This window comes from Flavobacterium ardleyense (assembly GCF_042686085.1).
GTDB classification, from domain to species: domain Bacteria; phylum Bacteroidota; class Bacteroidia; order Flavobacteriales; family Flavobacteriaceae; genus Flavobacterium; species Flavobacterium ardleyense.
Genome location: NZ_JBHUOL010000025.1, coordinates 1 through 52,740 on the forward strand (window position 1 = coordinate 1; position 52,740 = coordinate 52,740).

The 52,740-nt window shown below is 32.5% G+C and carries 52 protein-coding genes; 17 read left to right on the plus strand and 35 right to left on the minus strand.

Going from position 1 to position 52,740, the window contains the following annotated elements:
• Both ACFSX9_RS15785 and ACFSX9_RS15790 read right to left on the minus strand, forming a co-directional pair.
• Positions 1 to 2,543: hypothetical protein (locus tag ACFSX9_RS15785; RefSeq protein WP_379809444.1), on the minus strand; the 2,543-nt coding region annotated here is incomplete at its 3' end.
• 12 nt (positions 2,544 to 2,555) lie between these two features.
• A complete protein-coding gene (locus ACFSX9_RS15790; RefSeq protein ID WP_379809446.1) occupies positions 2,556 to 3,254 on the minus strand; it encodes a hypothetical protein in 699 nt (232 codons plus the stop codon).
• Positions 3,255 to 3,497: 243 nt separating this feature from the next.
• On the opposite strand from ACFSX9_RS15790, the gene ACFSX9_RS15795 reads away from it, so the two are divergent.
• Complete coding sequence (locus ACFSX9_RS15795) at positions 3,498 to 6,506, plus strand: sensor histidine kinase (RefSeq protein WP_379809448.1); 3,009 nt, start codon at positions 3,498 to 3,500, stop codon at positions 6,504 to 6,506.
• Here the strand turns inward: ACFSX9_RS15795 and ACFSX9_RS15800 are convergent.
• Complete coding sequence (locus ACFSX9_RS15800; protein WP_379809450.1) at positions 6,497 to 7,126, minus strand: response regulator; 630 nt, start codon at positions 7,124 to 7,126, stop codon at positions 6,497 to 6,499. The genes ACFSX9_RS15795 and ACFSX9_RS15800 overlap by 10 nt on opposite strands.
• 90 nt (positions 7,127 to 7,216) lie before the next feature.
• On the opposite strand from ACFSX9_RS15800, the gene ACFSX9_RS15805 reads away from it, so the two are divergent.
• Positions 7,217 to 8,812 (plus strand): peptide chain release factor 3, encoded by a 1,596-nt coding sequence (locus tag ACFSX9_RS15805; RefSeq protein WP_379809452.1) that lies wholly within the window; start codon positions 7,217 to 7,219, stop codon positions 8,810 to 8,812.
• 241 nt (positions 8,813 to 9,053) lie between these two features.
• Here ACFSX9_RS15805 and ACFSX9_RS15810 read toward each other — a convergent pair whose 3' ends face one another.
• Both ACFSX9_RS15810 and ffh read right to left on the minus strand, forming a co-directional pair.
• Positions 9,054 to 9,935, minus strand: coding sequence for a bifunctional 5,10-methylenetetrahydrofolate dehydrogenase/5,10-methenyltetrahydrofolate cyclohydrolase (locus ACFSX9_RS15810; RefSeq protein WP_379809454.1), 882 nt, complete (start codon positions 9,933 to 9,935; stop codon positions 9,054 to 9,056).
• Between the two features lie 77 nt (positions 9,936 to 10,012).
• On the minus strand, positions 10,013 to 11,341 hold the full coding sequence (ffh, locus tag ACFSX9_RS15815; RefSeq protein WP_379809456.1) for a signal recognition particle protein: 1,329 nt from the start codon (positions 11,339 to 11,341) through the stop codon (positions 10,013 to 10,015).
• A gap of 216 nt (positions 11,342 to 11,557) precedes the next feature.
• Between ffh and ACFSX9_RS15820 the strand changes: the two genes are divergently transcribed.
• Entirely contained in the window at positions 11,558 to 11,860 is a 303-nt protein-coding gene (locus ACFSX9_RS15820) for a YbjQ family protein (RefSeq protein ID WP_379809458.1), read from the plus strand.
• 93 nt (positions 11,861 to 11,953) lie between these two features.
• Here the strand turns inward: ACFSX9_RS15820 and ACFSX9_RS15825 are convergent, their stop codons facing one another.
• The 26 genes from ACFSX9_RS15825 to ACFSX9_RS15950 form a co-directional block, all read right to left on the minus strand.
• Entirely contained in the window at positions 11,954 to 12,142 is a 189-nt protein-coding gene (locus ACFSX9_RS15825; protein ID WP_379809460.1) for a YgaP family membrane protein, read from the minus strand.
• Positions 12,143 to 12,223: 81 nt separating this feature from the next.
• Positions 12,224 to 15,457: an efflux RND transporter permease subunit gene (locus ACFSX9_RS15830; protein WP_379809462.1), complete on the minus strand. Its 3,234-nt coding sequence runs from the start codon at positions 15,455 to 15,457 to the stop codon at positions 12,224 to 12,226.
• A 77-nt stretch (positions 15,458 to 15,534) separates the two neighbouring features.
• Positions 15,535 to 16,620 (minus strand): efflux RND transporter periplasmic adaptor subunit, encoded by a 1,086-nt coding sequence (locus tag ACFSX9_RS15835; RefSeq protein ID WP_379809464.1) that lies wholly within the window; start codon positions 16,618 to 16,620, stop codon positions 15,535 to 15,537.
• Between the two features lie 48 nt (positions 16,621 to 16,668).
• Positions 16,669 to 17,982, minus strand: coding sequence for a TolC family protein (locus tag ACFSX9_RS15840; RefSeq protein WP_379809466.1), 1,314 nt, complete (start codon positions 17,980 to 17,982; stop codon positions 16,669 to 16,671).
• Between the two features lie 171 nt (positions 17,983 to 18,153).
• Positions 18,154 to 18,285 carry a hypothetical protein gene (locus ACFSX9_RS15845; RefSeq protein WP_379809468.1) on the minus strand — a complete coding sequence of 44 codons (132 nt, stop codon included), beginning with the start codon at positions 18,283 to 18,285 and terminating at the stop codon, positions 18,154 to 18,156.
• Between the two features lie 55 nt (positions 18,286 to 18,340).
• Positions 18,341 to 19,801, minus strand: coding sequence for an NAD(P)/FAD-dependent oxidoreductase (locus ACFSX9_RS15850; protein ID WP_379809470.1), 1,461 nt, complete (start codon positions 19,799 to 19,801; stop codon positions 18,341 to 18,343).
• 125 nt (positions 19,802 to 19,926) lie between these two features.
• A complete protein-coding gene (locus ACFSX9_RS15855; RefSeq protein WP_379809472.1) occupies positions 19,927 to 20,664 on the minus strand; it encodes a hypothetical protein in 738 nt (245 codons plus the stop codon).
• 30 nt (positions 20,665 to 20,694) lie between these two features.
• Positions 20,695 to 21,771: a cytochrome d ubiquinol oxidase subunit II gene (gene cydB / locus ACFSX9_RS15860; RefSeq protein WP_379809474.1), complete on the minus strand. Its 1,077-nt coding sequence runs from the start codon at positions 21,769 to 21,771 to the stop codon at positions 20,695 to 20,697.
• 3 nt (positions 21,772 to 21,774) lie between these two features.
• Positions 21,775 to 23,109: a cytochrome ubiquinol oxidase subunit I gene (locus tag ACFSX9_RS15865; protein WP_379809476.1), complete on the minus strand. Its 1,335-nt coding sequence runs from the start codon at positions 23,107 to 23,109 to the stop codon at positions 21,775 to 21,777.
• A 142-nt stretch (positions 23,110 to 23,251) separates the two neighbouring features.
• The gene (locus tag ACFSX9_RS15870) at positions 23,252 to 23,464 is read right to left on the minus strand and encodes a hypothetical protein (protein WP_379809478.1); all 213 of its coding nucleotides are present in this window, start codon (positions 23,462 to 23,464) and stop codon (positions 23,252 to 23,254) included.
• A gap of 148 nt (positions 23,465 to 23,612) precedes the next feature.
• On the minus strand, positions 23,613 to 23,813 hold the full coding sequence (locus ACFSX9_RS15875; protein WP_379809480.1) for a hypothetical protein: 201 nt from the start codon (positions 23,811 to 23,813) through the stop codon (positions 23,613 to 23,615).
• An 82-nt stretch (positions 23,814 to 23,895) separates the two neighbouring features.
• Entirely contained in the window at positions 23,896 to 25,020 is a 1,125-nt protein-coding gene (locus ACFSX9_RS15880; protein WP_379809482.1) for an ABC transporter permease, read from the minus strand.
• 261 nt (positions 25,021 to 25,281) lie between these two features.
• Positions 25,282 to 26,388, minus strand: a complete 1,107-nt coding sequence (locus tag ACFSX9_RS15885) for an ABC transporter permease (protein WP_379809484.1) — start codon at positions 26,386 to 26,388, stop codon at positions 25,282 to 25,284.
• Between the two features lie 199 nt (positions 26,389 to 26,587).
• Entirely contained in the window at positions 26,588 to 27,322 is a 735-nt protein-coding gene (locus ACFSX9_RS15890) for an ABC transporter ATP-binding protein (protein WP_379809486.1), read from the minus strand.
• A 60-nt stretch (positions 27,323 to 27,382) separates the two neighbouring features.
• Positions 27,383 to 28,279, minus strand: coding sequence for an ABC transporter ATP-binding protein (locus ACFSX9_RS15895; protein WP_379809488.1), 897 nt, complete (start codon positions 28,277 to 28,279; stop codon positions 27,383 to 27,385).
• Between the two features lie 176 nt (positions 28,280 to 28,455).
• Complete coding sequence (locus ACFSX9_RS15900) at positions 28,456 to 28,824, minus strand: cupin domain-containing protein (RefSeq protein ID WP_379809490.1); 369 nt, start codon at positions 28,822 to 28,824, stop codon at positions 28,456 to 28,458.
• A 181-nt stretch (positions 28,825 to 29,005) separates the two neighbouring features.
• Positions 29,006 to 29,290 carry a cupin domain-containing protein gene (locus tag ACFSX9_RS15905; protein ID WP_379809491.1) on the minus strand — a complete coding sequence of 95 codons (285 nt, stop codon included), beginning with the start codon at positions 29,288 to 29,290 and terminating at the stop codon, positions 29,006 to 29,008.
• Positions 29,287 to 29,733: a hypothetical protein gene (locus tag ACFSX9_RS15910; RefSeq protein WP_379809493.1), complete on the minus strand. Its 447-nt coding sequence runs from the start codon at positions 29,731 to 29,733 to the stop codon at positions 29,287 to 29,289. Before ACFSX9_RS15910 ends, ACFSX9_RS15905 begins: the two co-directional genes overlap by 4 nt.
• A gap of 21 nt (positions 29,734 to 29,754) precedes the next feature.
• Positions 29,755 to 30,627 (minus strand): HlyD family secretion protein, encoded by an 873-nt coding sequence (locus ACFSX9_RS15915; protein ID WP_379809495.1) that lies wholly within the window; start codon positions 30,625 to 30,627, stop codon positions 29,755 to 29,757.
• A 3-nt stretch (positions 30,628 to 30,630) separates the two neighbouring features.
• Positions 30,631 to 31,878, minus strand: a complete 1,248-nt coding sequence (locus ACFSX9_RS15920; protein WP_379809497.1) for a TolC family protein — start codon at positions 31,876 to 31,878, stop codon at positions 30,631 to 30,633.
• Between the two features lies 1 nt (position 31,879).
• Complete coding sequence (locus ACFSX9_RS15925) at positions 31,880 to 32,497, minus strand: TetR/AcrR family transcriptional regulator (protein ID WP_379809499.1); 618 nt, start codon at positions 32,495 to 32,497, stop codon at positions 31,880 to 31,882.
• 114 nt (positions 32,498 to 32,611) lie between these two features.
• Positions 32,612 to 32,998: an acyl-CoA thioesterase gene (locus tag ACFSX9_RS15930; RefSeq protein ID WP_379809501.1), complete on the minus strand. Its 387-nt coding sequence runs from the start codon at positions 32,996 to 32,998 to the stop codon at positions 32,612 to 32,614.
• A gap of 33 nt (positions 32,999 to 33,031) precedes the next feature.
• A complete protein-coding gene (locus ACFSX9_RS15935; RefSeq protein WP_379809503.1) occupies positions 33,032 to 33,508 on the minus strand; it encodes a PAS domain-containing protein in 477 nt (158 codons plus the stop codon).
• Positions 33,509 to 33,848: 340 nt separating this feature from the next.
• Entirely contained in the window at positions 33,849 to 34,445 is a 597-nt protein-coding gene (locus tag ACFSX9_RS15940; RefSeq protein WP_379809505.1) for a class I SAM-dependent methyltransferase, read from the minus strand.
• On the minus strand, positions 34,445 to 34,651 hold the full coding sequence (locus tag ACFSX9_RS15945; protein WP_379809507.1) for a DUF6132 family protein: 207 nt from the start codon (positions 34,649 to 34,651) through the stop codon (positions 34,445 to 34,447). The genes ACFSX9_RS15940 and ACFSX9_RS15945 overlap by 1 nt, the downstream gene beginning before the upstream one ends.
• Position 34,652: 1 nt before the next feature.
• Positions 34,653 to 35,633, minus strand: a complete 981-nt coding sequence (locus tag ACFSX9_RS15950; RefSeq protein ID WP_379809509.1) for a c-type heme family protein — start codon at positions 35,631 to 35,633, stop codon at positions 34,653 to 34,655.
• 298 nt (positions 35,634 to 35,931) lie between these two features.
• Between ACFSX9_RS15950 and ACFSX9_RS15955 the strand changes: the two genes are divergently transcribed.
• Complete coding sequence (locus ACFSX9_RS15955) at positions 35,932 to 36,633, plus strand: peroxiredoxin (protein WP_379809511.1); 702 nt, start codon at positions 35,932 to 35,934, stop codon at positions 36,631 to 36,633.
• A gap of 61 nt (positions 36,634 to 36,694) precedes the next feature.
• Here the strand turns inward: ACFSX9_RS15955 and ACFSX9_RS15960 are convergent, their stop codons facing one another.
• From ACFSX9_RS15960 to argS, 4 genes are all read right to left on the minus strand, one after another.
• Complete coding sequence (locus tag ACFSX9_RS15960) at positions 36,695 to 38,209, minus strand: MBOAT family O-acyltransferase (RefSeq protein WP_379809513.1); 1,515 nt, start codon at positions 38,207 to 38,209, stop codon at positions 36,695 to 36,697.
• Positions 38,209 to 39,639 carry a GDSL-type esterase/lipase family protein gene (locus ACFSX9_RS15965; protein ID WP_379809515.1) on the minus strand — a complete coding sequence of 477 codons (1,431 nt, stop codon included), beginning with the start codon at positions 39,637 to 39,639 and terminating at the stop codon, positions 38,209 to 38,211. The genes ACFSX9_RS15960 and ACFSX9_RS15965 overlap by 1 nt, the downstream gene beginning before the upstream one ends.
• Positions 39,629 to 41,089: an SGNH/GDSL hydrolase family protein gene (locus ACFSX9_RS15970; protein ID WP_379809517.1), complete on the minus strand. Its 1,461-nt coding sequence runs from the start codon at positions 41,087 to 41,089 to the stop codon at positions 39,629 to 39,631. The genes ACFSX9_RS15965 and ACFSX9_RS15970 overlap by 11 nt, the downstream gene beginning before the upstream one ends.
• A 279-nt stretch (positions 41,090 to 41,368) precedes the next feature.
• Entirely contained in the window at positions 41,369 to 43,156 is a 1,788-nt protein-coding gene (gene argS / locus ACFSX9_RS15975) for an arginine--tRNA ligase (protein WP_379809519.1), read from the minus strand.
• A gap of 321 nt (positions 43,157 to 43,477) precedes the next feature.
• Here argS and ACFSX9_RS15980 point away from each other — a divergent pair, with 321 nt between their 5' ends.
• The 13 genes from ACFSX9_RS15980 to ACFSX9_RS16040 all read left to right on the plus strand — a co-directional run bounded on the left by ACFSX9_RS15980 (position 43,478) and on the right by ACFSX9_RS16040 (position 52,547).
• Positions 43,478 to 44,521 carry a tyrosine-type recombinase/integrase gene (locus ACFSX9_RS15980; RefSeq protein ID WP_379809521.1) on the plus strand — a complete coding sequence of 348 codons (1,044 nt, stop codon included), beginning with the start codon at positions 43,478 to 43,480 and terminating at the stop codon, positions 44,519 to 44,521.
• Positions 44,522 to 44,700: 179 nt separating this feature from the next.
• Complete coding sequence (locus ACFSX9_RS15985) at positions 44,701 to 44,910, plus strand: hypothetical protein (RefSeq protein WP_379809523.1); 210 nt, start codon at positions 44,701 to 44,703, stop codon at positions 44,908 to 44,910.
• A complete protein-coding gene (locus ACFSX9_RS15990) occupies positions 44,900 to 45,484 on the plus strand; it encodes a super-infection exclusion protein B (RefSeq protein ID WP_379809525.1) in 585 nt (194 codons plus the stop codon). Before ACFSX9_RS15985 ends, ACFSX9_RS15990 begins: the two co-directional genes overlap by 11 nt.
• Positions 45,485 to 45,490: 6 nt before the next feature.
• Complete coding sequence (locus tag ACFSX9_RS15995) at positions 45,491 to 46,162, plus strand: hypothetical protein (RefSeq protein WP_379809527.1); 672 nt, start codon at positions 45,491 to 45,493, stop codon at positions 46,160 to 46,162.
• A 170-nt stretch (positions 46,163 to 46,332) separates the two neighbouring features.
• Positions 46,333 to 47,079 (plus strand): hypothetical protein, encoded by a 747-nt coding sequence (locus ACFSX9_RS16000; protein ID WP_379809529.1) that lies wholly within the window; start codon positions 46,333 to 46,335, stop codon positions 47,077 to 47,079.
• A gap of 149 nt (positions 47,080 to 47,228) precedes the next feature.
• A complete protein-coding gene (locus ACFSX9_RS16005) occupies positions 47,229 to 47,813 on the plus strand; it encodes a hypothetical protein (protein ID WP_379809531.1) in 585 nt (194 codons plus the stop codon).
• 154 nt (positions 47,814 to 47,967) lie between these two features.
• Positions 47,968 to 48,783 (plus strand): TroA family protein, encoded by an 816-nt coding sequence (locus tag ACFSX9_RS16010; RefSeq protein WP_379809533.1) that lies wholly within the window; start codon positions 47,968 to 47,970, stop codon positions 48,781 to 48,783.
• Positions 48,784 to 48,948: 165 nt separating this feature from the next.
• Positions 48,949 to 49,527: a hypothetical protein gene (locus ACFSX9_RS16015; RefSeq protein WP_379809535.1), complete on the plus strand. Its 579-nt coding sequence runs from the start codon at positions 48,949 to 48,951 to the stop codon at positions 49,525 to 49,527.
• Positions 49,528 to 49,691: 164 nt separating this feature from the next.
• Positions 49,692 to 50,153 carry a tetratricopeptide repeat protein gene (locus tag ACFSX9_RS16020; RefSeq protein ID WP_379809537.1) on the plus strand — a complete coding sequence of 154 codons (462 nt, stop codon included), beginning with the start codon at positions 49,692 to 49,694 and terminating at the stop codon, positions 50,151 to 50,153.
• Between the two features lie 231 nt (positions 50,154 to 50,384).
• Complete coding sequence (locus tag ACFSX9_RS16025) at positions 50,385 to 50,735, plus strand: type II toxin-antitoxin system RelE/ParE family toxin (RefSeq protein WP_379809539.1); 351 nt, start codon at positions 50,385 to 50,387, stop codon at positions 50,733 to 50,735.
• Positions 50,722 to 51,021, plus strand: a complete 300-nt coding sequence (locus ACFSX9_RS16030; RefSeq protein WP_379809541.1) for a helix-turn-helix domain-containing protein — start codon at positions 50,722 to 50,724, stop codon at positions 51,019 to 51,021. Before ACFSX9_RS16025 ends, ACFSX9_RS16030 begins: the two co-directional genes overlap by 14 nt.
• Positions 51,022 to 51,210: 189 nt before the next feature.
• Positions 51,211 to 51,765, plus strand: a complete 555-nt coding sequence (locus tag ACFSX9_RS16035; RefSeq protein ID WP_379809543.1) for a hypothetical protein — start codon at positions 51,211 to 51,213, stop codon at positions 51,763 to 51,765.
• A 164-nt stretch (positions 51,766 to 51,929) separates the two neighbouring features.
• Entirely contained in the window at positions 51,930 to 52,547 is a 618-nt protein-coding gene (locus ACFSX9_RS16040; RefSeq protein ID WP_379809545.1) for a hypothetical protein, read from the plus strand.
• The last annotated feature ends 193 nt before the right edge of the window (positions 52,548 to 52,740 follow it).

The window sequence follows — 52,740 nt, forward strand, 5'->3', positions numbered from 1 at the left end:
AAGGTATCGTTAGTATAAGCATTCACAAGATTTGTATTACCATCTAATCCATTTACTGGAGTAGCACTAGTATCATCGTCATTTGCACAAATCAAATTAGTAATCACAATATTAGCTGATGCAACTGATGTACATCCTGAAGAATTAGTTACTGTATAATTAAATGTAGTTCCTAAAGCTAATCCTGAGATAGTAGTAGTTACTGCATTACCTGTAATAGCACCTGGATTAATTGTCCACGTTCCTGATGGCAATCCTGTTAATTCAACACTTCCTGTAACTGTTGTACAAGATGCTTGTGTAATTGTTCCTACTGTTGGAGCTGCTGGAGTTGCAGGCTGCGCGTTTATCACAACAATTGCTGAATTTACAGAACACGATCCAAAAGTAGCAGTTACAAAGTAACTTCCTTCTGGAGCTGTTACTGAACTTCCAACTATTGTAACTCCTATAGATGGAGTAACAGTATAAGTATAAATTGCATCATAATTTGATATCGTAAAACTACCAGTAGCTACATCACATGTAGGCTGATTTACAGCACTTACCATAGGAATAGGAGCACATGGAACTGGTGTAACTGTTGAAGTATTGTTTGAGGTAACAGGATCTGGAGAATTACCCGAAATTGTAGCTGTATTTGCATAACTTCCAGTGGCTAAAACAGTAGCTGTAATAGTCATAGTTGCATTCGCTAAATTAGCAAGATTTCCAATTGTCCAATTAGGCGCTGACCAAGTACCTGTAGATAATACTGGAGAACCTACAATTGTGTACCCCGTTGGTAAAAAATCTTCTACTTTAACGCCATAAGCATCATAAGCACCATTATTAGTTGCTGTAATTGTAAAAGTTACATTGTCACCAACAATAGGAGTCGTAGTACTCGAAGCTTTTACTACTTGTAGATCTGACGGACAGAACTCAGTGGTTAATGTAGTTATAGCAGACTGAGTTACTCCACAAGCATCGACAAGATCATAGGCTATTATTACTGTGCCTAATCCTGTAAAAGTTACTACGTCGCCTACTACAGAAGCAGGACCGCTCGCTATTGAGATCGCTCCCCCCGGAGGAGTTGTTGATAGATTAGCAGATGAACCAATACAATATCCCGAGGTAGGACCTGAAGGTGCAATTGCAACCGATATTTCTGGATCTCCCGCACCACAAATAGTGATTGCTGCTGTTACAAAAGTAAAAGAAGTTATTGTTGAAGTAGTATTAGTACCATCACCCATACTTCCAGCTATACGGTGACCTACATAACCAAAGTTTTTTTCACATTGCTTAATCACCATAGTAGTATGACCGCCGGTTTCTACTGCTAATATTGCGTCAGCCATTGCAAGCCCTGTTGGAATAAATGGATCAACCGAAGCTCCTCCTGTACTTAACATACCGTTATTATTCTCTCCAAAGGAGTACAATGTCTTATTATTATTAATTATATTAACTGCATTATGCTCTGTATCATGTTCTTGCGGACTTATCCATATCACATTATTCATAACTGGTCCAGCAGCAGAAGTATACCGAGGTTGTACCCAACTCAAACGCTCAGTGACAGTCCAGTCACCAAGTTGACGAAAGTTATTACTTCCCAACGCATATAAGTTGCCATTTGTAGCAAGCACATAAAATGATCTTTTATTAGCCTTGTTATTTCCAGAACCAATCATCTTTGGTGTTATGCCTGCTGGTAATGTCATTTGTATTGCTCTACTTTGTACAGCGATAACCGGAGAATTATTTCCTAAATATACGCTATTACCCCATACATAAACACTACCATCAGTACGCAAAGCCATCAAAGCTCCTGCACTTCCACGTGTTGCTACAATATTATTTAGGACTGCATTCCCTCCAGCATCTTCTGTAACTTGGTACCATTCTAATGAAGTTCCGGCTGCACCATTTCCACGTACATTAGCATCTAATGAAATCACCCATACGTCACCACTACATGTAGTAATGGCTATAGTTTGATGAGTTACAAACATCATCTTTACATCCGAAGGAGTTACACCAATTGGTAAACCATCTGCTTTTCCATTAATTGTTACTTTTTGGAACGTGGTACTTGTAGTAAGGGTAGTAGCCAATACATTTCCTCTATTACCCCATGCATACAATCCATCAGTAGCCAAAAGAATACCTTGAGCTGTTGAGACAGATTTACTTCCTACTCCAATTTTTAAAGGAATTGCCACTCCCAAAGCTGGATAGTTTGTTGCATTCAAGATACTAGGTGATAAAACATTAGTACCAGTATTCGACATACTTTCACCCCATACCTCAAAATCGCCGTTACCATTTCTTGCAACAGTGCTGTGAAAAGAAGAACCGAAGTTATCATATTCTATTGTTGCTGCATTCGTATTAGAATTAGCACCGTAGTTCGCTAAGTTTGTAGTTGGACAACCAACGGCCGGAATAGCACATTGTCCATTTATTTTTGTAGAAAAGAGCGAAATCAAAAGAACAGTACAAAGTTGTACTAACTTCCAATTTAACTTATTCGTTATGTAAGTATAATTCATTGTCATGATTTATTAATTTACTATTTCAGGTTGATAATAAGTTTGAATGTTACCGTTGTAATCAACAAAATCAAACATTAAATAAGCTTCATTACTCGCAACCCCTGATAATTGATACTTTAAAAGTTGCGTACCATTTTTAAGAACTACTTCAGCAATTACAGGCTTACCAATTATTTCAGCGCCAACTCCTGCGACAATTAAATTTGCAACATTAAATTTTGTTGATTGCAAATCTTTAATCACTATATTAACTGGTACTGTTACAATAATTTGATCACAGTTACTACCTATTCTTATTTTTTCAGAAAAAGATATTTTTGAAAAATCGAAAGTCATTTTAATTGGACTTACCTTAATAGCCATTCTTTCTTTAAATTGCGGATGACTGCATTCGTTATTTGAATGCTTGTATGTTTCTTGAAAAGAAATTTGATAAATTCCTGGCTTTGCAAAAACAAAATTATTGATTTCATTCTCACTTAGATAAATTGAACTAACTTGCGCTTCAGCTGAGGAAACAACCCACTTTACACCTTTTTCTATTGCACCAAAATCAATTTTATCCCCATGAGATATCACTTTATAGTACGTATCGTTAACGGACACTTGAGCAGTTGCATGAACAAAACTCAGAGTACATAGCAACAAAAGAAACCTTGTTAGTATATTACTTAAATTATGATTTAATAAAAAGTACTTTTTTTTCATATTTTATTGTTTAATTTATTATTACCTTGATTTAACATATGCAAAGAATAAATTGTGTGAGTTTTTGCTGAAAAAAAACGACAAATTACTTTTTATCCACATTATATAAATCAAGAGCAAAACTATCAAGATTTATTAAGATATTTGTAGGAATAACAAACTATGCTTGTAGAATTAAAACTACAAGCTAATCATCGGACTTATTGACACTTAGTCGGTGAAGTGGGCTAAAAAAAGAGAAATTTGAGACATTTATTAACCATAGTTGCAGTATTACTTTTTTGCACAACACATGCGCAAGAAATTTATCATGAAAAATGGTTCTCTGCCGAGACAGAAGACCTTCCTCAAAACTCAATAAAAAGCATTGTACCAGATAAATATGGCTTTATTTGGATGACAACAGAAAATGGGTTGTTACGCTATGACGGTCGAAGTTTTAAGGTTTTTAATAGCGGTAATTCGAACTTACAATCCAATAGATTAGCGTATATCAGTGGAAATATTAAAAATGATTCTTTAATAACGCACACGGCGTATTATGTAGATAAAATTTTAATTAACAGAAGAAATATTATAAAAACCGAAAAGTCAAAAAGTTATAACACTTTTACTAATGACGACGCCTATGAAGACTTACTGTATTACAACAACAGTCTTAACACCGAAGATATAGACTTTTCAAACACTAAAATTAAGTGCGAAAACGGTGATTATTATTCAATAGGGACTAGTAAAATAACTCTTTTCAACAAAAAGAAAAAAGTAATTAAAGAGATAACGCAGCAATATAAAAAAAACACGATATACTTTTTACACGAAAATGAATTAATACTGCTAGATTATAAAAAAGGAAGCTATACTTTATTTAAAAATGAATTTTCAAGTACTTATAAACTAGATATTCCAAATAATTCTAAAATCATATACAACTCAGTTGTCCAGCAACTTTTTATCTACACAAAAGATGAAATTTTATTATTTAAAAAAACAGCTAATAAGGCTTATTTATATTCTGTTTTTTCTAAACCCAACATAAATATAAATATTAAAAGTCTCTATTATGACAAAGCCAGTAACAAACTATTTATCGGAAGTATTGATAAAGGCTTGAAAATAGTATCACTAAACGGATTTAAAACTTTACTAAACTCTAATAATTCGGACAATTACTATTATGGTAGCTTTCCAATTTCTGACACTGAATTTATCACTTCTAAAGGTGAAATATTTAATAATACTGGAGTACAGAGACGGTTTAAGTCCAACACGGATAATTTTAACTACTCTTTAGCAGTCGATCAAGAAAAAAACATTTGGATTCCGAATGAAAATAAAATAGTAAAATACTTAAAATCATCGAATTACACTACAAGTCAGACCTTCGCTTTTGATTATAAAATAGCTACTGTATTTTGTGATTCTAAAAATTTTATTTGGATTGGTATGGATCAAAAAGCTAGACATAATGCAAAAGTTTACACCATTGATGCCAATCAAGATAATTCACAACCCACTCCTCTCAAAGCATTCAATCAGCCTATTAATTTTATCACAGAAAATAGAGAAAATGAAATACTACTAGTTTCGGAAAGGGAGCTATTAACTTACAATCCTAAAAATAAGAGTTTAAAGTCGATATCCGCTGGAATTAACGAGATTAGAAGTGTCTTTATCGCTAAGGACAACTCGGTTTGGATTTGCACCTACAATAATGGATTTAGCTTACTTAAAGACAATATATTATACAAGATGCCTTATGATAATCAAATGTATTTACTGTCGGCACATTGTATTAAAGAGGATAGTAAAGGTCATTTCTGGATAAGCACCAACAAAGGTTTAATTGAAGTTAATCAAAAAAGCTTATTAAACTATTATAAAAATAAAACTCCTGTATATTACCATCATTACAATATTAAAAACGGTCTTCTTAGTAATGAATTTAACGGTGGCTGTCAGCCTTGTGCTATAGAACTAGGTGAAGAATTTATTTTCCCAAGTTTAAACGGAATGGTTGCATTTAATCCTGAGAATCTTCACAAAATAATACCATCGAATAATTTCTATATTAATGAAGTAGAGACAGATGCTTCGACACAGTATTTTAAAGACACATTACATCTCTCAAGAGATGTTTATCGCATTAAGTTCAAAATTGATTACGCTTTTTTAGGAAATCTAGACAACGTTTACTTTGAAGCAAAATTGAATCAAGTAGAAGGAGGAAAATGGATAAATCTTATTAATGAAAATGAAATTAGTTATACAAACCTCGAACCTGGAACTCACACATTATACGTAAGAAAAATAAAACCTTTTACTTCTGAATACGAAGTTAAGGAGATAACGATTTCTATACCCTACTATTTTTATGAGGAACTTTGGTTTAAATTCTTTATTGGATTACTATTAATTACTGCATTTTATATTGCCGTAAAACTGCGATACAGCATTATTCGTAAAAAAAACATAGAACTTGAAAAAGTAGTTGAAGAACGCACCGCAGATCTATTTAAAACAGTTTCTAAGCTAAAAATCACGAGAAACAACTTAAATCAAGAAATAGTACAGCAGAAAAAACTTATTGGAACTATTAGTCATGACATTCGAAGTCCTTTAAGATTTCTATCTATTACAGCAAAACACTTATATGAAAAATCACTACTTTCAGAAAACAACAGCATAAAAGATAACGCGCAAGTAATGCATGAATCTGCAAGTCAGCTCTATAAATTTGTAGAGAATTTAGTAGATTACTCAAAAGTTTTTATGGAACACAATAAACTTCACGAAGGGAAAAAGGAGAATATTAATGACATAATCACTGATAAAATCGACTTATTTAAGAACATGTCCGTTGGAAAAAATAATATAATTACCTACTTTAATAATTGCGATTTTCAAATAATGGTCAACAGAAGTATTTTTGCAATAATGATTCATAATCTATTAGATAATGCCATTAAAAACACTCGAAATGGTCAAATAAAAATAGAAACGAATATAGTGAAAAATAAAATTTTTATTAGCATGGAAGATACCGGCGTAGGAATTTCTGAAGAGATGAAAGCATACTATATTAATCTTCAGAAAAACTACGAAACAGATAAATTAGCGCTTCAGAATTATGGTTTAGGACTGCATATGGTTTTAGAACTCTTACGACTATTGAAAGGTGAGATGAAAATTTATTCAAAAAAAGATCACGGTACGAAGATTATTATAGTAATTGACAACGCTCAATCGTAAAACAACTTGTACTTTTCAATCAATTCTACAAGATTATTGATTTTTAATTTTTCGAAAACTCTATTTTTATACGTGCTAACAGTTGACATTTGAATCCCTAAACAATTAGATATTTCAAGATTACCTTCTCCTTTAACTAGTAATTTAGCAATTTCTAATTCTCTGTTCGATAATTTATCAAATGGATTTACAGGCTCATTATTGCGGTGATTATCATTTAATTTATTAATAATTGTTGATGTTAAATATTTACCACTAGTCATAATTGATTTTACGGCCTCTACAATTTTATCCTCACCGCTCAATTTATTTAAATACCCATCTGCGCCCGCATGAATATATCGAAGTGCATAAGATTCTTCTTCATAAGCAGAAAACATAAGAATTTTAACATTAGGTAAATAAGATTTAATTTCTGCTATCATCGCCGTACTTTTTCCACCTGGAATATTAATATCCAAAACAATTAAATCGTACTGGTTTATTTTAATCAGATGAATCGTCTCAAAATAATCACTTGAATAAGCAATCGATAAATTTTCTATTTCATTATTTAAAATAATAGAAACTCCAGCTTTGACAACTAAATGATCATCAACTAGTAAGATTTTATAATTCATTTGAGATATATTTTATACCGCTAAAATAATAAATTAATGTTAGAATAGAATGTTATATATAAATACTATTTTTGCATAAAATTAGTACACATGAGTTTTAATGAAGAAATAGCCAAAAGAAGAACTTTTGGAATTATAGCCCATCCAGATGCAGGAAAGACAACACTTACGGAAAAACTACTGCTTTTCGGTGGTGCGATTCAAGAAGCGGGTGCTGTTAAGAGCAATAAAATTAAAAAAGGAGCAACTTCCGATTTTATGGAAATTGAGCGCCAACGTGGAATTTCAGTGGCTACTTCTGTTTTGGCATTCATCTATAAAGACAAGAAAATCAACATTTTAGATACTCCTGGACATAAGGATTTTGCCGAAGATACTTTCAGAACATTAACAGCAGTTGACAGTGTAATTGTTGTAGTTGACGTTGCAAAAGGAGTTGAAGAACAAACTGAAAAATTAGTTGAAGTTTGTAGAATGCGTAAAATTCCTATGATTGTTTTCATCAACAAGTTGGATCGTGAAGGAAAAGATGCCTTCGATTTGATGGATGAAGTGGAACAAAAGCTAAAACTAAGAGTTACGCCTTTAAGCTTTCCAATAGGAATGGGATACGATTTTAAAGGAATTTACAATATTTGGGAGAAGAATATTAATCTTTTTGAAGGTGATAGTAGAAAAAATATTGAAGAAACTATCGCTATTTCTGATCTGGATAGCCCACAATTAGAAGAAATAATTGGTTCAAAACCAGCAAATACTTTACGAGAAGAATTAGAATTAATACATGAAGTATATCCACAATTCAATAAAGAAGAATATTTAGCAGGAGATTTACAACCAGTATTCTTTGGTTCGGCCTTGAATAATTTTGGAGTAAGAGAACTTTTAGACTGTTTTGTTGACATAGCGCCAACACCTAGAGCGAAGGAATCAGACACTAGATTAGTACAACCTGACGAAGAAAAATTAAGTGGCTTTGTATTTAAAATCCATGCAAATATGGATCCAAAACACAGAGATAGAATTGCTTTCGTAAAAGTAGTTTCCGGAACTTTTGAGAGAAATAAACCATATTTACATGTTAGACTTGGTAAAAACTTAAAATTCTCGAGCCCAAATGCATTTTTTGCAGAGAAAAAAGAAATTGTAGACATTTCCTATCCAGGTGATATTGTAGGTTTACACGATACGGGAAATTTCAAAATTGGAGATACATTAACGGAAGGAGAATTAATGAATTTCAAAGGAATTCCGAGTTTTTCACCGGAGCATTTTAGATACATCAACAACGCAGATCCATTGAAAGCTAAGCAATTAGAGAAAGGAATCGACCAGTTAATGGATGAAGGAGTTGCGCAACTATTCACCTTAGAAATGAATGGTAGAAAAATAATTGGAACGGTTGGAGCACTTCAATATGAGGTAATTCAATACCGTTTAGAGCATGAATATGGTGCAAAATGTACCTACGAAAACTTCCCTGCTTTTAAAGCTTGTTGGGTAAAACCAAAAGATCCTAAAAACACTGAATTTGCCGAATTTAAACGTGTAAAACAGAAATTCTTAGGGCATGACAAATACGGTCAATTGGTATTTTTAGCGGATAGTGACTTTTCGATTCAAATGACACAGCAAAAATATCCTTCAGTAGAGCTATTTTTCACTTCTGATTATCAAAAGAGATAAAAAGTGCTATTTACTTTGTAAAATCATATAAAAACAGAAAAAGACCTCAATTTGAGGTCTTTTTATATGAATATCTATTTTAACGACTTCTTATAGATTTAAAAAGAGATAATGTGAATTTATAAGTGTTTTTATTAAAAACCCCTTAAAGTTAAAATATATAAGTCATTAGCAATAGTTAAAGTTTATAAATAATTAAAATTCGATAACTAATACTTATAATTAAATTTCAATATAAAAACTATTTATTTCTTTTCTGTTCTCTTGCTAACAATGTGTTTTTTAATAACATCGCAATTGTCATTGGTCCTACTCCACCAGGAACCGGAGTTATGTATGATGCTTTTTTAGAAACATTTTCAAAATCTACATCACCAACAATTCTGTATCCTTTTTCTGTAGTGTTATCTTCAACTCTTGTAATACCAACGTCAATAATTACAACATCGTCTTTTACCATTTCCGCTTTTAAGAAATTTGGAACACCTAAAGCCGAAATAATAATATCTGCTTGAGAAGTAATTTGGTTGATATTTTTAGAATGACTGTGCGTTACCGTTACAGTTGAATTTCCAGGAAAACCTTTTCTTCCCATTAAAATTCCCATCGGTCGACCTACAATATGACTTCTTCCAATTACAACCGTATGTTTTCCATCTGTTGGCACATTATAACGTTCTAACAATTCTAAAATTCCATAAGGAGTTGCCGGAATAAAAGTAGACATATCCAAAGCCATTTTCCCAAAGTTTTCTGGATGGAACCCATCAACATCTTTACTTGGGTCTATAGCAGCAATGATTTTTTGGGTATCAATTTGTTTTGGTAAAGGCAATTGCACAATAAAACCATCGATATCGTCATTTTCATTCAATTCTTTGATTTTTTTCAATAACTCTGTTTCAGAAGTTGTGCTTGGCAATCTGACCATTGTAGATTCAAAACCTACACGTTCGCAAGATTTTACTTTACTTCCTACATAAGTTAAACTAGCACCATCGTTTCCTACAATAACTGCCGCTAAATGAGGAACTTTTTCTCCTCTGGCCTTCATTTGCGCTACTTCTGCAGCAATCTCATTTTTAATATCTTCCGATACTTTTTTTCCGTCTAATAATTGCATTTGTTGTGTTGTTTGTTGCTTATTCTATTAATTTATTTCAATAAAAAAGACGCGATAAATCGCGTCTTTACGGTAAATTATTTCATGCCTTGCATCATCTGCATCATTTTCTTGCCGCCACCGCCTTGCATCATTTTCATCATCTTGCTCATTTGCTCAAACTGTTTCATCAATTGATTCACTTGCTCAATTTTTACGCCAGATCCTTTTGCAATTCTAGTTTTTCTTTTCATGTCGATAACAGAAGGTTTACTTCTTTCCTCTTTAGTCATCGATTGTATAATCGCTTCGATATGCTTGAATGCATCGTCTTCAATTTCAACATCTTTTAACGCTTTTCCAGCACCAGGTATCATGCCGACTAAGTCTTTCATGTTACCCATTTTTTTAATCTGCTGAATTTGAGATAAGAAATCGTCAAAACCGAATTCGTTTTTAGCAATTTTCTTCTGTAATTTTCTCGCTTCTTCTTCGTCGTATTGTTCTTGGGCTCTTTCCACTAAAGAAACAACGTCTCCCATTCCTAAAATACGATCGGCCATACGAGAAGGATAGAAAACATCAATTGCTTCCATTTTTTCTCCTGTACCAATGAATTTAATCGGTTTATTTACAACTGATTTAATTGAAATAGCAGCACCTCCACGCGTATCTCCATCTAATTTAGTTAAGATAACACCGTCAAAGTTTAATCTATCGTTGAATGCTTTTGCCGTGTTTACAGCATCTTGTCCAGTCATTGCATCTACAACAAACAAAGTCTCTTGCGGTTGGATTGCTTTGTGAACGTCAGCAATTTCTTTCATCATTTGTTCGTCAACAGCTAAACGACCCGCTGTATCGACAATCACAACGTTGAAACCATTTGCTTTAGCATGCTTGATCGCATTTTGAGCAATTTCAACTGGGTTTTTATTTTCTGGTTCAGAATAAACCTCAACACCAATTTGTCCTCCAACTACAATCAACTGATTAATTGCCGCCGGACGATAAATATCACACGCTACCAATAATGGTTTTTTACCTTTTTTAGTTTTTAGATAGTTGGCTAATTTACCCGAAAAGGTAGTTTTACCAGAACCTTGTAAACCCGACATTAAAATAACAGAAGGAGTTCCAGATAAATTAACACCCGCTACATCGCCACCCATTAATTCTGTTAATTCGTCTTTAACGATTTTAATCATTAATTGGCCAGGTTGTAACGTAGTTAATACGTTTTCACCAAGAGCTTTTTCCTTCACTCTTGTAGTGAAATCTTTCGCTATTTTAAAATTCACGTCGGCATCTAATAAAGCTCTACGAACTTCCTTTAGCGTATCTGCAACGTTGACATCAGTAATTTTACCGTGTCCTTTTAAGATATGAAACGCTTTATCTAACTTATCACTTAAATTATCAAACATAATTTTGGTTTTGTGTAATGAATTGCAAAGATAACACAAAGTTGCAAAGTTGCAAAGACGAATTTTGCTTTTAAAACGAAAATAATTCGGAATATCTCACACTTTTAATTACTTATTAATCTTCTAATTGTAAATTCTCTAGAAAAAACTCCAAAATGTAACAAAAAAGCACAATTTTAGTCTAATACTTCGAACCAAACTTTTAACTTTTAAACTATGATTTTAACTACAACCAATTCCGTAGAGGGATTTAAAATTGCCGAATACAAAGGTATTGTTTCAGGAACTGCAGTGAACATTCAAAAAATGGAATGGACATTTAGTATGCAAAAATATTATGCCGGAATGAGCGAAGGTATTTCCGAAATTAAAGATCAAGCTTTCCAACAGCTTGAAGCTAATGCATCTAAACTAAATGCAAATGCAATTGTAGGTATTAGTGTAGATATTGAACTTACTACAACTAATTATATAACAGTCACTGCAACCGGAACCGCTGTTAGTATAATAAAAAAGTAAAATTTAACGCTAAAAAAAGCAAGCTTTACAAATATAAAAAATGCCATTAATTAATTTAAATGGAATTTTTTACAATCTACTATTATTCTAAAACTAGTCCTTAATCTTAAATACTTTTCTCAAAATATCTTCCATCAAACACCAATTAGTGAAAGATGATTGTAGTAAGTTAGCTCCTACGAATAATGTAAACCAGTAAAAGTTTGGATTCACATACATTCCTAATAATACACTTAGAATAATGAAAAATCCGGCTATTCTTTTGATTAATTTATTTATCATTTTGTTTGTTTTTAAAGTTGACGATTTGTTTTATAGAGCCTTTGTCAAATTGTGAAGTTTGACAAAGGCATTTAATCTTATTTATTCAATTGTATGATCACTATTTGTTTCTGCATTTACTTCATTTTTCGCCCAGTTTTTACGTTCCACGATATAGTAAATCAATGGCACAACAATCAAGGTTAACAAAGTAGAAACAATTGCTCCTGCTACTAATGAAATCGCTAATCCTTGGAAAATTGGGTCAAATAAAATAATTGACGCTCCAATAACTACTGCTCCAGTTGTTAGTAAAATCGGTGTTGTTCTTACCGCTCCTGCTTCAATAATCGCTTGTTTGATTGGCGCTCCTTCGTTTAATCGAATTTCAATAAAGTCAATCAACAACACGGAATTCCGCACCATGACTCCCGCTAACGCAATCATTCCAATGAAAGAAGTTGCAGTAAAGAAAGCGTCTAACAACCAGTGCCCTAATACAATTCCAATTAATGAAAGTGGAATTGCAATCATCATTACTAACGGTGTTTTGAAGTTTTGGAACCATCCTACAATCAACATATAGATTACAATGATTACTACTAAAAACGCTGCTCCTAAATCACGGAATACTTCCAATGTAATTTGCCATTCTCCATCCCACTTCACGGTGAAATCACTTTCATCTGAAGGTTGATCTAAGTACAATTCGTTGATTTTATAACCCTTTGGTAATTCTATCTTAGCTAATTTTTCATTCATTCCTAAAATCGCATACACCGGACTTTCTAATTCTCCCGCCATATCTGCTAGTACATAAACTACACGTTTCTGGTCTTTACGGTAAATGGTATTTTGCAAAGTATCTTTAGTAACTTTCACTAAATCACTAACTGCAACCACATTTCCATTACTTCCTTTAATTTTCAAATTCTGAATATCTTCAATAGAAGTTTTGTCTTTGTCATCCAATGAAAGTGTAATTCCTACTGGATTACTAGAACGCTCATCATATAAATTAGAAACTGGCATTTCGCGAAGTAAATAGGTAATATTTCCTACTACTTGTTGCGGTGCAATTCCATTTAGCATTGCTTTCTCTCTATCTACTTCTAATTTATATTCAATTTGCGGTGCTTCAACCATCCAATCGGCATCAACAACATCCACAGTGTTTTCTAAAATAGTTTTCACTTGATGTGCCACTTTAATTTGCTCTTCATAATTAGGTCCGTAAACCTCAGCAACTAATGTTGATAAAACTGGTGGCCCTGGCGGCACTTCAACAATTTTTACATTTGCTCCATATTTTTTAGCGATTTTTTGCACTTCTGGACGCACCACTTTCGCAATGTCGTGACTCTGTAATTTTCTATCGTCTTTGTGTAATAAATTCACCTGAATATCGGCCATATTACTTCCACCACGTAAATCATAATGACGAACTAATCCGTTGAACGTAATTGGTGCCGAAGCTCCCACATAATTCTGATAATCTACTACTTCTGGAACTGTTGAAAGATATTGTGCAATTTCTTTAGTCACTGCAGCAGTTCTTTCTAAAGTTGTTCCTTCCGGCATATCAATAACCACTTGAAATTCGTTTTTGTTATCAAACGGTAACATTTTTACAGCAACCGATCTTGTGAAAAACATTAACATCGAACCTATTAACAAAATTCCTGTAATGATAAACATCACATTACGTTTTTTAGAACTATTTAAAAGCGGTTCTTCAATCTTTTTATAGATTCTGTAAATTTTTGATGTTTCTAAACCTTCCTCTTCTTTACCTTCTTGATCGTCTTTTTCTTTTAACAAATGGTATCCTAAATAAGGTGTTACCGTTAATGCTACGAATAAAGATAAAATCATTGCGATAGATGCTCCAATTGGCATCGGACTCATATATGGTCCCATCATTCCCGATACGAAAGCCATTGGTAAAATAGCAGCAATAACTGTGAATGTTGCTAAAATCGTTGGATTTCCTACTTCGTTAATCGCATAAATAGCAGCATCTTTAAACGGCAATCGCTTCATTTTGAAATGGCGGTGCATATTCTCGGCAATAATAATACTGTCATCGACGACAATTCCCACCACAAAAACTAATGCAAAAAGAGTAATTCGGTTTAAGGTATAACCCAATAAATAATAACTAAATAAAGTCAACGCAAAAGTTAACGGAACCGAGAAGAAAACTACTAATCCACCTCTCCAACCCATTGCCAACATCACTAAAATAGTTACCGCAATGATCGCAACTAACAAGTGAAACAACAACTCTCCTACTTTATCCGAAGCTGTTTCTCCATAATTTCGAGAAACCTCAACATGAACATCAGCCGGAATTAAATTTTTCTTCAAGCTTTCAACCTTTTCCAGAATTTTCTCTGAAATCTTCATCGCGTCAGTACCTTTTACTTTCGCAATCGAAATGGTAACCGCTGGATATTCCGACTTATAATTGGAGAATTTTTCATTCCCTTTTCCATATCCAAATGACACATAATTCTTAGCCGTTTGAGGTCCGTCTTGAATTGTTGCGACTTGTTTTAAGTAAATCGGCATGTTGTTATTTACGCCAATTACTAAGTTTTCAACATCTTCTGAAGAAGACAAGAATTTTCCAGTTGTAACTAAATATTCGGTATCGTTTTGCACGAAAGCTCCTGATTGCGAACTTCCGTTATTGGCTTTAATCATTTGCATAATGCTCAATGCATCTATGCCACTTTCAGCCATTTTATCTTTATCTAAAACTACTTTTAGCTCACGTGTTCTCCCTCCAATTTCTTTAGTAATGGCAACGTCTTTTACTTTTTCTACCTCAGTAGTAATTTCTTCCGCAATTTGACGCAATTGAAAATCATCGTACTTTTCACTCCAAAGCGTTAATCCCAACATCGGAACATCGTCAATAGAACGTGTTTTTACCATTGGCGGATAAACGCCTTCCGGAAACATATCTTGGTGTTTCATCAATTCATCGTATAATTTCACATACGATTCTTCGCTATTTTCACCTACATAAAACTGCACGATAATCATAGCCTGACCATTCATTGCCATACTATGTAAATGCTCAACACCTTTTATGTTTGATAAAACTTTTTCAAGCGGTTTTATCACTCTACTTTCTACTTCTGACGGACTTGCTCCTGGATAACCAATCATTACATCGGCCATTGGAACATTAATTTGTGGCTCTTCTTCCCTTGGGATTAAAAACGAACTGTAGGTACCAATAATCATCAACGCTACCATTAATAGAATGGTTAGTTTTGAGTTCATGAAAAAACTGGCTATTTTACCTGATATACCTTCTTGCATCTTATTTTTGTTTAAAGTTTTTTTAGTTTCAAGTTTCAGGTTTCAACTGAAAACTGCGACTGAACACTGTTTACTAATTACTGAACACTAATTTTAGCGCCGTTATATAATTTTCCATCAGCCGAAACTATATATTGTTCGTCTGCCGATAAACCTGATAAAACTTCTACTTGATCGCCAAATGATTTTCCGATTCTCAACCATCTTAAAATCGCCACATTGCCATTTCCTACCGTATAAATTCCAGTTAACTGCCCTTGTTTTACTAAAGCGCTTACCGGAATAACAACTACATCTGATTTTGCATTTGTTGCAGTTGCTTTTTTCTCTACTGGAAATTGAACGTTTACAAACATTCCTGATAAAATTCCCTTTTCTATTTTATCTAAAGTGATTTTTACTAAATATTGGCCACCTGTATTTTTAGCTGATAAACTCACTTCTGACACTTTACCAGTTACTTCTTTATTAATTGACTTCACATTAATTTTAACTGGCATTCCGTTAGTAACATTCGAAATAGCACTTTCAGAAACCATAGCCGTTACTTGCATTTTTGAAACGCCTTCAATACTCACTAAAGGCATTCCTGGATTTGCCATATCACCTTCTTTTATAAACGTATTGGTAACTGTTCCAGAAAACGGAGCTGTAATGTTTGAATAAGAAAACTGAGCCATTACTTCATTACGCATTTGTTTCGCAGCTTCTAATCCGGCTTTAGCCATTTCGTAACGAGCCGTCATATCGTCTAATTCTTTTTGTGAAGCACTTTGTTGTGCAAATAGATTCACGAATCGATCGTAATCCTTTTTTGCATTATTAAAACCTGCAGTTGCTTGTGTGATTGAAGCATCTACCTGTGCTTTTTTTGCTTGTAAATCTGTGTTGTTGATGCTTACCAAAAGTTGTCCGGCCGTCACATTTTGTCCTACTTTTACATTTACTTTAGTAACATAACCCATCATTCTAGTACTTAAATTCGCACTATTTTCAGATTCTATTTTTCCACTTGCAGTTACGTATGCACTGTTTTCGCCAACCATATCACCTGATAACTTCACAGGAACAGCTGGTTCATTGTTAGAGATTTCTTTTTTGTCTTCTCCACAAGAAACAAATAGCAAAGTTGAAAGCGTAATGATTGATATTATTTTTTTCATGATAGTCTTTTTAAAAGTTGAAGTTGATTTTCGAATTAATATCGAGCTTTATTTGGTTAAAAATTGTAAGTATTGTTTCGTGAAATTATATTCAAAAACCGCTTGTAAATGTTCTAACTCTTTTTGAGCCACTTGCGTTTCAGCCATTAACAAATCAGTAGTTTTTTCTAAACCTTGTGTAAATCTATTTTGACGAATTCTATAAGCCTCTTCTGATTGCTCGAAAGCTAATTTTGATAAATTCACTTTGTTTTCAGCATCTAACAATTGACGATTCGTTTTGTTTAATTCTAACTGACTTTGTTTTTTATATTGTTCCGTTTCCACAGATGCTTTTTCGAAGTCTGCTTTTGCTTTTTGAGTTTTTCCGATGGTTTTGTAGCCGTCGAAAATATCCCAAGACAATTGTGCTCCTACTAAATAACCTTTGGCTGCTGTTCCTAAAAATTTAGAATCATACAATTCATAACTTCCGAAAGCATTTAATCTTGGTAAAAATCCGAATTTTGAAGATTGAGCCATTTTTTGATAAGCTTCAGAAGATTTTTCCATCGCTTGAATATCTTTTCTCGAATCAGAAAGTGTTGTATTTATGCTTTCAATTGCGATTGTGTTTTCTAAAGCCTCAGCTGGTTTATAGGTTTTACCCGTCATATCTTCATTCAAAAGAAACGCTAAGTAATCAGATGCATTTTGCACATTTGATTTGGCATATTGCCATTGGTTGGCAATTTCATTCACACGCACTTGGACATTTAATAAATCGGTTTTCTGCAACATGCCACTTTTGAAATAGTTCTCTACCAATTTTAAATTTCCTTGAGCCGTTTCATTTGCTTTTTCTAATACTTTTGCAGCTTTGTAAGCCAATTGCAATTGCATATAAGATTTTGAAACTTCTAATTCTAAATATTCTTTAGTACGATCGGTTTGCAGTTGGAAAGCATCCATTTTAGCTTTAGCAGCTTGTCTTCCAAACAAACCATCTAAATTGAATATTGGTTGTTGTATTTCAATTTTCGTCGCGAAGTTTTGAGTAACCGCTGGGTCATTCAATAAAGCTGGATCGAAATCTGCCGCTGTTAAGATTTCCTGGTTTAATTTTGAACCAAAAGCCATTAAAGGATTTGTCGTTGAAATTCCAGTATAAGATAATTTAATGTTGGGCAAAAAGGTTGCATTCGATTGGCGATAATCTGCTTTTGCGGATTGAAATGATTTTTCGGCCACTTTAATTTGTAGGTTGTTTTCTGTGACTTTCTGCAACAAATCATTTTTGGAAATAGACAAAGTGTCTTGCGCGTTTCCGTTCGCAACACCAAACGCAATTCCAATTGCTACTAATAGATTAATTTTCTTCATCGTTGTTATATTGATTATTACAGTAACAAAAGTACGTTGCCAAAAAAGTCTATACGGTAACAAGAGTTACACACCTTTGCAACAACTGTTACAAAAGAAAAGAGCATCTTTTCAGATGCTCTTTTACTAACCAATAAAAACTAAAAACAATCATCATCTTCAAAATGATTATTACTTTCTTGTGCCACCATGCCCTCCAGCTACAATTTTTAAAATTCTAATGTTCAGATAGAAGAATTTAAAAAACTGCAAGAATGGATTTTGCATTTTGGAACGCTGTGCATTTGATATTCTTTGTGCCATGATATATGGTATTTTGTATTGTTGTAAATTGAATAATGAAAAATTAAAAACTATTCTATTCTGGAATCAGCCACCAAAATGGCTTCATTTTAGCTTTATAAATAAAAGCATAATGCAAAGCTAATTTCACCCAGTGTCCTGCTAAACCAATATCACCGAAAGTCTTTTTAATATCTCTTCCTCCTGTATCGGCATATTTTACATAATCTGGAACAATTGGAAAGGTTGTAATACTCACACCACTTCCTTTTGTAATTCCGTAACCGGCAGAAGCAATACAAGCCGCTCCCATATTTCCCATTGAACCTTTATGATTTAGGGATTCTTTACCTAATTTGATGGAATCAATGATATTATCTGCCACAATTCTTGCAGTCATACCTGACGGCATTCCTGTTCTTGGTGGAGCTGGAAAAATTTCAGTTCCGTTTTTACTTGTTCTAGGTTTTGAAATACTATGTGGTGGAGCAAAAGCTATTCCAGGGGCAAAAATATTTTTATATGTTGGGTTTTGATAGGTTTCTGGCCAATCTTGCACGGTCCATTCTTCATAAGGCCTTGGCGTATAATCCGCATCCACAATCATAAAGCCTTTGAATAATTTTTCGGTAACATTATTTCCTTCTTTGTCAAATCCTTGAAAACCGTGACCTGAAAAAGCAGGAATTAACATTGCAAAATCATATGTTTCTGATTTGTATTCGCCTTCTAAATTCTCATAATGAGCTATTCCATCTTGAACCTTATTTACTGCAGCTCCTAAAATCCATTTGATGCCTCTGTCTTCGAATATCATTTCAATCATGTCTTTCGACTTCATATTGAAACCATTGTATTCCATCAACATTCCATCCATTCCAAAATCACCTAAATAGTATTCATTTGAAATCCAGGTTATCTCCGCTTTATCACGAACTCCGTGATTTACTAATTCTTTTTCTACGTTTAATATATATTCAAAAGCCGCACCTTGGCATGTAGATTTCGCGTGACCTGTTCCTATTAAAATTTTGAGCTTTTTATCGGAATTTTTTAATTCGGCAATCAACTCTAATAAAGCTGTTGCTGCATGTTCCGCGTGATCATACGTACAAACCGAATACGCTTTATTTGTACCAGGAACCAAACCTTCCGTCATATCGAAAGCCAATTTTGGACCTGTAGCATTAATTAAGTAATCGTAAGTTACTTTTTCTTGTTTCCCTAAAGTATCTCCATAAACACCTTCCACTAAAATGTAGGGTTTTGCTTCTGTACTATCTCCTTCGGGATGAAAAGAAACTGCTTTGGATTGTTTATATCCAATTCCTTTTCTTTTATATAATGGCTCTAATGGAAAAATTATTTCTTTAGATTTCATTCTCCCAATTCCTACCCAGATATTTGATGGCACCCATTGGTAATTTCTATTTGGAGAAACCACTAACACCTCATGTTCTTTGGATAGTTTTCTTCTTAAATGAGCGGCTGCGGTGTGACCCGAAATTCCAGCTCCTAAAACAACTATTTTTGCCATATCTATTAGTTTTATAGTTCAAAAGTAAGCCTTAACTATTTCTACTACAGCAACATTTGTTACATAACTAATATGTACGAATACAAACTCATTTTATAAGAGTGGGTTTTTAAATGTGTCTTTTATTATTCTACTATTTCTATAGTTCTTTCTATTTTAGAATCGTAAAAAATAGTGCTATTTACTTTTAACTTTGGATTAATAAGTCCAGATTCCCGATGATTTAGAGCTATCTCAGCGTAGTTTGTTTTATTCACTTCATCTTCGAGAAATTTTCGTGGTATTAAAAAGGTTCCTGTTTTAGTTTTTATATTTTCTACAATAGTTTGATCGGAATCCATTCCTCCAGATTCTTCGGCCGAAGTTTTGCTTTCAACGTTCTTTGAGACAGTCATTTCGCTAGGAATAGAAAGATTTTTCCATTGTAAAACAACATCGTTATGTCTCGAAGCTATTTTGGGAACTTGAAATTCAAAAGTTTTATTTTTTAGTTTAGGTTTTAAATAGGCTAAAGGATAGACTGTACTGTCTGGTAAAATAATTTCAAAATAATAGGATTCGCTTGTGGGAAAATCGGGTAAAATATAACAAGATTTTTTAGTGTAATAAAGTTCCTGCCTAACGCTTAATTCTAACGGCAGATCATTTACTTTAATTATAATCTTATCATTAATTATTTGTTTTTTTCCGTCCGTTAGATAAACATAAATATCCTTTTCTTCTTCATTGTCTAAGTCCTCATCCAGATGTATATTGACCTGCATATTAGACAAATCATTTAGCTCTTTGTCTGAAAGCATTGATTGATCACAACTAATTAGCAGAAACAAACCACAAAACAATAAAGATCTAAGATAATTCATTTTTAAAATATTAATTTTTTTGTCTTTTTATTAATGATCTCCATAACCTGTATCGTCCATTTTACCTTTAAAGACCTTATACTGCACAATCATATAAATTACAACAAGAATAATTGCGATGAAAAACCATTTCATTCCAACTGCTAATCCATATTCGTGAGCCGCAACATTCTCAACAGTCAACGATGGATTCACGTTATTTGTCGATGGTAATAATTTAGGAAAAATAGAAGCTACGGTCGAAGCAAGTCCTCCAACTAAAAATAAAGTCGAGAATAAAAAACCGATTCCGTGTTTCTTGAAGGTTTTCACTTTAAACAAACCGACAATTCCGATTACCATTAATAACGGTAAAAGTAGTAAAAACGGATATTTTATAAAATTATCAAATGGAGTTGGTTCAATTATATGCCAAACCGATAAAGAAACAATAACCAAAGCAACTAAAACAATATTTAATTTAAAAACTACCTCTTTTAGTTTTTCGTTAATGTCCGAATTCGTTTTGTAGATAATCCAGTTGGCTCCATGAATTGTTAAAGCTACTACGCTTATGATTCCCAATAAAAGTGTAAACCAATCAATAACGCCTAAATTTTCAGATGTCGGGCTAAATTCAGGGTTCCATAAAGGCAAGAAGAAATAATGGGCTTCCACTGTCGAAACGCCGTTTTCAACCATTCCTAAATTCACGCCTCTTACCACATTTCCAAGCGCTACTCCGAAGAACAACGCTAATAATAAACTAGAAATTCCGAAAGCTTTGTCCCAAACCACTTCCCACATGGGATGATGGATTTGCCCTCTTAATTCTAATCCGATGGCCCTGAAAATCAATAACCATAAAATCATCATTAAAGGCAAATAAAAGCCGCTAAAAGAAGATGCATAAAGTGTTGGGAATGCAAAAAACAAAATACCTCCAGTAGCAATTAACCAAACCTCATTGGCGTCCCAGAAAGGTCCAATAGCATTTGTAATCGCTTTTTTATCTTTCTCTGTTTTACCAAAGAACAAGTGAATAATTCCTGCTCCAAAATCATAACCATCTAAAACGACATAAGCCGCTAACATCAATACTAGTACAACATACCAAAAATATTCCATAGCTTAATGTGTTTGAGGTTCTGGTCCTTTTCTAATGATTTTACCAACTAATAAAAGAAATAGCATTCCTAAAAGAAGATAAAGTCCAATAAATCCTAATAATGTAAATAATGTATTACCTGAAGAAACTGTTGGTGAAGCTCCTTCTGAAGTGCGTAATAAATTATAAACTAACCAAGGCTGTCTTCCTAACTCGGCCGTATACCATCCGGTTGTATTAGCGATGTATGGAAATGGAATGAAGAATACCAACGCCCATAAAATCCATTTTGTAGTATATAATTTTTTTCGAACCAATTGAAATACTGCGAGTACTAATAATCCAATAAAAAGTGTTCCTAAACCAACCATAATATGATAAGCATAATACAAACCTGAAATATTAGTGGGATGTGTGTCTTCTGGAAATTCATTTAATCCTTTTATTTCTTGATGCCAATTCCCGTAGGTTAAGAAGCTCAAAATATTAGGTACCGCAATTTTATTATCTAATTTTTTATTCTGCACGTCAGGTTGTCCGATTAAAACAATTTCAGAACCACCTTCTTTTTCGGTGTGAAAAATTCCTTCCATTGCGGCAAACGTTACAGGTTGATATTTTACTACGTTTTTAGCTAATAAATCACCCGTTGGCACCGCAACAATTAAAGAAGAAATCAATCCGAAAATAACTCCAGTTTTTACAAATAATTTACCGAATTCCACATTCTTTTTATTTAAGATATAAAAAGCTCCAATTCCAGCAACAACAAACGAACTCGTAACTAAAGAAGCCGCTTGGTTGTGAAAGTAGGAAGGCAAAAGCCAAGGATTGGAAAACAACGCACCAAAATTATTTAAGACAAATTTTCCATTGGCTAAAATTTCATAGCCAACCGGATTTTGCATCCAAGAATGGGTCGCAATAATCAAATAACCACTTGCCCAAGAGCCTAAAAAAACAAGAAATCCCGTTAAGAAATGAAGTTTTTGTCCGAGCAACTTTTCACCAAATAAGAATAAACCTAAGAATGAAGATTCTAAGAAAAAGGAGAACATTCCTTCCATAGCGAGGGTTTGCCCAATAATTCCTCCGGTCAATTCTGAGAATTTTGCCCAATTGGTTCCAAACTGAAACTCCATTGGAATTCCAGTTACAACGCCCATTGCAAAGTTAAGTGCGAAAATTCGCATCCAGAATTTTGCCGCATCGTTATATTTTTCGATCTGAGTTTTGATGAATTTCCACTTAAAGTAAACAATCATTAAGGAAAGTCCCATTGTGAGTTGCGGAAACAAGTAGTGAAATGTGATAGTAAATGCAAATTGCATTCTATCGTAGAAAAGCATTTCTTCCATTTTAAAATAGTTTTAACAAAATTAGTAAACTCTTGCCAAATCACAGTAACAAGTGTTACGTTTAAAACAAAACATTCGAAATAATTCCAAAAAAAAATGCCCCGAAAGATTCGAGGCATTTACTAATTTATCTGCAATGAAATTATTCTGCTTTTTTTTCAGCTGCTTTTTTAGATGAACAACATCCACCTGCTTTAGCTTCTGATTCTGTTCCACAAGCCTTTTTCTCTGCAGTTGTGCAAGACTTTTCAGTTTTTGCTTTTTCTTTTTTATCCTTTTTTTTCGGCTCTTGTGCATTCACATTCATTGAAAACATAAAAGCAGCAACCGCCATGATAGAAACTAATTTTTTCATTATTTATTTTTTTTAATTGTTATTTACTGTTTGTTAATCCACTCATTCTATTACAAATATATACAAATTTAGAAATAATACACATAAATTTTAATTAATTTGGTAAATGTAAATTCCTAAACAGCGCATTGCCTTTTCAATGTTATTATTATTTATCAGTCTCTTTTTGAGGAACTTGGCAACCTTGAGGTCCACAACCAGTATTATAAACAGCTTGAAGCAAGAAAAACAATGCAAATAATAAGAAAAAATATTGATTAGTTGCAATCGCATGATAAGAAATTCCAACAGCAAAAATCAATCTAACCCAGCGCATTAAATGCCAATTTGTAAACAACATCTTTTTCATAAAAATCATATATTAAAGATACAAAAATACACGGATTAAAACAACTCACTGTAACAAACATTACAGACAAAACCACTGTCGCCTAATTGGTTTTCTTATAACTCCAAACCGCTAATCCATTAATGACAACAGCATAAAGTGTAATAATCCCTAGCTGCATTTTGATATCCTGAAATCCTGCACCTTTGAGCATTACCATTCTTATTACTTCTACAAAGTAGCGAATTGGATTGAAATAAGTTAAGTTTTGTGCCCAATTTGGCATGCTTTCAATCGGTGTAAAAAGGCCACTCATTAAGATGAAAATCACGGTAAAAAACCAAGCGATAAACATGGCTTGTTGTTGCGTATCCGTATGATTTGAAATGAATAAACCAATACCCAAAATTAGAATTAGATAAACGGATGTAAAAAAGTAAATCAAAAATATATTTCCTAAAATCGGCACGTTGAAAACTACTTTTGCTATAAGTAATCCAACCGTTAAAACGACTAATCCTAATACCCAAAATGGAAATAATTTACCAATAATGAACTGGTATTTTTTAATGGGTGTAACATTTATTTGTTCCAACGTGCCGACTTCTTTTTCACGAACAATATTCATTGACGAAAGAAACAAAGACAACATCGTCACTAACAGCACTAAAATTCCGGGAACCATAAAGGTTTTATAATTCAAGGTTTTATTATACCAAAAGGACGGAATTGTTTCAATTCTTTGAACGGGAAAAGGCATTCCTTCATTATACATGTTTAAATTGGTTTGAATATTTTGATTGAATCCCGAAATAATCTGCATGATATAAACATTTGTAACTCCGGCAGCCGCACCATCAATAGCATTGATACTTACTGAAAGATTTCCTTTTTTGTTTTTCAACAATTGTTGCTCGAATTGATTTGGGATTTCGAGAATTACATCTACTTTTCCGTTTTGCATCGCTAAATCGGCCTCCTTTTTGGAAGAAAATTGGGCAATGATATCAAAGTAATCTGAAGCTTCGAATTGGCTGATTAGTTGGCGGGATAAAGCTGATTTTTCATTATCAATATAAGAGAATTTGATATTTTTAACTTCAAAACTCGCAGCGTTGGATAGAATTACCAATTGCATCAAGGGTAAAATAAAGATAATCGGTAACATACTTTTATTTCTAAAAATTTGCTTGAATTCTTTTTGTATGATGAATAATATTGTTTTCATTTGGAACGCGGATGACGCGGAATTATATGGATTGTGACGGATCTTTTCTCTTTTTAAACACAGATTTTTATTTTAATATCTTTTGGAACGCGGATTAGGCGGATTTTGGCCGATGGTCACGGATTTTAAATTTATTACTATTGACTGCTGATTGCCTAGCCCCGATTGTAGTGGAAATCCTTTTTTTAGACCTAACAGGTTTCAAAAACCTGGTAGGTCTGAAAAAAGATTGCGACGGAAAGCGGGATGAGCTCCTAAAAACTATTCTAATCTGATTTTATATTTTTTGATACTTATAATTGTAAATAGAAACGTCATTCCGATTATAATTAGGGTTTCTTTCCAAATTACGGCGAATGTGGCTCCTTTTAGCATAATGGCTTTGATGATAATGATGAACCATTTTGCAGGAATTATATTACTTATTACTTGTAACGGTAACGGCATACTTGAGATGGGAAAAATGAATCCGGACAATAAAATCACGGGTAACATGAGTCCGAAAAGGGATGTCATCATGGCGGTTTGTTGCGAATCTGAGATGGTGGAAATTAAAATTCCGAGTGCCAAAGCACAAATAATAAACAAAACGGTCTCGAAGGCAAGCAAAACTAGGCTTCCTTCAATGGGCATTTCAAATACAAAATAGCCCAACACTAAAATGACTATCGCGTTGATTATCGACATGAAAATGTATGGAAATACTTTTCCAATAATAACTTGAAATGGTTTTAAGGGCGACACCAAAAGGATTTCCATGGTGCCTAATTCTTTTTCACGAGTAATAGAAATCGATGTCATCATTGCGGAAACCAACATCAAAATCACAGTCATGACTCCTGGAACAAAGTTGAAAACACTTTTAAGTTCGGGATTATAATAGAGTTGAGTTTGTGTCTGAATTTGGTAAGCCGATGGTGTTATTTTATTTTTTTCTTGCGAATAATTCTGTAAAATAGAACTGATGTAATTTGAAATCGTATTCGCCATATTGGGATCAGTGGCGTCTGAAATGACTTGCACTTTTCCGATGTTTTGCGTTTGGAGTTTCTTACTGAAATCTTTTTCAAAAACTAAAACAGCTTTTACTTTTCCTTTTTTGAAAACCGATTCGATTTCGGCTTCCGATCTGATTTCTTGTTGGATATCAAAATACGAAGAAGCACTAATTTTGTTTATTATTTGCTGTGTTTCAATATCTTTTGATTGATCGAAAATAGCAATTTTCACATTGTTGACCTCGTTTGTAATCGCAAAACCAAACAACATAATTTGGGCAATCGGCATTCCGAAAAGAATAAACATAGAACGTCTGTCACGAAAAATGTGATAGAATTCTTTTTTTATAAAACCGATGAATCTTTTCATATTTTATTTTTTTAGCCACGAAGACACAAAGGCTCGAAGCTTTTTAATGTTGGATTTTTAGCCATCACTCAAAAAAGATGTTTTACTGTATTATGTTTGCTTTTTGCCACGAAGACACAAAGTCTCTAAGTTCTCTAAAATTTAAATTTTAGCAATCAGTATAGGTTTTAAAACTGACAACTTATAATTAACAACTTTTTTATTCAACGTTTCTCGCGAGTTTCAAAAATACATCGTTCATTGAATCCACATTGAATTGTTTTTTTAGGTTTTTTGGGGTGTCTAAAGCTTCGATTACGCCTTCGACCATTATGGAAACGCGGTCGCAATATTCGGCTTCGTCCATATAATGTGTGGTGACGAAAATTGTGGTGCCTTTGTAGGCTTGGGTGTAAATCATTTCCCAAAATTGTCTTCGGGTAATTGGATCTACTCCGCCTGTTGGTTCGTCTAGAAATACAATTTTTGGTTCGTGCAATAAAGCTGCCGAAAAGGATAACTTTTGCTTCCAACCTAACGGCAACGAACTAACCAAGTTATTAGCTACGTTTTGCATTTCTAATTCGGTAATTAATTGGGCCGTTTTTTCTTTGATTTGCTTACGCGATAAGCCGTAAATTCCACCAAAAAAAGTAATATTTTCTTTAATTGTTAAATCGTCATACAAAGAGAATTTTTGACTCATATAGCCAATGCTTTTCTTTACTAAATCAGCTTGAGTTGCTACATCTAATCCAGCAACAATTGCTTTACCAGATGTTGGATTCGATATTCCGATTAGCATTTTCATAGCAGTAGTTTTCCCGGCTCCGTTTGCTCCTAAAAATCCAAAAATTTCGCCTTTATAAACATCAAACGTAATGCTTTTTACTGCAGTGAAATCGCCAAAAGTTTTGGTGAGTTTATCGACTTGTATGATTTTCTCTTTTTCCATATTTTTTTTTGCCACGGATTACACAGATTAACACGGATTTTTTAACAGATAATTACTAAATTACAAATCCATAAAAACATCTTCGATAGTAGTCACAGCTTTTTGAATGACAATATCTGCGTGGTTTTTATTTTCTAAATACTTCACAATATCTTGCGGATTGAAAGCTGGATTCTTATCAATATAATGGATAAATTCCCCAAAAGCATAAACGCTGTAATGACTTGGATAACTTTTTAAATCGTGAATTAATCCATGTGTATTTTTAGATTGAATATCGTAAATCACTTTTTCATAATCGGACGTAATCTTTTGTGGCGAATCAATTTTTAATACTTTTCCATTTTGGATTAAGGCAATTCGATCACAAAGTGAGGCTTCGTCCATATAAGGTGTGGAAACTAAAATTGTGATTCCTTTTTGTTGCAATCGTTTTAGCATTTGCCAAAATTCCTTTCTAGAAACGGGATCGACTCCTGTTGTGGGTTCGTCTAAAAACAAAACTTTTGGTGCGTGAATTAAAGCACAACACAAGGCCAACTTCTGCTTCATCCCTCCCGATAACGCTCCTGCTCTTCGATTTTTAAACGGTTCGATTTGAACGTAAATATCTTCTATTAATTCATAATTCTCTTCGATAGTTGTTCCGAAAATAGTCGCAAAAAATGTAAGATTTTCTTCCACCGTTAAATCTTGATACAACGAGAATTTTCCCGGCATATATCCAACCGAATTTCGTATTGCTTTATAATCGTTCACGACATCTAAATCAGCAACGGTCGCTTTGCCTTCATCAGCAATTAGAAGCGTTGTCAAAATTCTGAAAATAGTTGTTTTTCCGGCACCATCTGGTCCAATCAGTCCAAATAATTCACCTGAATTTACTTCAAACGAAACGTCATCAACAGCTTTGAGCTTTTTGTATGATTTCGATATGTTTTGGACTGAAATGCTCATGTTTTTAAATTTCAATTACAATATCAATTTGAAAAATCAATTTGTAAGTTTTAATTTTAATTATTTCATTGACAGAAAGTTGTCATCTTAAAAAGCGTTGAACTTTTCTATTATATTGTTTTAAGCTAGACCTGACAGGTTTTTGAAACGTATCAGGTCTCAAAAAGACAAATAAACTACTTGATTAACAAAAAGTTACTATCTTCAAACGCATCTACCCAATGTTTAATATTTGGTTCGATTTTCACGTAATCACCTGGTTTTAAACTTAATTTTTTTCCGTTTTGATCACCATAACTTCCACTTCCCGTTACGCAAACTAATAAAGCGGGCACTTGCGTGATGTGTTCGGCTAATTGCTTTCCTTTAGCGATCTGTAAAGACACAACTTTGTTCTCCGAAGGTGTGAATAAAAGTGCAGTCTGCACATCTGATAATTCTGTATGCAAATCTTTTAGGTTCATAGTTTTTACCGGTGCTGTTGGCTGAACTGATTTACAGCTTACCAAAGCGAAGATTGCCAGTAATACGATTGTTTTTTTCATGTTTTTAGTTTTAAAAAGTTACTTAAGTATAGTAATTAACGATCTGTTTTATTTGGGCAGCTTATCCGCCTTCCGTTCCCGCTTTTTTGTTCCGCTTTGCTCCACAAAAAGAGCTCCACTCAAGTCGGGCTGCGGAATATTGCGTTCCAAAAACATATCAGTAATTATAACTATTAATATATTATTTTATTAATAAAAAATTGCTATCTTCAGAAGCATCAACCCAATGTTTTACATTCGGTTCAATCTTCACATAATCGCCAGATTGTAAACTTAATTTTTGACCATTTTCATCACTAAAAGAAGCTTTTCCAGCAACACATACTAACAAAGCTGGAATTTTTGTGATGTGCTCTTTTAGTTGTTCGTCTTTAGCGATTTGTAATGAAATTACTTTTTCATTTGGCTCAAATAATGCACTAGTTTGCACTGCTTTTTGTTCGGTGTGTAAGTCTTTTAAATTCATTGAAAATAAGTATTAAAGGTTGAAAATGAGTTTTTAATTGCCGTGAAATTGGCTACTGATTTGTCCGTTGAGAAAGCTTCCACTAAATCAATATAAGGCAATAACCATTTGTGTAATTCATCGTGTGCTTGCCCTTTCATCGTACAATTTGCTGTTAATAAACCTAAGTTTTTGTTTAAATTATCGGATAGTTTTTCGAAATCTTCAGGTTTGTCTAATGATGTAATGTCTTTTTCCATTTGAGCAATGTGAGCCATCATACTATCATCCACTTTCCATTTTTCACCATCATTTAATTGAAGTGGTTCGTCTGTTACGTGTTCGTGTACTTCTTCAGTCGCAACTGTTGGAACTTCTTCCGTTGGTTCTTGCTCCGTTTTGGTATTGCACGAAAAAAGAAACAAAGCCGATAGCACAATTGTGCCGATTTTTAATTTGTTCATTCTATTTAATTTAAATTGGTTTTATAATTTAACTTCCGCTGGCATTCCTATTTTTAAGGCACCATCGTTTTTTACAATCACTTTCACCGCATAAACCAAATTTACGCGTTCTTCTTTGGTTTGTATAATTTTTGGCGTGAATTCTGCCGAAGACGAAATCCAAGAAATTTTTCCTTTATAGGTCTTCGTTCCTTCTTTTTCATCAATCGAAACCGTAACTTCTTGTCCCACTTTTATCGATGGCAATTGCGTTTCACTAAAATAAACACGTAAAGTCATTTCAGATAGATCAGCGATTTTATACAATGGTTTTCCATACGAAGTAATTTCGTTTGGTTCCGCAAATTTGGTTAACACCGTTCCTTCAACCGGATTTTCGATTTTTGACTTTTTAATTTGATCTTCGATTTTCTTAATCTGAACTTCCAGCGATTTTACTTCGTTAACAATTGGTGCATTTTGGGTTTCTACGCTTTTCATTTGCTCTTGAATAACACTGACTTTACCATCAATTTCATCAACTTGTCTTTTGGTTGAAGCACTTTCTTTGTACATCGAAAGGATTCTATTTTGCTCCATTATAGCGGTTTTCAACTGCTCGCCCAAAACTCTTCTTTGCGATAGAACATTAGTCGATTTGGAAGAAATGGTTTGAATTGAAGCTAATAACTGCAATTTATTCAAGTGCAATTGTGTGGTATCAATTACACCAACGATTTTATTTTTAGCAATTTTATTTCCTTCTTCAACATTCAGAAATTCAATTTTCCCATTAGCTTCTGACGAAACCGTTATTTCAGTGGCTTCGAAATTTCCGTAAGCATCAGCTTCGCTGCTATTATCTTTACAGGATAAAACGGCTACTAATAAACTTGTAAGTACTATTTTTTTCATTGGTTAGTTTCCTTTAATGATTTGATAATTTAGTTGGGCCAAATGCAATTGAATTTCGTGAATTTTCTGAGCCGATTTAGCATCGAATAATTGCGTTAATTCAGTTAAATAATCAGAAGAAGTAATGGCTCCATTTTTCAATTGAGAATCTGAAGCTCTTAGAACTTTTTCTCGTAATTCAATAATTTCAGTATCAGATTGAATGGCTAAAGTTAGTTTTTCGATTTCGGTTTGCACTTCGTTTAATTGGATTGCAATATTGGTTTCAAAAGTTTCTTTTTCAGTTTGAACCAATTCTTTTGCAACCTCCAAAGACGCTTTTTCATTTTTAGATTTGTTCCAATCGAATACATTCCAGTTTAACTTTAATCCTACGATATAAAAATCTTGGAATGAATTGTCCAACATGTTTAATCCAGGATTTCCATAACCTAGTTGACCGAAAGCATTTAGTTTTGGTAATTTCGATTTGGAAAGTAAGTCTTTTGACACTTCTAACTGTTGACTTTGCAATTCGAATAATTCCAACTCTGGACGCGATTGGTTCGTTGAAAATTCGGTTGGTTTTTCGAAAATAATTTCTCTTGAAATTGTAGTAAAAGTTAGTTTTTCTAAATTTTGAATTTCTTTATGTTTATTCAAATTATTTTCGGCAAGTGTCTGATTTACTTTGGCTAATTCCGCTTGCAATACATATTCTGACGAAGGCAAAAGCATTCCGTTTTTCACACCCGAATGCACTTCTTTCGTTTTATTGGTCAACAATTCTTTCTTCGCACTTAATAATTCATTTTGTTCTTGAAGCAATAGAACCGTCATAAATGAAAAGTTGACTTTGGTTTTTAATTGGTATAATGAAACATTTACTTGTTGTTTTACGTTTTGAATTTGAATGTCTTTTAATTCTGAATTCGCTTTGATTAATCCGCCATTGTAAATCAATTGTTGCACATCTAAAGTCGCACGATATTGATCTTTATTCAGTGGCTTAATAGAAGTGTTTGGCATTGAAAATGGAAATTCAATCACATCCGATTGATAAGTAGCTTGAGCATTGATATCGATTTTAGGAAGATTTCCTTTTTCAAACGCTTGCTTTTCAAAATTTCCTTTTTGAGTGTACAAATCAAGCTGTTTTGCCAAAGGATAATTTTTAGTCACCGCCGTTTGACATTCTTCCAACGTTAATTTTTGCTGACCAAAAAAGGGAAGCATAACAAATAGGAAAAGTATTGAAATATATTGTTTCATTTTATTTGCGTTTTATGGAATTGATAATGAAATTAGCTACTTCCGTTTTACGTTTTTCAATAAATTCTTGATAAGCGATTTCATCTTTTTTTGCGAAAGCTTTAATTAAGGGTTTACCAATAAATGGAAAAATATTTAGTGCAATAATATTCACGAATAATTGATCGGCTTCAATAGGATTTAAAATTCCATCTTTAATTTCCTGCTCTAGCTTAACTTGAAACTTTTCAAGATTTGGGAAACCTGTATTTTCTTTTAATTTCAGAATAAAATCTTCCTTTCTATTCAACTCCTGAAAAATGAAGTTTGGCAAATAGGGATGTTTCACCATAAAAGCGATATAATTGTTGGTAAAACTTCTAATCTTCTCTTCAATTGGAGCATCATCATTCAAAATGGCATTTAATTGAGGAGCCAAAAGTAAAAAGGCCGCTTTAAAAACAGCTTCAAACAACATTTCTTTGCTTCGGTAATAATAATGAAGCATTGCTTTGTTGATTCCGGCGGCGTCTGCAATTTCTTGCATTCTTGCACCTTCCATACCTTTAGCTTGAAAAACCGTTTTAGCAGCATCTAAAATCTGATGCTCTGTCGTTTCTTTTTTTTCTGTATTTTTCATTTAACTATCGGGTTTAACCATTTGGTTAACAAATGTACGTAAAAAAAGTATTCCCGTCACGAAATACTTCTTTAATTTTTACAACTAACTACTATCGAGTTAAAAACTAATGTTCTAAACGATCTTTACTGCTCTTTTATCATCGCCAATCGCCACAAAAGTGAATTCACCAGTAATTGCTTTTTCTCTACTATCGTCATACATTTGTTCAATAAAAATATCGACTCTAACTTTTAAACTAGTCGTACCTAAATACGTAACCTTTCCAATTAACTCAATAATTGTTCCGTGAGGAATTGGTTTTTTGAAATCGATTTTATCACTGCTTACCGTGACCATTTTCTGACGGCTAAATCGTGTTGCAGTAATGAATGCCACTTCGTCCATATATTGCATTGCTGTTCCACCAAATAAAGTATCATAATGATTGGTAGTGTTTGGAAATACGGCTTTGAAAACTCGTGTAATAGAGTTTTGAATTTTATCTTCTGTAGTTAACATTTGTTGTTATTATTTGTATTCGTAATAAATAATTTAAGATGCTAATCGTTCGAAAGCAATGTAGCTGACTAAATTTCCTTTAGCGTCAAATTTTGGAACGGCCTTAATTTCGCATTCGTATAGCGAACCGTCTTTCTTATAGTTAGTAACAATTTCTTTAAAAGGCAATTGATTCTTAACCGCAATTCTAATATTGTCTAAAGCTTTTGCAGAAGTTAATGGTCCTTGAAACATTTTAGGAGATTTTCCAAGCACATCTTTGGGATAATAACCGTTCATTTCATGCATGTTTTTAGACGCATAAACAATTTCAAAACGAGTATTGGTAACAATTAAAACATCATTTTCTTTAAAATAATCTTCTTTTTCTTTCCAAGTCTTTTGAACTGAACTAAATTCATTGTATTCCATTTGCTGTATCGAAAATATATCCCAACAAACCAATGGTGTGTTAATAATTTTTAATTTTTGATGAAATTTGAAAATTGCATTTGCGTGTGCTTCTGTCATAATAATTAGTTTTATCAAATACAGAAACACTTCTTGCCTTTGTTAGTAACGGCTCGAATGCTTAAGTACTTGCGTGATACTCAAACAAAAATCAATTTATGTATCTGACTTATTTCGCATTAAAACGAAAATTACAGTTGCACGACAGTTCAAGAATTTAACTTGATTCCACATTGAAATAACTAATTTATTCCAAAATTGAGTTTTATATGACACAAATGTACAATTAATTAAAAGACAATTTTCAGCTAATTCTTTTTAATAAAATAAAAAATCCTAAAAAAGCTATTTAAAAGTAATAACTTGATTAGGAATTTATAAAGAAAAGGGGTGTATTTTTTTAATATTTTTTACCAATAAATCGAATAATAGAAGCATCTCCTTGATGATAAGGACCCTCGTCTAAGTTTACAATTTTGGTATCAATAAATTCAAAAGTGACGTACTGAAATTCATCTTTTATTTCAATTTCAGAAAATAACATTGCTTCTTCTTTTGGACCTCCCGAATTAAACTTTAATTGATCTTTAGCAAAAGCTTCAAACAGAATCACTCCGTTTGGCTTTAGTAAATGCAGTAATTTATTATGCGCTTCTTTTCGAATTGAAATTGGGAAATGAGCAAAAATAAAAATAATCGCATCGAAACTTTCTTTTTCATAAGGATTTTCCAACACATCGAAAACGGAAAAAGAAACTGTAACTTCTTTTTCTTTAGCTAATGCATCAGCTTTTACTTTTGCAGCTTCGCTGTAATCAAAGGCGTGTACTTCAAAACCATTTTGTGCTGCAAAAACGGCATTTCTTCCTTCTCCCTCAGCAACAAAAAGTATTTTCCCTTTCGGTATTTTATCTAAGTGGCTTACTAGAAATTGATTCGGGTTTTTACCATAAGCAAAATCCGTTTCGGCATATCTTGTATTCCAAAAATCTTTCATTATTCTTGTTGTTTCTTTTTAGATGATGTAACAAACAAATTAAATAATAAGCCGCCCATCAACCCGCCATATAACGTGCTATTTAATGGCTTTGATGTAATTGCGCAAGTGCCGCTTTCACAACCTATTTGTTGGTAATACAGATAACCTGCAATTAAACCTACTACTATTCCAATTCCTGTGATGATGTATGCTTTTTTTGTCATTTTATTTCTTTTTATCAAATGTGATGCTCCAAATTCCTCTGACTTCTCCTTCATCATATCCAATGGCTAAATCCTTCGGATATAATTTTAAAATCTGCTTGGCAACTTCGGGCTTAATTTCTTTTCCATGGCATTGCAAGCACATTGTGTTGGTTTCTATTGGATAATAGAACTGAATTTTATTTCCTTTATCAATTATTACCGGTTTAATAGTTTCTTTTGATGCCATCTGCGTTTTGAATTGGCCAATATATTTCAATTCTTCAGCATTTGCTTTATTACTTGGATTTCTGTTTTTATCAGATACTCTTTTAATTGAGGCGTTATAATTTACTGACATGCTATCTGTTAAAGGCATTGCTTGGATATTACAAAAATCTAAGGCTTCAATTGTTCCTTTTTTCTGAATCGTTCCCATTAGGTTTTTACCCAATAGCTTTTTAGTTTCCAAAGCGTATTCTAATCCGATATCAGCATATGTTCTTTCTGCTTCAGCTTCGGTATATTTTTTGCCTGATTGTATCCAATTTTTATTTCCGTGCGATTCCCAATGTGCTTTAAACCATTCTGGTTCTTCAATTTGGTAATCAAACATAAATTCGGCAATTTGCTGAACACTTTCTTTTGGGAAGGCTTGTTTCGGCATTAAACCGTGTTTTTTTACGGCGCCTCGCATTAAAGCTAATTCTTCCGTTGGGTTTTCAACAAAAGCACTTACATATTTAATAAACTCCTCTTTATTATAACCTTCTCTGTCTATGTATCTAGCTTTAATTGCTACCATTGGCGGTGCTATTCTACCATCATTTTCGGCTGCTTTTGGTCCGTGACACAAATAACAATGGGTTTCCATTAGTTTTTTACCTTCGGAAGGTTCTACTTCGATTGCATCAGATTTTTCGGTAATTGCGCTGTACTCTTTTTTGTCTTGCTGACAACTAAACAATCCCGCTAAAGTTAAAATGGTGAATAAGTATTTCATTAGATGCTATTTGATTGTTAGTAATTAAATAAAACTCTTGGTATTAAACGCAAGTATGGAAAATAATTTAGTAAAGCAATTCTCAAACTTTTTTTGACTTTTACAAATGTACTGAAGTGATCCACAAGAACATGTAACCATTGTTACAAAACTATTACGAAAGCTATAACAAAAAACTATAACAATGTGATTATACAATAATATTTTACTATACAACGAAACAAATGTTACACACAGCTCTTAAATTTAATCCGAGCTTTGCACCATCAAATACTAACAAAATTTAAAAAATATAAAAATGGAAAATCAAGCATTTATGCCTCGAATTGGCCAACAAGCGCCAGAATTTACAGCAGTAACGACTCAAGGAATGGTAAACTTCCCCAAAGATTATGAAGGAAAATGGGTAATATTTTTTAGTCATCCTGCCGATTTTACTCCAGTTTGCACCTCTGAGTTTATGACATTTGCTAGTATGGAGCCTCAGTTTAATGCAGCAAATTGTGAATTATTAGGTTTATCAGTTGACGGTTTATACAGTCATATTGCATGGTTGCGTACGATTAAAGAAAAAATAGAATACAAAGGAATGAAAGACATTGAAGTGAATTTCCCTTTGATTGAAGACATTTCTATGGAAGTTTCAAAAAAATACGGAATGATCATGGAGGGCGAAAGTACTACGAAAGCAGTAAGAGCAGTTTTCTTTGTAGATCCAAAAGGAACAATTAGAACAATCATCTATTACCCACTAAGTATTGGTAGAAACTTCGATGAAATTTACAGAGCCTTACTTGCTTTACAAACAGCGGATGCATTTGACGTGGCACTACCGGCAGATTGGAGACCAGGAGAAGACGTAATTGTTCCAACAGCTGGTTCTTGTGGTGTTGCAAAAGAAAGAATGGAAAGTGAAGAAGAATTAGATTGTAAAGATTGGTTCTTCTGTACTAAAAAATTAGATAAAGATTTAGTTTTAAATACAATATTGAAAAAATAAGAATTGGGAAAATAAATTTCAAACAGTCTAAATAAGTAATTCATTTAGACTGTTTTTATTTTTAGAATTGGAAATAAATAAAAGGTTGCGCACCTGCCGAAGCCGTAGCATAAACAACCCAATAAATTAATCCCAAAAGAATAGCTTTAATTAGTAGCGGAACTTTATTAAAAGTACTTTGTAAAAAAGCGATTCCTTTTACCGGTACAAAATGCCAAACCACACCAATTGCAATTAGTAAGAATACATTTTTATATCCGAGAATAATTGTTTGCCACTGATTAAAATCGAATGTTAGTTTACTTATATTTTCAATTACATCAAATGCAGTTGTAAAATCTTTCGCTCTAAAAAACAACCAACAAAAAACCACAAAATGGAATGTTAAAAACACCTGAATAATGCGAATAAAAGCGTTTTTCGGTAATTTGATAAATTGACCAAAGAATTTTTCAACCACTAATGCCAATCCGTGTAAAACACCCCAAACCACAAATTTCCACGAAGCGCCATGCCATAATCCTCCTAACAACATAGTCAAAAACAAATTCAAATAGGTTCTAAATTTTCCTTTACGGTTTCCACCTAGCGAAATGTATAAGTAATCGCGCAACCAACTTGATAACGAAATGTGCCATCTTCTCCAAAATTCGGTAATAGAACCCGATTGATACGGTGTTCGGAAGTTATCGGGCAACCAGAATCCCATTAATAAGGCAAGTCCGATGGCAATGTCTGAATATCCTGAAAAATCACAATAAATCTGAATCGCATAACCATAAGAAGCCATTAAATTTTCAAAGGCTGAATAACTATTTGGTGCATCAAAAACACGATCTACGAAGTTCGAAGATATGTAGTCTGAAATCACAGCTTTCTTAAACAATCCACCAATAATCAAGAATAAAGCACGATTAAAATCTTCCTTAGTTAATTTTAAACGTTCATAAATTTGCGGAATAAAATCACTTGCTCTTACGATTGGCCCAGCCACTAATTGTGGGAAAAACGAAACGAAAAACAGGAAATCCACAAAGCTTTTAGTAGGTTCCAATTCCTTTCGATATACGTCAATAGTATAACTCAAGGTTTGGAAGGTATAAAATGATATTCCGACCGGAAGAATGATGTCTTCAAACTTCATCGTTCCATCGAAAAGTGTATTAAAATTATCAATAAAGAAGTTGGTATATTTGAAATAAGCCAGCATTCCTAGATTAATAGCTAAACTTAGAATCAAATAAAATTTTCGATAAAATTGATTTTTTTCTACAAATATCAATCGCGATAAAGAATAATCTACTACCGACGAAAAAATTAGCAATAAGAAGTAAATCCCACTGCATTTATAATAGAAAAACAATGAAAACAAAACCACATAAGTAATGCGGAAATAATGCGTTTTCCTTGATAAAATATAAATAAAATAGAACACTAAAAACAAACCTAAAAACAATGCGCTGTTGAACAAAAGCGGTTGCTTCGGGTTATAAATAAACCAGTTTTTTGCGGTTTCTAAATCAACAGTTCCTATTGCGTCTAAAAACCAAGTTTGAAAATTGAAAAGTGCCTTCACTATTCTAATGTTGATTTATATAATTCATATGATTGCATAAAAGCATCGAAAAACAATTGTGCTTGTTTCTCATACCCTACTTTTGAATAATGTACTTTATCTTTTGACATGTATCCTTTTGAAGCATTACGACTTATAGCTTTGTTTCCTCCAAAAACATGTAGTAAATCCCACACTGCATAGTTTAGAAACGGCGCGTTTTCTTGAATCGTTGCCGCATATTCTTCAATATAAGTATTCTGAAATTTTCGATGTAAAACCGAAGGTGGTGAAGTCATTAACAACACACAAGCTTCGGGAGATTTCTGTTTAATGCCAGCAATCATTTTTTCAATTTGCGAAAAGTAAAGAGCTGCAGATTGTCTGTCAAAACTTTCATTTGTTCCCAAAGATATAATAACTAAATCTGGATGCAAAGCAGGCAATTGGTCGTTAAAAAGCGTAAATTTATTGAAATCGACACCTTTTGCACCATTTACCCCAATGCTGTGATAAATTAAGCCCGCATTTTCATTTTCTAAAACCAAACCATTTAAAGCAAAATCATTTGCTCCTTTATTGGGTACAATTGCAATTTTATCTAGCGGTTTCTCCGAATTGAATTCGTAATAATTACCGTAAGATTGCAAATCTATTGGAATATATTCTGTTTTTATACTGCTTCTTGATTGCGTACCTTTCGTAGGAATTTTTAACATTTTCCCAGCACGAATTACATTGCTTTTTAGTCCGTTAGCATTTTTTAATGCCGTCACCGTAACACCATATTTATTAGCAATGCTTCCTAAAACTTCACCCGATTTAATTTTATGACTGATGGTTTTTGCAACTTGTCTTTCAATTACAATATTTTTATTTGCCACAGAAACAGCAAATAAATTAGCGTTTTGAGGTGTGATAATTTTTAATCTTGTAAAATCATACTGTGCATCTTTGACATTCAATTGAATCGCAAAATCATTGCTATTTGTTTCTAATGCGATGCCACTCAACCCAACAGGCCTTGATAAATCTGGATAAATATTACGATAATTTTGAAAATTCCCTGCTGCTGCATACCGAATTGGTGCGCTGTTATTGGTTTTTGCAACACTGTAAGGAAAAGTAAATCCAAAACCACCATTTCCAAAAACTCCTTGTAAATCTCTTCTGATTTTTGCAGTAAACAAATCGGCTTGAATGTGCGAATCACCAATATGAACAATATTAATTTTGCCTTTTTTAATCTTTTCTAATTGGTGTAACCTTTGAAAAAAACCAAATAATGCAGTTGAATTTCCAATTCCATTACCTGAAAAAGTAACTTCAAGTGAATCAATAACAGGCTCATCAAAATAAAGCGAATCCGCAGAAGTTGCCAACGTATCGGTTACTTGTGCAACGCCAAATAAGGCAAAGCCAAACAAAACAAGGCAAAATTTAATTTTCATAAACAGAATCATTTTTAGTAAAAATACTATCTTTTTTTACGCTTTTTGGCGCGCTTTTTCTCTTTTTACGCAACACTTTATAAGCTTCATATCCTTGATTTAATTGCGTATAAACCAAGTTTGCTGCTTCTTTTGCACCTCTGTGATTGAAATGCGTATAATCTTTATTTGCTTTTGAAGGTTCTTGTTCCACCCATTGCACCATCGAGCCATCGCCACCCATCAAAGTATATAAATTTACAAAGCTTGATTGCGATTTTATAGCGTAGCGTTTTTGCGAAGTATTTAATGGAATAACAGCCGAATCGGTTTTCATTTCCATTTCATATTTAGTCGATTTATCTGCTGTTGAAACGACTAAGACAGCCACTCCTGGAAAACATTCTTGCAAATGCGCCACTACTTTTTCCATTCGTTTTTCGTACCAAGAATAATTCAAAGTTCCATAATTCAACACATTCGCTCCATATTGCAACACAATTAAATCGTAATCTAACTTGGCATGGAAAGCACGCATTGTAGCAACATCAAAACTACCAATAGGTAATCCCGAATTTCCTCTGTTTGAAAAATTATCGACGTGAACGCCTTTTCCATCATCAAAATTGAAGCCGTAAAATGGAATCGAATCCGCCTTTTTGAAATTTACTTTTATACTTTTAAGATTTCCTTCCGACAAAACCATCGTATTTACTAAAGCGTTTGGTGTTAGTTTTTTCGAAATGGTGTCGGTTCCAATGATGTATTTAATACGACCTTCTTTATTCGATGAACTTCCGTAGAATAATGTCGGTTTATTTAATTCCGATGAAAAACGGGTGTTGTTTGCCTTATATCTAACCCAAGCTACATTTGCTGTATCATTCGCGAAAAACACGTGCCCGTTAACTCCAAATGGCTTTGACGGACGCTTTACTTTCAAATACGATTGGGTTTTCCAGTTCTTTGAATATTCATGACTTATTGAACTTCTAGAGGAAGCTGATTCTGATGTTATGTTGACTAAACCAACACCTTCACCACCAAATTTTTCCTGTAAATAGGTTCTGAAATCTTTCACAATTAAATCGCCATCCGTCATGGAATCTCCAAAATAAGCAATTCTGACGTTACCTTCTTTCTTGGTTTCCAATTGGAATAACTTCTCGAAAAAAGGAATTAAATACTGATTTCCAGTATATTCCTCAAAAGTTTCAGTTGGAAATTTAATTCCGTTATCCACTTTATAAATAATTTTCTTTTCTGCTAAGGAATCTTGCAACGAATCGTTTTGTTCTTCATCGTCATGATCGGCAATTGCTTCTAACATCAGGCTGTCCACCACTACATTTTTCGTAGGCGCACTTTCTGAAAAAATTTTCTTTGGTAAAAAAGTTTTAAACGCTAAAAATGATAGCGCTGAAATTACAACGACTAAAAAAGCCTGAAAAAAATATTTTGATGTGTTCACCTATTTTTTTATTAAATTCCAATATGAAAATTCTAAATATAGAAACTGAAACGAGTTCAGCTGCAAAATGATTGTTTTTAAATTTGTAACTTGTAATCTTTAAACATATAAGTCACATAGGTGTTAGTTTTTCTAAAGTTACAATTTCAGCAACTGAAACGAGTTCAGCTTGACAAAGACTGGTCTGATTTCGTAATTCTTACTTCGAAATTTTGACTTCGAAATTCTAAGTTCTAAATTCTGACTTCTAAATTCTAACTTCAAACCTCGTACTTCGTTTTACATTCTTTCTGGTACGTTTATTCCTAAAAGTGAAAATGCATTTTTGATGGTATTTCCAACGGTTTTTGCTAATTGTACTCTAAAGACTTTTTTATCCTGATTTTCTTCGCCTAAAATCGAAACTTGTTGGTAGAAGGAATTGAATTCTTTCACCAATTCGTATGTATAATTTGCGATTAAAGCCGGACTGTGATTCTCTGCTCCGCTCTGAATTACTTCAGGAAATAACTGGATTTGTTTGATCAGCTCTTTCTCTTTTTCGTGCATCTCGATATCGCTCGAAATGACAACGTTCGTATAATCAAAATCAGCTTTTCTTAAAATCGATTGAATTCTCGCATACGTATATTGAATGAAAGGTCCAGTATTTCCAGCAAAATCCACTGATTCTTCCGGATTAAACATCATTTGTTTTTTCGGATCCACTTTCAATATATAATATTTCAAAGCACCTAAACCAATGGTGTTATACATCGCGGCTTTATCAGCTTCGCTATAGCCTTCTAATTTTCCTAATTCTTCCGAAAGTGTTTTGGCCGTCGCAGTCATTTCTTCCATTAAATCATCCGCATCAACCACTGTTCCTTCACGCGATTTCATTTTTCCGGAAGGCAATTCTACCATTCCATAAGACAAATGATATAAACTATCTGCCCAATCAAATCCTAATTTCTTTAAGATTAAAAACAACACTTTGAAGTGATAATCTTGCTCGTTTCCAACGGTATAAACCATTCCACCAACATCTGGGAAATCTTTTACACGCTGAATTGCTGTTCCAATATCTTGCGTCATATAAACCGCAGTTCCATCCGAACGCAATACAATTTTTCTATCTAAACCATCTTCCGTTAAATCAATCCAAACCGAACCGTCTGCATCTTTCTCGAAAATTCCTTTTTCCAAACCTAGTTGCACTACTTCTTTTCCTAACAAGTAGGTATCGCTTTCGTAATAATTTGGAATATTGAAATCGACACCCAAATTTTTATAGGTTTGTTCAAATCCATCATAAACCCATTGGTTCATCGTTTTCCAAAGTGCAATTACTTCCGGCTTACCGTTTTCCCAATCTAAAAGCATTTGTTGGGCTTCCAAAATTGAAGGTGCCAATTTCTTAGCTTCTTCTTCCGATTTTCCTTCGGCCATAAGTGTAGCAATTTCTTCTTTGTAGTGTTTGTCGAAAGCCACGTAGAAATTTCCGACTAATTTATCGCCTTTTAAACCTGTAGATTCTGGCGTTTGTCCGTTTCCGAATTTTTGCCAAGCCAACATCGATTTACAGATATGAATTCCTCTGTCGTTGATGATTTGCGTTTTATATACTTTTTTACCCGAAGCTTTAATGATTTCGGCTACCGAATACCCCAATAAATTATTTCTAATATGTCCTAAATGCAAAGGTTTATTTGTATTTGGCGAAGAATATTCAACCATCACCGCTTTCTCATTGGCATTTGGCGTAACAAAACCAAAATTTTCCACTTCTTTAATCGAATTGAAAAAATTCACATAAAAAGCATCCGAAATGACGATGTTTAAAAAGCCTCCAACTACATTGAATTTTGAAACCTCTTTTGCATTCGCCACCAAGTACTCGCCTATCTGATTTCCGATCGTTGCCGGATTGCCTTTTAAAGCTTTCACCAATGGGAAAACAACCATCGTTATATCACCTTCAAAGTCTTTCCTAGTCGCCTGAAATTCAACTTTTTCGATCGTTAAATCGAAAATTTCAACTACCGCTTTTTGGATGTGTGTCGTAAGTGTTTGATGTAATGTCATTTTTCTCTGTTTTTTTGGACGTGCAAAGGTACAAATTAGACTTTAGTAATTGGTTTTTTGGCATGATTTTTTTAAGAATTGAAAAAAGGAGTTTTTCTTGTTTGAAGTTTCAGGTTTCAAGTTGAAAGTCGCGGGTTATAATTAAGGGTTTAAGGTTTAATTAGGTTGCAAAAATAACTAGCTTTTAATCTTTGGCTAATGATTAGTTTTTATTTTGAAACCTTAAAATTAGAGCCACTTTTTTTTTACATTAAGAATTAATTCTTTTGAAGTTATAAATTTATTTTTATTATATTTGAATTTATAAACGCCACATAAACTATGAAGAATCAATCATTTAGCTATACCCCAGGAACGCATAAAGGACAAAAAGTAATTTTTATTCAGTTTGAGAAAGATTACAAATTGGTTGAAATTGTAAAGAAAATAACGGGAAGTATTTGGAGTCAGCAAAAGAAGACTTGGTATGTTGCCGACACGGATGAAAATCGCCTATTTTTTAACTTGCCCAAAAATCACGTGCAACATCCTTCCGAGGAAGGTTATTTACATTTGCAAAAATTCAAAAATTATTTGTTGTCAAAACGCTATAGCGAGAACACTATACGAACATATATTGATGCTTTGCGTTCGTTTTTGGCTTTTCACAACCAAATACCCATTATTGCACTAACAAATGATGACGTTATTCGTTATAATACAGATTACGTTTTAAAAAATAATTTATCAAGTTCTTATCAAAATCAGATTGTGAATGCGATAAAATTATATTTCAAAACAGTTAGAGAAATAAGTTTAGATTTAGATAAAATCCATCGACCTAAACGCGAAAAGACTCTTCCAAATGTTTTAAGTAAAGAAGAGGTTAAAGCTATTTTAAATGCTCATTCCAATTTAAAACACAAAGCAATGCTTTCTTTGATCTATAGTTGTGGTTTGAGACGAAGTGAATTATTAGATCTAAAACTTAGTAATATTGATTCTAAAAGAAATATTGTTTTCATAAAGCAATCTAAAGGAAAAAAAGATCGAATTACCCCGTTATCACCAAAAATTTTAGAACTATTAAGGGAATATTATAAAATATACAAACCAAAAAATTATCTTTTTGAAGGTCAAGAAGCAGGTTCAATTTATTCGGAGCAAAGTTTGCAAAATGTTTTAAAACAAGCCTTGGTAAAAGTAAATATTAAAAAGCCCGTAACCTTGCATTGGCTAAGACATAGCTATGCAACTCATTTACTAGAAAGCGGAACAGATTTGCGTTATATCCAAGAATTACTTGGACACAACAGCAGTAAAACTACCGAAATTTACACACATGTTAGCACTAAAAAGCTTACAGCAAATAAAAAGTCCTTTTGATGATTTATAATTCTATACTTTCAATTTTACGAAATTTCTAATGAATTATTCTTTTTTTAATTATATTTGAAAAGAAATAGATATCACAAATATGATACAAAGCCAACCGAAATTGTGTGACTTTGTATCACGGAGTGATACATATAAACGAGTTGCCACACATACAAAAAAACCACGATATGATTGAAATTGGAACAAAATGTAAAATTAACTTGAGCGAAACTGAATATAAAATAACAGATGTTCGCAAAAAAGACATTACAATAAAAATAGATGATGATACAACTCACCAGATTATTGACTATTTCGTGGATTTAGAGGAAATTGAAAATCCTAAGGTCACGGTTAAAAATTTATCAATTACCAATATTAACTGGAATGACGTTTAAATTTAGTGACTTAATCGATTTTAGCAAAATACCAATTAAAATATTTATTTTGCTGTCTTTTGTGAGTGGAATACTTTTATTCGGCTCGGAAAATTTTCTTCAACAACTTAAAGTCAAAGAATTCGAAGAAAGTTATGGGATGTATTTTGGAATCATTTTCATAATTTGCATTTCATTTATCTTACTGTCAATAATATACTACTTTGTTAAAAAGATTAATAGTTATTTTTTCAGGGTAAAAATGAATAGACATTTAAAGGAAAAAATTAAAAAGTTAGACCCATCCGAACAAGCCGTTTTAAGAGAGTTTATTATAACTCAACGTACGACAATTTCAATGCCAATGGACCATCCTGTAGTTTCAGGCTTACTCGATAAATATATTTTAGTTAGGAAATCCAACATCGGAATGGGAATGTATTTTCCAATGGCATTGTCAAAACCAGCAGATAAACATCTTACTGAATTTGATTTGGGATTTCGAGAAGATATGGAAGAAGAAGAAATTAAATATGTAGGGAGAAATAGACCAGAATGGACATCTGATTATATTTATGAAAGTGCGAACAAATAAGTACGTGTGGCAACACCGTATATAAGCTATGGCTTGGTCTGTGCTTACTTGGAAAATCCGCAGGATTTTCCAAAGCCAGTTTTTATTTGGAGAGGTTCTTGCCAAAACACGCCACAGCTCATATACATAAACGTTACCACACATTTAAGAATGACGCAAAAACAACGAAAAATATTCTATACAACGATTTTCTTTTTAGGAATAATTTTAATGTATATTCAAATACAGATTTATCGGAATACAATAATTAATTGGTTAATTCCTGCTTCAATTGTAATTGCAATCGCAATAGTAAGTTTTTTAATAGATTTTAAATACTACAAGCGGACTTATGAGTATAGCGGAATTGGATTGTATTTTTATTCGTGGATGCATTACATAATCGGATTTGGATTTATTTTTTGCTCAATATTTATGTTAATGAATTTTTACTTCGCTGACCAAAATGTAAAAACAGAATCTTACAAAATTGTTGAGCGAACTTCTATACGTGGAACAACGAAAGGGAGAATTGGAAAAGAACAACCGGTATTTACGATAAACTATAAAGGAAAAAACAAAGAGTTAGTTTTTAAAAACCATTTCTATGAAAAAATGAATTTGTACAAAACTGTTGAATTTGAAACTCGGAAAGGTTTTTTTGGATTTGATATTTTAGAAAATAAAAAGCTGAATTAAAAACAAAAAAGTACAAAAACGTGTGGTAACACAGTATATAAGCTATGGCTTGGTCTGTGCCTACTTGGAAAATCCTGCGGATTTTCCAAAGCCAGTTTTTATTTAGAAAGGTTCGTGCTAAAACACGCCACAGCTCATATACATAAACGTTAGGCACAAGCTTAAAAAAAATGAGCACAAAACACGAAATAGATACTTATTCGAAATTAGAACTTGGAGGAACATTTTTTCTCGAAGAGTCATTTCGTTATTTACATTCAGCTTTAAAATCTGAATTTGCATCAATTTTATTTTTAGAAGAATTAAATTCTATTGAACCATCAACGGAAGACCGAAAAATATTTGACAAAACTTATTTACCTGATAATGCTGTTGGAATTTTACAATCGAAAATACCAGATATTCTAACGTCCGAGACAACAAATTTAATATCAAATTCGTGGCAAAAATCACAATTCAGAGCGGAAACTGAAAAACATAAATTCGGGCTGAATCATCGAATAGACTCAATCGAAATATTAGGTCACTTAAATAATTTCGGATTCTTTATAGAAACACTTGTAAATAGGCATTTGCTCTTTTTAAATCAAACAGGTACAATAGATGAATTTAGTTATGCAAGAATTTCAATCTCAAAAATAATGGAGCGTTTAATATACATATTCAAAGCTGATTTAAATAACAATAAGGTTCATCTGAATGAAATCACTAATTTGTTCAGTTTAAGAAATAAGACAGTACATTTTACACCCGATAATGCTATTGCACTTAAGCCAAAAATATCCGAACTAATCCAAATTTGGAGTCAAAGCGCAAAGATTATCACTAAATTTGAACATAAAGAGAAATTTAATGAAGAAAGTTTTTCAAAGAGATTGGAAGAGCATATAAAAGAAATAAAAACTTGTTGGACATAAAAAGCCTGTGCCTAACAGCCGTTTGGCGAGATTGGGGTTTTAGTGGAATTAACGTTTTTATTCATATCTTCGTTTCGGCAGAAAATACTCTGCTATAAAATCCCCAACCTCGCCAAGCGCCAAGACGTTATGTGATACCTTTGAAAAAAATGAGAATAAACTACATCATCTGTTTTTTAATTTTGACAATATTTTCGACAGTAAATGCACAATCGAAAAGACAATTTATAAAAGTTGAAGTTCCTGTAATTGAGCAGAAACTAAATGAACTCGTAATTGAAAAACTAAACTCGAAAAAGAATAATGGTTGTTTAAAATATAAACAAAATGGAAACGTTGAAGTTAAATATTGCGATAATAATTCTGAAGATAATTATGTAGAATATGATGAACTTGGAAAAATTAAAGATACAGAAATTATAGTTGTAAATAAATTTACACACAATGAAGAATTTTATATCTTAATTAATCCGAAAGAAAGCAAAACACTTACTTTGTATGGTTTTCCACTTAAAATTGAAAACTCAAACAAATATTTAGTTTACAATAATCCGTCAACAGATATTCCCTACTCAATCCAAATATTAGAAATGAAAAACGGAGAATTGAAAAAGATAGATGAAATATTATATCCAATTGACATAACTATTAAAAAAGTTTTGCGTGTTGATAAAAGCGAAATTTTTATTTTAGATAGTAAAAATCAAGTTTGGAAAACCAGCATAAATAAATAAGGCATCACATAACAGTGGTTTTGAAAGATTGCGAAAATTGTGCTAAATTCACATATATCTTACGCAATAAATTTTATCTTAGCGGAAAAATCTCGGTTCCGAAGTTCGCAACCTTGCAAAGCCACAAAACGTTGTGTGTAATACCTGAAAAACTATGATACCTAGTCACATTTACCACTATACTTCATTAGAAACACTCTTTTTAATTTTGGAATTTAATACTTTTAGATTTAATCGATTAGATAGGATGAATGACCCATTTGATGGATTCAGTCAACTTTACTGTAATTCTCGAATGAATATTTTCTCTTCTTCATGGACTAGCGAAAAAAGAGATGAATTACCAATGTGGAAAATTTACTCTGATTTGAAAGGAGTTAGAATAAGAATGCCTATTGACTTATTTAATTTTTCTGATAATCTTACAGTTTCGAAACTTAATAAAGGAAGAAATTATTTAATAAAATCTGTATTAAATAAACCGTATTTAATAGAAAGAAAAGAGTTGGCGAATCTACAAAAAAACGACACCGAGTATCAGTTTCTAACTAAATCTGTTTACGGTCCTACTAAAGTTGACTACGTTGCCAAAAAGTCGGATTTATCTAAAGGTTTAGTTAAGTTAGATAAGAAAAATGTCGGTTTTCCGATATATGAAATAAACCTAAATTTAATTGGTCAAAAAAAGATTGATTACTGGAATTTTGAAAAAGAATACCGGTATAGAATATTTTATGGAGACGCTATCGTGATTGCTGGTTCATCTCCAGTTCTTGAAGATTTTCATGATAATTCCCCAATTATCACAAATTATATCGACATAGAGTTTAAACCCGAATCACTTGAAAAGATTGAAATCATTTTAGGGCCAGAAAGTAATGAAGACACAAAATTTAGAATTGAAGAGATTTTAAAGAATAAGAATGTAAAAGAATTTAAAATATTAAAAAGTAAAATTATAATTAATTAAGTACTACACACAACAGTGGTTTTGAAAGATTGCGAAAATTGTGCTAAATTCACATATATCTTTCGCAAGAAATTTTATCTTAGCCGAAAAATCTCGGTTACGAAGTTCGCAACCTTGCAAAGCCACAAAACGTTATGCGTCACTTTCAAAAACTGAAGCGGAAAAATGAGAATTTTAAAAAATCTAAAGGAATATAATAAAACAGTTTTACTCAACTCATTTCCAAATGAATTACAAAATGATGTTGAAATCGTAATCGAATTTTTAAATGATGAAAAATTAGAAATACATCCAAATTTAGAAAATCCGTTTTTTGTAAATAGTAAAATCATTATTATTCCATACCGAATTTATTCAAACGAATCAACAAAAAATATTGAAACCAACTTGACCGAAAAACAAATAACAATTCTAAATTGTTTGTATCTAACTCATAATAATGGATATTTAAGACAACAAAAACTAGAACAATTGAGAGAAAACTTTGAAGATTTTGTAATTCCTTATAAAATGAAAGTTTTATCAGAATATGTTATTGAAATAATTAGTGAAGTAGAAAGTCAAATAAATGAAAAAACAATCGGAAGCTTTTTAAAATTTATTGATGAAAACCCGCAATATTGGAATTTAGTAAAAAGTAGAATTATAAGTTATTGGGGAGAATACTATAAACATAGTTGTAAGCTCAAAGACTATATTGGATATAAAATTATTAAAAAAATAGAACTAGAATTAAAACGATAAAGCGAACGCATAACAGCAGTTAAAATAAATGGCTTAGGCAAAGGCATACTTCCGAATTTTCTCCGAAAATTCAAAAGTTTACGTTATATTTGTTTTGGCTTGATCTTTGCTCATCGCCACTTCTTTTAGCTGCAAAACGTTAGCAAACATTTAAAAAAACACGAATGAAAAAACGATTAAAAATTGCTGGAATTATTTTTGGAGTTATTATTTTATTAGGTGGAATAATTGGTTTTATAGGCTGGAGGAAAATGCAGAAACTTAATTTGGCGCAAGAAAAAGCAAATTATATTATGGAGAATCTTGACAAAGAAAATATTGCGAAAGAATTTCCAATAAAATATTTTCCAAAAGAACAACTTGAACCAATTCTGGACGGAATAAGACAAAATTGTGATTGGAAAAATAAAGACGGAAAATTTGTTGATTTCTTTACTACAAAAAATATTGGAGGAATAGACCAAACTGCATTTATTTACGAATACTATATGAAATGTGATAGTTTGCGCTTTATTCTTTCATTTAGCGTAGAAGATGAACCCGAATTAATGGGATTTCATTTTGAGCCTATTGAAACCGAAAACCAAATGATTTTATTTCCCGAAAAGCAATTGAAGAATAGATAAACGTTTGCTAACAGCGGTTTGCATAAATGGCGAAATATGTGGTAAGTTCACGTTTATTTTTCGCAAGAAATTTTATCTTAGCCGAAAGATTACGGTTACGAAGTTCGCCACTTCTGCAAGCCACGAAACGTTGTGTGCTATAATTTCGCGTAAAACTTCCAAATCAACATTTCTCTAAAAAAACTTCTTATAAAACTTGCTAAATGTTAACTTTTAAGATAACTTTGCTAAATGAATAGAGAAATAGTATTTCACGAAAATCACTTTATTGAATTTTACCAAGTCCAAAATGAAAAGGTAAAAGAAAAGATTAAATATGTTCTTGAACTTATTAAACAGGTTGAAAAAGTTCCTGAAAAGTTTCTTAAACATTTAACCAATACTGATGGTTTATATGAAATTAGAATTGAATATCAATCAAATATTTATCGCATATTCTGTTGTTTTGACAAAGGAAAATTAGTTGTGTTATTTAACGCCTTTCAAAAGAAAACGCAAAAAACACCAAAAAAGGAAATTGAAAAAGCAATTAAATTAATGGATGAATATTTTAACTTACATAAAGAAAATGGAAAAGTATAAAAACATAAAAAACTTTGAACAACTTATAGAAGCTGATCACGGGAAAATTGGAACTGAAAGCAGAAACTCTTATGAAGAGAAATCTCAAATGTTTATAATAAGCGAAATGCTTAAAGAAGCTAGAAAAGAAGCAAATATTACGCAAGAACAACTTGCCGAAAAAACTGGAACTAAGAAAAGTTACATTTCGAGAATAGAAAATGGAAAAGGAAATATTCAACTTTCTACTTTGATTAGAATTTTTGAAATTGGCTTAAATAAAAGAATTGGACTTACGTTTTTATAAGTTATTACAGCACACAACAGTGGTTTGTAAATATTGTTTTATTTGGTGGAATCACTGTAATCAATTACATTTACGATAAACAAATTAAGAATTGTTTTCATAAGAAAACAACATTCACAAGCCACAAACCGTTGTGCGTAATTTTACCGTAGAACCTGAAATCTATCGCAATTTTTACCAATAAACAATATGAAAATAGAAGAAAAATATCTCGAAAAAATAAAATCTGAAAATATTTTTATTGATATTTATACAGATCATTATGAAGAATCTTTTTACGGATTTATAATTAATTATACAGACAATCTTATCTTAATAGAAAAATACAACGACGATTTTATCTATGATGGAATTTCTGTTTTCCAAAGAGAAAATATTACAAGAATAAAATGGAATGGAAATGATATAAATAGTTGCTTAAGTTTGGTTGATTTATCTAAACGAAATGAAAAAATAAAAAACCTAAAATTAGAAAACTTAAAAAATACAATTGAGGAAATTAGCGCAAGATATAATTATGTGACACTTTATATTGAAGATATTGATAAAGGAATGTGTATAATTGGAGAAATAGAAGAAATTGACGAGGAAACCATTGTTATTAATCAATATGGAACAAAGTCAACACTTGACAGAACTTTTATAATGATTTCTTTAAATGATGTTACAAAAGTTGAAGCTGGTGGTGTTTATGAAGAAAACTTGCTGAATTTATATAAAAAAACTACGCACAACAACGGTTAGCAAAAATGGTTTCAGGCTTGGTTTTTCCTTCGGAAAAACCTCTATGATTCGTAATTTTGTTTATATTTGTTGTGGTCAGTGATTAATTCAAACCACTTTCGCTAGCCGAGAACCGTTAGCGGATATTTAAAAAAAAACGTAAACGACAGAAAATCAGATAAATAATGAGAATAATATTTATAATTTTATTTATTTGTTTGCTATTTGCAAATTGTAAAAAGAATAATTCTGAATTTAACAACTCGGAAATAAAAGAAATTAATGACATTGTAAAAATAGTGATTTTAGAAGACAGTCTTAATGTGCTTAAAAGTGAAAGTGAATCCAAAATGTTTTGTGAAAACTTAATAAAATTAAACATTTACATTCCCGAAAAGAGAAAAGAGAACGAACCAATTCATCCGCTATCACCATCTTTTAATAATGTTTCAATCGAAAATCTAATATATTACAAAATAGAAAATAAAATGTTTTTTACAAATACTGATTCTCTGTTTTTACTTAAACAAAATTTGAAACCTAATGAACTAAAAATCGAAAATAAAATAATTAAAAAGTTAAATGTAACTTCAAAAAAAATTGAACTAGAAAAAAAGAAAATTGGAAAATCATACAATTATTATGAAATGACAATACCTGCTTTTTCGAAAGATAATCAAAAAGCATATTTAGAACTTAATCACTATTGCGGTAACTTGTGCGGAAGTGGAAAATCAATTTACCTGAAAAAAGTAAACGGGAAATGGAAAATTGTAGACAAACGGAGAACTTGGATAAGTTAAAAAACATCCGCTAACAGCGGTTTGTAAATATTGTTTTATTTGGTGGAATCACCGTAATCAATTACTTTTACGATAAACAAATTAAAAATAGTTTTCATAAGAAAACAACATTCACAAGCCACAAAACGTCAGGCTGTGAAAAAACCTTGTTTTTTCACAATTTCGCTTTTAAAAGCTCTTGTAAACTTCAATA

Bases quoted from the DNA above. Each gene is read 5' to 3' on its own strand.
- ACFSX9_RS15890 (WP_379809486.1), bottom strand. From the start codon at position 27,322: ATGGAAAAAGAGAAAATCATACAAGTCGATAAACTCACCAAAACTTTT.
- ACFSX9_RS15900 (WP_379809490.1), bottom strand. From the start codon at position 28,824: ATGAAAAAAACAATCGTATTACTGGCAATCTTCGCTTTGGTAAGCTGT.
- ACFSX9_RS15865 (WP_379809476.1), bottom strand. From the start codon at position 23,109: ATGGAAGAAATGCTTTTCTACGATAGAATGCAATTTGCATTTACTATC.
- cydB (WP_379809474.1), bottom strand. From the start codon at position 21,771: ATGGAATATTTTTGGTATGTTGTACTAGTATTGATGTTAGCGGCTTAT.
- ACFSX9_RS15810 (WP_379809454.1), bottom strand. From the start codon at position 9,935: ATGCAATTATTAGACGGAAAAAAAGTATCGGAAGATATTAAAAATGAG.
- ACFSX9_RS15850 (WP_379809470.1), bottom strand. From the start codon at position 19,801: ATGGCAAAAATAGTTGTTTTAGGAGCTGGAATTTCGGGTCACACCGCA.
- ACFSX9_RS16035 (WP_379809543.1), top strand. From the start codon at position 51,211: ATGAAAATAGAAGAAAAATATCTCGAAAAAATAAAATCTGAAAATATT.
- ACFSX9_RS15845 (WP_379809468.1), bottom strand. From the start codon at position 18,285: ATGGCACAAAGAATATCAAATGCACAGCGTTCCAAAATGCAAAATCCA.
- ACFSX9_RS15790 (WP_379809446.1), bottom strand. From the start codon at position 3,254: ATGAAAAAAAAGTACTTTTTATTAAATCATAATTTAAGTAATATACTA.
- argS (WP_379809519.1), bottom strand. From the start codon at position 43,156: ATGACATTACATCAAACACTTACGACACACATCCAAAAAGCGGTAGTT.
- ACFSX9_RS15935 (WP_379809503.1), bottom strand. From the start codon at position 33,508: ATGACAGAAGCACACGCAAATGCAATTTTCAAATTTCATCAAAAATTA.
- ACFSX9_RS15805 (WP_379809452.1), top strand. From the start codon at position 7,217: ATGAGTTTTAATGAAGAAATAGCCAAAAGAAGAACTTTTGGAATTATA.
- ACFSX9_RS15920 (WP_379809497.1), bottom strand. From the start codon at position 31,878: ATGAAACAATATATTTCAATACTTTTCCTATTTGTTATGCTTCCCTTT.
- ACFSX9_RS16005 (WP_379809531.1), top strand. From the start codon at position 47,229: ATGAGAATAAACTACATCATCTGTTTTTTAATTTTGACAATATTTTCG.
- ACFSX9_RS16010 (WP_379809533.1), top strand. From the start codon at position 47,968: ATGATACCTAGTCACATTTACCACTATACTTCATTAGAAACACTCTTT.
- ACFSX9_RS15820 (WP_379809458.1), top strand. From the start codon at position 11,558: ATGATTTTAACTACAACCAATTCCGTAGAGGGATTTAAAATTGCCGAA.
- ACFSX9_RS15800 (WP_379809450.1), bottom strand. From the start codon at position 7,126: ATGAATTATAAAATCTTACTAGTTGATGATCATTTAGTTGTCAAAGCT.
- ACFSX9_RS15925 (WP_379809499.1), bottom strand. From the start codon at position 32,497: ATGAAAAATACAGAAAAAAAAGAAACGACAGAGCATCAGATTTTAGAT.
- ACFSX9_RS15915 (WP_379809495.1), bottom strand. From the start codon at position 30,627: ATGAAAAAAATAGTACTTACAAGTTTATTAGTAGCCGTTTTATCCTGT.
- ACFSX9_RS16000 (WP_379809529.1), top strand. From the start codon at position 46,333: ATGAGCACAAAACACGAAATAGATACTTATTCGAAATTAGAACTTGGA.
- ACFSX9_RS15940 (WP_379809505.1), bottom strand. From the start codon at position 34,445: ATGAAAGATTTTTGGAATACAAGATATGCCGAAACGGATTTTGCTTAT.
- ACFSX9_RS15955 (WP_379809511.1), top strand. From the start codon at position 35,932: ATGGAAAATCAAGCATTTATGCCTCGAATTGGCCAACAAGCGCCAGAA.
- ACFSX9_RS15825 (WP_379809460.1), bottom strand. From the start codon at position 12,142: ATGATAAATAAATTAATCAAAAGAATAGCCGGATTTTTCATTATTCTA.
- ACFSX9_RS15945 (WP_379809507.1), bottom strand. From the start codon at position 34,651: ATGACAAAAAAAGCATACATCATCACAGGAATTGGAATAGTAGTAGGT.
- ACFSX9_RS15990 (WP_379809525.1), top strand. From the start codon at position 44,900: ATGACGTTTAAATTTAGTGACTTAATCGATTTTAGCAAAATACCAATT.
- ACFSX9_RS16025 (WP_379809539.1), top strand. From the start codon at position 50,385: ATGAATAGAGAAATAGTATTTCACGAAAATCACTTTATTGAATTTTAC.
- ACFSX9_RS15885 (WP_379809484.1), bottom strand. From the start codon at position 26,388: ATGAAAAGATTCATCGGTTTTATAAAAAAAGAATTCTATCACATTTTT.
- ACFSX9_RS15950 (WP_379809509.1), bottom strand. From the start codon at position 35,633: ATGAAATACTTATTCACCATTTTAACTTTAGCGGGATTGTTTAGTTGT.
- ACFSX9_RS16015 (WP_379809535.1), top strand. From the start codon at position 48,949: ATGAGAATTTTAAAAAATCTAAAGGAATATAATAAAACAGTTTTACTC.
- ACFSX9_RS15880 (WP_379809482.1), bottom strand. From the start codon at position 25,020: ATGAAAACAATATTATTCATCATACAAAAAGAATTCAAGCAAATTTTT.
- ACFSX9_RS15980 (WP_379809521.1), top strand. From the start codon at position 43,478: ATGAAGAATCAATCATTTAGCTATACCCCAGGAACGCATAAAGGACAA.
- ACFSX9_RS15985 (WP_379809523.1), top strand. From the start codon at position 44,701: ATGATTGAAATTGGAACAAAATGTAAAATTAACTTGAGCGAAACTGAA.
- ACFSX9_RS15905 (WP_379809491.1), bottom strand. From the start codon at position 29,290: ATGAATTTAAAAGACTTACACACCGAACAAAAAGCAGTGCAAACTAGT.
- ffh (WP_379809456.1), bottom strand. From the start codon at position 11,341: ATGTTTGATAATTTAAGTGATAAGTTAGATAAAGCGTTTCATATCTTA.
- ACFSX9_RS16030 (WP_379809541.1), top strand. From the start codon at position 50,722: ATGGAAAAGTATAAAAACATAAAAAACTTTGAACAACTTATAGAAGCT.
- ACFSX9_RS15830 (WP_379809462.1), bottom strand. From the start codon at position 15,457: ATGCAAGAAGGTATATCAGGTAAAATAGCCAGTTTTTTCATGAACTCA.
- ACFSX9_RS15870 (WP_379809478.1), bottom strand. From the start codon at position 23,464: ATGAAAAAATTAGTTTCTATCATGGCGGTTGCTGCTTTTATGTTTTCA.
- ACFSX9_RS15965 (WP_379809515.1), bottom strand. From the start codon at position 39,639: ATGAAAATTAAATTTTGCCTTGTTTTGTTTGGCTTTGCCTTATTTGGC.
- ACFSX9_RS16040 (WP_379809545.1), top strand. From the start codon at position 51,930: ATGAGAATAATATTTATAATTTTATTTATTTGTTTGCTATTTGCAAAT.
- ACFSX9_RS15930 (WP_379809501.1), bottom strand. From the start codon at position 32,998: ATGTTAACTACAGAAGATAAAATTCAAAACTCTATTACACGAGTTTTC.
- ACFSX9_RS15855 (WP_379809472.1), bottom strand. From the start codon at position 20,664: ATGAATTATCTTAGATCTTTATTGTTTTGTGGTTTGTTTCTGCTAATT.
- ACFSX9_RS15875 (WP_379809480.1), bottom strand. From the start codon at position 23,813: ATGAAAAAGATGTTGTTTACAAATTGGCATTTAATGCGCTGGGTTAGA.
- ACFSX9_RS15840 (WP_379809466.1), bottom strand. From the start codon at position 17,982: ATGAAGAAAATTAATCTATTAGTAGCAATTGGAATTGCGTTTGGTGTT.
- ACFSX9_RS16020 (WP_379809537.1), top strand. From the start codon at position 49,692: ATGAAAAAACGATTAAAAATTGCTGGAATTATTTTTGGAGTTATTATT.
- ACFSX9_RS15910 (WP_379809493.1), bottom strand. From the start codon at position 29,733: ATGAACAAATTAAAAATCGGCACAATTGTGCTATCGGCTTTGTTTCTT.
- ACFSX9_RS15835 (WP_379809464.1), bottom strand. From the start codon at position 16,620: ATGAAAAAAATAATATCAATCATTACGCTTTCAACTTTGCTATTTGTT.
- ACFSX9_RS15895 (WP_379809488.1), bottom strand. From the start codon at position 28,279: ATGAGCATTTCAGTCCAAAACATATCGAAATCATACAAAAAGCTCAAA.